The organism is Leptospira sp. B5-022, from assembly GCF_000347035.1.
GTDB classification, from domain to species: Bacteria; Spirochaetota; Leptospiria; order Leptospirales; family Leptospiraceae; genus Leptospira_B; species Leptospira_B cinconiae.
Window position 1 is genome coordinate 115,343 of the sequence record NZ_ANIJ01000006.1, and the last position, 57,671, is coordinate 173,013.

Below are 57,671 nucleotides of genomic sequence, written 5' to 3' on the forward strand. Positions count from 1 at the left end.
CTACGTGAACCAAAACTTCTGCGATATTAGCGGATATTCCAGAGACGAATTGTTAGGACATACTCATAGGGTAGTCAATTCCGGATACCATCCGAAGGAGTTTTTCGCAGATCTTTGGAAGACGATTTCCAAAGGAAAAATTTGGAAGGGAGAAATTAAAAACAGAGCTAAAGACGGAAAATATTACTGGGTGGATACCACCATTTCCCCAATTTTGGACGGCAATGGAAAGCCGTATCAATATCTGGCGATCCGCAACGATATCACAGAAAGAAAAGAAACGGAAGAGAAGGCGAGGCATGCCGAGAACAATCTAAAGATCCTTCAAGATCGGATGAGTCCTCATTTCCTATTTAATACGTTGAGCATCATTCATTCCTATCTCCAGACAAACCCAGGGCTTGCGGATTCCGCCATTTTAATGCTCGCAGATAATTACAGATTTTTAATGGATCAGGCAAACCAACAGCTTGTCCCTTTCGATATAGAATGGGAATTTATGGAAAATTATCTACAACTTTTGAAACTTAGGTTTTCCGACTTTTTAGAAGTGGAGTTCGAAAAATCGGGTAATTTTAAACAATGCCAGATCCCGCCCTTGACCTTACAACCTTTAGTGGAAAATTCCTATATTCACGGTTTAAGAGATAGAAAAGGAAAAGGAAAGATCAGCGTTAAAGCTTTGATGAAGGATGACAAGACCATGGTAACGATAAGGGATAATGGAAAGGGATTAAAGGATTCCAATATTCTTTCCAGGAGCATTGTGAACATTTCCGAACGTCTGAAATTTTATCTTTACGATTCGGAAGTGAAGATCGAAAATCACCCCGAGGGCGGGGCGATCGTCACGATCGGTTTTAAATCCGCGAAAAATTAATAATAAAAATGGCTGAATGGAGAACACTGATCGTTGAAGACGAGGCCCCTACTAGGGAATTACTCGTAAATTACTGTATTGCTCGCCCTGAATTAAAACTAGTAAAAATAGCTAAAGATGGGGAAGAAGCGCTGGAATATCTTCAGAACGAAGAATTCCATCTGGCTTTTTTGGATATTAATCTTCCCATCCTTTCCGGCTTGGATATTCTAGAAAGATTGGAAAATCCTCCGTATATTATTTTTATCACTGCGCTTAGAGACAAGGCGATCGAGGCATTCGAATTCGGTGTCATCGATTACCTTCTCAAACCGTTTTCTAAAGAAAGATTTTTTAAAGCGGTGGATCGTGCCGTGGAAATTTTAGGGAACGAATCAGGCAAACCTTCCAAGAACGTTTTTAACGAGCATGGACTTTTCATTTTAGAAAAGGAAAATCATTTTTTAATTCCTTACGGAGAGATCATTTATATTTCGTCCAGGGATAATTTTAGCGTGGTTCATACCGAAAAAAGGCAGTACGTGACTTACAAATCCTTAAAAAGTCTGGAGCATAAACTTCCTCCGAATAAATTTATGAGGGTATATAAACAATACATAATTAATTTGGAAAAGTTGTCTCATTTACAAAGTGATAATATGGGAAATTATTCCGTTCACTTGAAAGATGAGGACGAGACACAACTTCCCGTCGGAAGAAAGTATATCTCCAAGATCAAAGAACTTCTTTAATTTCTCCCTGTGATTTTGCCGGTTAAGAACCGATTTCACCGTATATCTCGCGAAGTATTGACTTAAGCGAGATTTTTGCTTATTCTTGCTTCTTTCCGGCTTATCCGGAACGAGTGCAATTAAAGGAGAAATCAAATTGGAGAATCAGAACGGAAGTCTTGTTAGTTTACAATTTTTGGGAGGAGTGGGCACCGTTACTGGTTCTAAATACCTTTTAAAAGCCTTTGGAAAAACGATTCTGATCGACTGCGGTCTTTTCCAAGGGGAAAAAAAACTCAGACTTTTGAACTGGGATGCAGATCAATTCTTTCCGACGGAAATAGATCATATTCTTCTTACTCACGGACATTTGGACCATTGCGGATATTTACCTAGAGTTGTAAAAAAAGGTTTTCGAGGGAAAATATTCGGCACCAAACCTACATTAGATGTATCTAATATAGTTTTGAAAGATAGCGCAAAATTACAGGAAGAAGACGCAGAACTTGCGAATTTGGGCGGATATTCCAAACATAAACCCGCCTTTCCATTGTATGATAGCGACGATGCCGAAAAGACAATCAAACTATTTTATGCCGTAGAGATCGGGGAATGGTTCGATCTGGAACCGAATATTCGGTTTTGTTTCCGATACAACGGTCATATTCTCGGAGCAAGCTTTATCGAGTTCAAGGTTGGGAACAAGACTCTAATCTTCTCCGGGGATATAGGTCGTGATAACGATCCTCTTTTATATCCGCCGGAAAAGCCGGAGGAAGGGGATATTGTCCTAATCGAATCCACCTATGGGAATCGGATCCACAGGGGAAATCCGGTCAAACGTTTAGCTCAATTGATCCATGAATTCTCCACTTCTAAGGGAACCATTATCGTTCCCTGCTTCGCGGTGGAGAGAATTCAGGCAGTCATGTATCTGATTTGGAAATTGATGAAGGACGGAGAGATCCCGAATATCCCCGTATATATGGATTCTCCTATGGGATCTAAAGTTTTAGATTTATTTAATACTTATGGAAGCGAATGGCATAAGTTGAAGGAGGACGAATTATCCGAATTAAAAGAGGATATATTCTGCATCACCGAATCTTCGGAGACCAAAAAGATAGTGAATAAAAGGGGACCGAAAATTGTGATCGCCGGAAGCGGGATGGCCACGGGAGGAAGGGTGCTTTCCTATCTAGAACATTCCTTAGGCGATCCTAATTCTCTAGTATTATTCGTAGGATACCAAGCGAGAGAGACCAGGGGTAATAAATTGCTGAGGGGAGATACTGAGATCAAGATCCGGGGTAAATATTATGAGGTGAGATGTGATGTTCAGAATATAGACGGATTGTCCGCTCATGCAGACCAATCGGAACTTATCTCTTGGTTATCCAAGATCAAAACGCAACCCAAGGAGGTCTTCATTGTACACGGTGAAGAGGACGCAAGTAGGATCTTAGGGAATCGTATCCGAAGTATATACGGCTGGGAGACAAAGATCCCGGAAAGAGGAGAAGTTTTCGAATTCGAAGTGTAATAATGCAATCCGCGGTTTTATTACCGCGGAATTTCACCCTGGAAATCCGCCGGAAACCGTCCGAATCGGTAGGATCTCTCACCGGGCCTTGACCTTTACTTTTTCTTCCCGTATGGTTATGACCATCGAGATATAAAGGGACTTAAAAACATGACCAGCGCAGTAAAAATCGCAACCGAGACAAACCGAGTTTTACCAAGGGAAATTTTTCCAAAAGAAAACCTTCTCCATCACCATGAAGTTAATTTCACTCGTAAGAAGATTTCCAAAAACGAGATCTTATTCTCTCAAGGAGAGCAGGCTAACGGGTTTTATATAGTCGAGACCGGCTCCATCCGATCCTATAGAACTTCCTGGTCGGGGGAAAAACAGCATACATTCAAAATTTATCATCCTGGAAATTGGGTCGGGATCAGAGACGCCGCCATCGGAGGAAATTTCCTGCACCATGCTGTGGCGCTCGTGGAATCCACGGTTCTTTTTGTGGAGGAAGAGGAACTTCGCAGACTTTTAAATTCCGATTCAGAATTCCAAAATTCAGTGTTCAGACATGTGACAATCGAAGCTGTCGAGTCGGAGAATAAGATCTATTCTTTGGGAACTCGCCAAGTTCATGCAAAACTTTCAGAATTTCTGTTACAATTATCAGAATCACAAGACTCGGACGAAGATCTTCCTTTCACTCGTGAGATCATGGCATCTATGATCGGCGTGACTACTGAAACTTTGGTCCGGGCATTGGCTGATTTTAAGAGCAGAGGTTGGGTGGAAATAGACAAAAGAAAAATAGTGATTAAAAATGAAGAGGCTCTCCTTCGTTTGTTAGATTGAATCCTCGAACATTTTATATTCGCTACTTAAAGTTTTATAAAATGGTCCTGTATGATATCCAGAACATTCTAAACTTCAAAGTAAATCGGATCCACCTTAAAGGAGAACTTTTTATCCCGAGGCAGGCTGAATTTTTAGCTATCTTGATCTTAGATGAGAAGGATGATAAATTCGCGGATCGATTTTCTAAGATGAGGATTTCACTGAATGAATGGGGAGTGGCCACTTTTTTTCTGAAAGGCCTTTTGACCCGGGAGGAAAGAGAGATCCACGCAAATCGTTCCGATATTGCTCTTCTGTCGGATCGACTTTTAGAGATCACCAAACAGATCAAAAATATCAAGGGCGCTGATTCTTTAAAAATTTCTTATATAGGATCTTCCTCGATATCGGATAGAATATTCCGGGCTGCAGAAAGTTCGGAATCGCCGGTCGAAAGTTTGGTATTAATCGGGAACGGTCTTCAGGAATATACTGGAAAGTTGTTAAACGCTTCCATCTTGAATATTTTAGGTGAGCTTGATTTTACGGGCAGAATAGTGAACCGTTCCGTTCTTTCCAAGATAGAAACTTCTGTTAAAAGAATGTATTTTGTACCAGGTTCTCCGAGTCATTTCGAGGACAGTGCCAAATGGATTATGGTTTCGGAAGCGATACTAAGATGGTATCGCTTCCCGGAAAAAAGGTCCAAGGAATTCTCCCATTTATAAGACCTAATGATGGTGGTGATGGCTACCTTCTTCTATTTTTTCTCCCGGTTCGGAATGATGATGTGTATGATTCATTCTGAATAATATCAGCGAAATAGAAAGGAGAATGATCGCAAAACCTGCTAGTTTAAGTTTATCTTTTCCGAATTTTGCTAAGATCATTCTAAATCCTAAACCGAATCCGAAAAGTAGGGGAAAGGTCCCTAAAAAAAAGAAGAACATACTTAACGCACCGAATACAGGCGAACCTGTCGCAAATGCCATCACGAATGCGGGATATAAGATGCCGCAGGGTAAAAACCCGGTCAACATTCCGAACATAAATCCGATAGTGAGCCTGGAAACCGGGCTTTTATTCTCTTTGAATTTTAAAAGTTTAGAACCTACTTTGGAAAAAATTTTAGAGAAAAATCGATTTTGTGTCCAATCTTTTTGGAATAAAATGGATACTCCGAAAAGTAGAATAAAAAACGCTCCGAACCACGCTGCAAATTCTTGAGCAGGAAGTAATAAGGATAAACTTTGGTTTGTAACCTTTCCTAAAAAACCGAAACCCAACCCTATCGAAGAATAAGAAACTAATCTTCCCAGATTATACAAAATTTGTAATAGGACCGGATTTGTTTTTTTGTCGGTCGGCGATACTGTCAGGTTTAGGCTTCCCGCTAGGGGGCCACACATTCCTAAACAATGGAAAGAACCGGTTAGGCCGTTTAAAAAAGATCCGAATAAGATCGCAGAAGTAAGTTCCATGATAAATTCCTAATTCGATTTTTCCTGTTTATCTTCTTCAAATAACATCCTGTATTTAGGACCTTCGATATCTTCATATTGACCGGACCTAAAATTGAGTAAAAATACGTAAAATGCTCCGAAAGAGATCACGAGTGCGATCGGAATTGTCAGATACAAAGCGTTCATGTAAATACCCTATGTTTTAAAGAAATGGAATTTAATACGACAGTTAAAGAACTCAATGTCATAAAGCCCGCACAGATCACAGGGAGCATTAACCCGCCTGCCGCTAAAGGGATCATTATGGAATTATAAACTAATGAAAGACAGATATTTTGAAGAATTACTCTTCTTGTTTTTCTGGCGATCAGAACGGATTTAGGAAGGGAATCCAATCTGTCTTTTACGAGTATAATATCCGATTTATCCAAGGAAAGATCGGAACCCATCCCCATTGAGATCCCCAAGTCTGCCTGAGCTATACATGCGGAATCATTGACCCCATCCCCCACCATAAGGACCACTTCTCCCGAAGATTGTGCCTCTAAGATCCTTTCTTTCTTTTGGATGGGCGTTAGATTGGCTTTATAATTTTGGATCCCGAGTTCCTTGGAAAGTGTTTCCACCTTCGACGGAATATCTCCGGACAATATTTCCATATTAGAAAAAAATGATTTTAGTTCCTGTATGGAACCTTTTGCTTCCGGTCTGGCTTTATCCCTGAATTCCCAGGCGACCAATGGAATACCATTTTCGGAAAGATGGATCCATCCGTCGTTTTCGGGTTTATTTTCCCATACGAAGTTCTTTTTACCGATCCTATATGTTTTTTCTCGGAATTTGGCCTCCATTCCTTCTCCTGGAATTTCTTTGTAGGAGCTCCAACCCGAAATATTCCCGGAGGATTCGTTTGCGGATAGTTCCTCAAAAAACTGAGGTGAGTCCGAAGAAAATGTTTCTATGATGGATTTAGCGATTGGATGAGAAGAATGGGATTCTAGTCGGATTGCGATCTCCCTGAATTTGGATGGCTTTTCATCTATAGTGAAATACTTTTCCGCGTTTAATTCCAGTTTGCCTGTGGTAAGCGTTCCGGTTTTATCGAAGAAGATCCGATTTGCTTTTGCTAAAATTTCCACTGACTCAGGATTTTTGACGAGTACACCTTCCTTGGATTGGAGTAAATGACTGATCACGAGTGCGGCCGGGACACTTAAACCTAAGGCACAAGGACAGGCTACGATCAAGACGCTGATCGTATTTAGGATTGCTTCTTCCGTGGAATAAAAATTAAACCAATAAATAAAGGTTCCGATCGCGACGAATAATACCACCTTTATGAAAATCGCGGCCAGCTTATCCGTACTTCTTTGGATTTTCGGCTTCGTTAATAAAGAATCTTCTAATATTCTACCGATCTGTGCGAGAGAACTTTCGTTTGTGTTTCCTTTTGCTTGGAATTTTATATCAGTGGAAAGCGAAACGGAACCGGCCTTGATCTCGGCTCCTTTAGATTTTCGGATCGGTTTACTTTCTCCCGTTAAAACGGATTCGTCGAAAAATGCTATTTCGGATTCCAAAATCCCGTCCACAGGGGCCTTACTTCCTAAAGACAATCTGACTAAGTCCCCTTTTTCAATGGTGGAGGCGGAATGTTTGGACCAGATCCCTTTTTTAGATACCTCGTATTCTTCCGGAAGAAGGGAGAGTAATTCTCCTATTTTTGCTCCCGCTTTATAACGTATCATCGCCTCGAAATATTTTCCGAGTAGAATAAAAAAGTAGATGGTACAAACGGAGTCGAAGTAAACTTCTCCTCTGCCGGAAATCGTTACATAAATACTGTAGAAGTAGGCGAGACTGACTCCTGCAAATAATAACGTATCCATTCCGAGAAGTTTTCGTTTCCAGGATTCGTATGCTCCTTTCCAGAAAGGGTAGCCGGAATAAAAATAAACGGGAGTCGCAAATATCCAGGAAATATAATGAAATAAATTTTTAATATTTAATTCCATCCCTTCGAAATAGCCTGCGTATAGACTTGCGGAGAATAACATGATATTTCCCCAACAAAAACCGGCGACTATCATCCGGATACTAAGCTCTTGGAAGGGTTTCTCTACTTTGGATTCCGCTTTTAAGGGAGAGTATAATCGGGCCTTGTATCCCAAACTTTCGATGGTTTTGATAATTTTTCCGAGTGTTAGCTTTGAGAGATCGAATCCTACTTTGAGCCTTCCCGTCCCGAAATTGATCCTTGCGTCATGGACTCCTTCTGTTTTAGTCAGAACGGTTTCAATGAGCCATACACATGCCGAGCAATGTAGGTTAGTAACAGTTATGTATACGTTTGAATCCGGGCCATTCTTCTTTTCTAAATATTCCGAATATACGCTTTCATTATCCAATTCTTCCGGAGAAATTTTAAGAACTTCCGTATCAACAGGTTCTAAGGACTGGGTCCCCCTGATCTGATAAAATTGGTCCAGTCCGTTCTCTAATAATAAATGGGAGATCTCTGCACATCCATTGCAGCAATATTCCCTTTCTATTCCCTGTTCGGTCCTACGTATGGATACTCCGTCGATCTCCGTATTACAATGAAAACATAATGTTTTTTTTTCTAATACTTTCAATCGGCTACCTTAACGGATACGCTCTTTTCCAGAATACCTTCCGGGATCTTAGCGGAGATTGAAATTCTCCATTCTCCAGGGAAAGGAATTGTAAGTGCGCCCTGATATTTTCCCGGACTAGTTTCCTTTAAGGTGATGTTCTCGTTGAATTTTTCGGTCGCAGTTTTATCCAATTGTACTTGGATTTGAGCCCCTTTGATCTTTTGGACACCTTGTTTGAACTCTAACTGGATTTCTTGCTTTCCTGATCGGAAAAGATTCGGATTTTGGATCCATTCCGCATGGAAGCCGTATCCGTTTTCTACCATTTTCCTTTGAGAGAGGATAGACTGTTCGTATTTCAGCCCTTTTTCGTAATAATTAGAGTCGATAGTCGGAGTGTGCCCAGCTAAAGCTAATTTTACCGTGTAGAAAGTAGCAACAAATAATGCTAGGAATGCGATCTTGATCGCCCAAAAGGCTCTTTTTAAACTAACGTCCATGGACTATCCTCTCCTCATTTTGTATTTTCCATCCGGTAATTGAGACCGGAAGCAAGAACGGGATTGTTTTCGATTTAGAATATTCGAAATCTTGAATATCTATTACTTTCAATTTAATATCATGACTTCTTTTTTTTGTGTCTTGTTCGGCTATTTTGAGTTCGATGAACAGTCTGTATCTTTCTTCCGAGTTACCTTTCAATTCTACGACGGCTTCTTCCGTACCGCCGACGAGTATTTTTCTTTCTCCCTGTAAATCCGAACTTTCTATTTCAAACTTTAAGGTCCTATCCTTAGGAGTCAGATTTTGCATTTGTACTTCGTAAAAATTTCTTACCACGCCGTTTTGGACCATCATCGGTTGAATATTTCTATCCGGTATAACCGACAGATAGAGCGGGACCCGGCTGGATAATAGGATCCCGATTGCCGAAATTGTAAACATTAAGGAAAGTGCATAGACAACGGTTCTGGGTCGGATCCAGCGGATAGGGGACCCTTTTTGGGAAATTTGATTTTCCGACCAGTAACCGATCAAGGTTTTCTTGTTTTCCTTTTCCATTTGTTTTGTACAGGCGTCGGAACATTTTCCGCAAGCGATACACCAAGGATTTGCTCCTTCCCTGATATCGATTCCAGTGGGACAAACTACGAGGCACATATTACAAGCTGTGCAGTCTCCGATCTTTGTTTGTCCCTTTCTTCTGGGTTCTCCCCTGGAGTAATCATAAGTGATATTAACAGAATGATTATCCATCATTACCGTTTGGAAACGAGCATACGGACAGGCATACTTACAAAATTGTTCCCGTATAAATGCGATATCCGCATACATTGCAAAAGTAAAAAATCCCAAAAATAAAGACCAGGTGGGAAGGTTTGAATTAGGATTTTTTAAAAAACCGATCATTTGGTATGGGTCTGAAAAATACGAGATCCAAGCGAAAGATGCTGCAAAACTAACTAAGATCCAGGTGATATGAGTTAAAACTACTAATGCAAAGTTTGCGTCTTTCTTTCCGTATTTCGAATCTTGTATCTTTCTTCCGATCCAATCGAAAATATCGGAATAGATGGTTTGGGGACAGGCCCATCCGCACCAAACCCGACCGATCAGAGTGGTAAAAAAGAAAAGGCAAAGCCCCGAAGCGATCAGGAATAAATGGAGAAAGTAACCTTCTTGTGGAATAAAAATATGACCGAATAGAAAGAATTTTCTATCCGGTATATCCAATCGGATAACTTGAAATCCTTCCCAGCGGATCCAAGGAGTTATAAAAAAGAGAAGAACCAAAAGAACCTGGACGTAATTTCTCGCAGTTCTTATCTTTCCCTGCATTGGTCTTGAAATGATCATTGCCCCTCCTTATGATCCACTGAGACGGTTTGAGCTTATTTGGAAGATTTTAGCTCCGGATTTCGAGAAGCTAACCAAGCAAGCACTTGATAAACTTTCTCGGAACCTAAGGAGTTTTCATGTGCGGGCATTGGCCCCCTGCCTAGTTTGGCTCTTTCGATGGAAATCCCCTTCATAACAGTTTCATAAAGTTCTAGATCCGTGCTGCCGTGCAGCCATTCTTTATCCATTAGATTTGGGCCGACTAGACCTTCTCCAGTCGGTCCATGGCAAGCGACACAGTATGTCTGGAACGTTTTTTGTCCTGCATTGATCGCGTCTTGATTTCCTCTTAATGGATTGGATCCGTCTTTGGATTCTACCGCAACGTTACGATTTGGAAATTCCTTTTCGTATTCTTGGATCTGAGAGGCGTAATAGGCGCTTGTTCCCCAATCCGAAAAAACATGGAAGTAAACCGCATAAACTCCGGCAAATAGGATACATCCTAAGAATACCCATTTCCACCATTCCGGAAGAGGATTATCAGCCTGTCTGATCCCGTCGAATTCTTTGTTTGGATCACTCATATTAATCCTCCTCCAGCATTCTGAATTTAGGTTTTTCCATTCTTTCCTTTCTGGAGCTTCTATATACGTACAGTATAATCGTAAATATAGAAAGTACCAGAATAGGGAGTCGTAATGATTTATAAATTTGTAATGTATCTAGGTCCACATTGCACCTCACTGTAAACTTTTGGACAATTCGGCGGTATCTCTTCCTAATTTAAGCAGGTATGCTATCAGAGCGTCCCCGGCAGTTTTTCCGGCTAACAAATTAGGAGCGGATGAGATATCTTCTTCCGTATAAGGAACTCCGACCTTCTGGAGACCTCTCATATGGTCAGCGATCTTAGAAGCATCAATGGTTGCGGACTCTTCGAATAACCATGGATAGGCAGGCATAATGGAACCTTTTGCCGTATCTCTCGGGTTAATCAAATGTGTCTTATGCCATTCCGCAGAAGGTTGTATTTGGGACTCGTGGGCCAGATCCGGTCCTGTTCTTTTGGATCCCCATAAGAAAGGATGATCGTAAACATATTCTCCCGCTTTGGAATACCCGTCCTTACCGTAGGAATGCTGAGGATCGAAACGGTCCACTTCCCATTTGAAAGGACGTATCATCTGGGTATGACAGTTATTACATCCTTCCTTCTGATAAACATCCCTTCCCGCTAATTCCAACGCGTTATACGGTTTTACGTTCTGGATAGGTTCCGCCGTCTTCGTGAGAAAGAATGGCGGGATTAATTCGAACATTCCTCCGATCAAGATAGCGATCGTTGTATATAGGGTGAACTTAACTCCGTGTTTTTCCCACTGATCGGTGAAACCGGAGAACCAATCCAATAATTTGTCGAACCAATTCATACAACTTTCTCCTCTTTTGATCCGATCCTCAGATCGATTTCTTTGAATCCGGAGCCGGAGTTCATGATAGTGCGGACCACATTATAGATCATGATGATCAGTCCGATGAAATAGAGTCCTCCTCCGATTCCACGGAATAACCTATACGGTTTTAAGGTTTCCGTGATCTGTACCCAGTTCGGGAATTTTAAGGCTCCTGTTTCGTCTATCGCTCTCCACATGGATCCTTCGCTGATACCGGAAACCCACATGGATACGATATACAATAAGATCCCGAGTGTAGCGACCCAGAAGTGAACGTTAGCCAGCCTTTCGGAGAACAGGTTGGTATTCCATAACCTAGGCACTAAATAATAGATGACTGCAAAAGACATCATACCTACCCAGCCTAAGGTCCCTCCGTGAACATGTCCTATGATCCAATCCGTGTTATGGCCTAAACCGCTGACAGCTCTAATGGAAAGAAGTGGTCCTTCGAATGTCGACATACCGTAGAATGTGAGTCCTACTAAGAGCATTTTTAAGGTAGCATCCGTTTTGATCTTCTCCTTGGCTTGAGTGAGTGTTAAAAATCCGTTTAACATACCTCCCCAGGAAGGCATCCATAACATGATACTAAATACCATTCCTGTGGTTTGTAACCAGTCAGGAAGAGGGGAATATAGTAGATGGTGAGGACCTGCCCAAATATACAGAAAGATCAAACTCCAGAAGTGAATAATGGAGAGTCTGTGGCTATAGATAGGTTGTTTGATGTGTTTGGGAAGATAATAGTACATCAATCCCAAAAATGGAGTGGTAAGAACGAACGCTACTGCGTTGTGTCCATACCACCATTGGATGTTAGCATCGTACACACCGGAGTATACAGAATAGGATTTGATCCAACTTACCGGAATTGAAAGGTTATTTACGATGAATAGGATCGGGATAGTAACCCAGGAGGCGATATAGAACCAGATCGCCGAGTACAGTTGCTTTTCTTCGCGAGTAAAGATCGTAGCGAAGTAATTGATCAGGAAGATCACAAACCAGATCACGATTGAAAGGTCCAAAGGCCATTCCAATTCCGCGTATTCCTTAGATTGATTTAAACCTAAAGGCAGAGTGATCGCAGCCGCAATTATCGTAAGATTATATAAGAATAAGTGTAAGTATGCGAGTTTATCGCTCCAAATCCTTACTCTGCATAGCCTTTGTACAGTGTGGTAACCGGTTGCGAATATAATACTCAATGCGAACCCGAAAATCGCCGCATTCGTATGTAAGGGTCTCAACCTGCCGAAAGTGAAGTAGGGTCCGAAATTTAATTCAGGATATACCATTTGGAAAGCGATCCACACTCCCACAAGCATGGAAGCCACACCCCAAACCAATCCCGATATCAAAAATCCTTTGACGATCTTGTCGTTATATTTTTGTTCTAAAGAACTCATTCTTGATCTCTCCGGTTTTTTCCGTGAAGGATAATTCCACTTTTAGATTGGAATGTCGAAACGCAAGGAATCCGACTTCTTCTTCCTTCAAAACGGTCTTGATAATTGTCAACCGGAGGATGACAGGTTAATCTTAGTTGTCAATAAATAAGTGTTTAACGAAATTGTAATGTACTATAGAGTTTAGTATATTTTCGATTTTGAGAATTAAAATCCTTTAAACCTTTCAAAGGCTTCTCTTTCCAAAGATTCTCTGTGGTTGGGATGGGCAATTTGTGTAAGAAGTTTTGCTCTTTGTTTCAGATTTTTGCCGTAAAGATCCGCTATACCGTATTCCGTGATTACATAGTGAACGTTTGCTCTGGTAGTGGTCACACTTGCCCCGGGTTGGAGAATCGGAACGATCCTAGATTTTCCATGAGAAGTAACGGAAGGAAGAGCAATGATCGGTTTTCCCCCTTCCGAGAGAGAAGCTCCTCGAATAAAATCCATTTGTCCGCCCACACCTGAATATTGTCTAGTTCCGATAGAATCCGCGCATACCTGTCCTGTCAGATCCACTTCGATTGCAGAATTGATTGCGGTTACTTTAGGATTTTTGCGGATATTTGCCGTGTCATTGATATAACCTATATCTAAAAATACGACTTCCGGATTATCATCCACGAAATCGTAAAGTTTTCTGGTTCCCATCACGAATCCGGTTACTATTTTTCCAGGATGGTTCTTTTTGTTTTTTCCAGTGATAATCCCTTTTTCCACCAAAGAGATGACGCCGTCGGAAAACATTTCGGTATGGATCCCTAGATCTTTATGATTTTGTAAACAAGAGAGAACGGCATCCGGAATGGCGCCAATTCCCATCTGTAAGGTTGCCCCATCATCAACAAGACCTGCGATATATTCACCGATCTTCGATTCTATTTGGTTGGGTATGCTGTGTTTTGCCTCTAATAATGGAATATTACCTTCTATTAATTTATGGATTTTATTTATATGAATGATCCCATCCCCATGTGTCCTCGGCATATACTGGTTTACCTGAGCGATTACCATATCGGCAGAATCCACCGCAGCCTTGCTTATATCCACGGATACTCCCAATGAACAAAAACCATGTTTGTCAGGAGAAGAAACCGTGATAAGAGCCGCGTCCAAGGGTAGGATTTTTTTTCTGAATAGAGAAGGACATTCGCTTAAAAAGACCGGAAGATAATCCGCTCTTCCTTCCTTTACCGCTTCTCTCATATTCGCGCCTACGAATAGGGCGTTTGTATGAAAAGAAGGCTCCATTCCTTTTTGGGCATAGGGAGCTTCTCCTTCCGTATGAATATGGACTAGCTCTATATTTTGTAATTCCGAAGCTCTGGCACTCAGGGCTTCGATCAGAAGTTTAGGAGAAGCGAATACACTGTGGATGAAAACTCTTTGGTCGTTTTTGATCTCGGAAACCGCATCTTTCGGGGAAACAAAATGTAAATCCATATCGGAATATTTTTTAGATTTTTACCGAGTAGAAGTCAAGGGACAAAATTTCTTATAACATATTGATTTTTCCCAAGTTTCGCCGTTCCAAAACAATAAAAGTAGAAGGACCGCCGGATCCGAAAGATCCCTAGAACAAGGGAGAAGTTTACTCTTTTTATTTATTTACCGGATACTCATCCGAAACATTAAAAAGGTTTATAATTCTGGAATGGTCTGAAGAATCAGTGCAGATGGTTTCCGCTTTCTCTCAAAAATTCCAGGGAATCCTATTGATCTCGATCTTACTTTTTAGCCTGGGGTGTGAGTCCGGATCTTTTTCGAAGAATAAACCGAGAGTAGAAAATGGAATACTGGATCTGAACAATCGTTGGGACTTCGGAAAGGAAGAACCTTTAAGTATCGAAGGCGATTGGGCATTTTATTGGTCCCAATTATTTTCTGAGATCAAAAATCCTTTAAAATTTGATCTGGATCCTTCTCAAAGAATGAAAGGACAAATCGAATTCGGCGACGTTCCTAACGTTTGGAATGAATACCAAGATCAAGGCAGAAATTATCCGGGTTTCGGATACGCTACTTATAAGATACTTCTTCGTTTGGATAAAGCTGAAAGCGATATGGCAATCAAGATGCTGGAAGCCTCCACATCTTATAGTCTTTACGTAAACGGTAAAAAAGTGATCTCAAGCGGCGTCGTCGGAAAGACAGCTGAGACAAGCAAACCTTTGTATAGACCTGGAGTGAGCGATCTGTTCGATCTTGGAACGGAAAATGAAATTGCCATAGAGATCTCGAATTTTTCCCATTTTAAAGGAGGACCATGGGCCAAGATCATTTTAGGAAAAAGAAAGGATCTGGTTTCCGTTCGCCAAAGTAATATTCGATTGGATCTATTCATAGGCGGTGGCCTTTTCGTTTTAGGTCTTTACCACCTAAGCTTATTCGCATTTCTAAGAAGAGAGGCTTCCACATTATATTACGGAATTATAACGATCTGTTCCACCATTCGTATTTTGATCACGGGAGAACGAGTATTATATTCCATTTTACCGAATTTCGATTTTGAATGGGGATATAGATTGGAACTGATGTCCGGTTTTATGACCAGTATCTTCTTTCCCTTATTCATTAGGACATTGTATCCTGATGAGCTGAACAAAAGGGTGGTTCAATTTTTTATCAGCATCATTGTCGGACTTTCTTTTATCGTATTACTCTTTCCTTTAGTGATATTTTCCAAGACCATTTCGATCTTCGGGATCTTAGTTACTACCGCTTGTATTTACCTAGTATACGTTTTTTGGAAAGCGATCCGAAATAAAAAGTTAGGAGCGGAAGTCGGCTTATTTTTCTTTCTTCTGTTTTTTGCCGTTGTGACTAACGATGTATTGTATGCGAATATGATCATCAACACTGCATACTTCGCCTCTTACGGAGTAGCTTCTTTTTTCGTAGCCCAGGCTTTTATGGTCTCTCAGAGATTTACAAGCGCCTACAAACTTTCGGAAAGATTGGCTCATGATCTACAGGAATCCAACCAAAGATTGATCTCTTTGGATAGACTAAAGGACGAATTTTTGGCGAATACTTCCCACGAATTAAGAACTCCTTTGCAAGGGATTATCGGTATTGCCGACTCCTTAAGAAGGGGAGTGGGCGGTTCCTTATCGGAATCCATTACAAGGCAGTTGGGGATGATTGTCACCAGCGGTCGGAGACTTTCTAGTTTAGTAAATGATATTTTAGATTTTTCTAAACTAAAACATAAGGACTTAAACTTAAATCTGAGATCCGTGGACTTATATCAAGCCGTGAATTTTACTCTTGAACTGAATCGGATCTCAGCGGACGAAACTAAGATCAAATTAGTGAACGCGGTCCTCCCTGAGTTCCCGGATCTACTGGCGGATGAAAATAGACTACAACAAATCCTGCAGAACCTAGTGAGTAATGCGATCAAATTTACGGAAAAAGGGGAGATTGTGGTCAGCGCACGTATTAAGGCGCTTGGGATCGCAGAGATCAGCGTAAAGGATACGGGGATCGGAATTGATCCCGCAGAACACCAGAAAGTATTCGAATTTTTCGAGCAAGTAGAAAGGGGAGATTCTAAAAATAGTTCCGGTGCAGGGCTCGGACTTGCGATTAGCAGAGCATTGGTGGTATTACATGGAGGAGAGATCGGAGTAGAATCTAACCCGGGCTCGGGATCTCGCTTTTATTTTACGATTCCGCTTGTATCGGGAAAAATCCCTAGATCCGATGGAAAAGAATTAAAAAATTATAAAGAAGGAAATCATCCGAGTTCTGCTGTGGCTCTTCAGAACGAGCCCATTGGTTCCGAAAAAATTGCAAGGATCTTGGTCGTAGACGACGAACCTGTGAACTTGCAAGTAATACAAAACTATCTTTCTTTAAGGAATATCTCCTCCATCACCGCGAAAAGTGGGATTGAAGCTTTGGAAATATTACAAAAAGATAAGGAATTCGATGTTGTTATTTTGGATGTGATGATGCCGAAGATGTCCGGTTTAGAGACTGCCCGAGAGATCCGTAAAACGTTTAGTACATTGGAGCTTCCCATTTTGATGTTGACTGCAAAAAATCAGGACAAGGATCTAATGGCCGCCTTAAATAACGGTGCAAACGATTATCTACTTAAACCTTTCGATTTCGAGGAACTGATCTTAAGGATCAATAATTTACTCGCCTTAGCTGACGGTCACAAGAGCCGCTTAAATCAGGAGAATGAAAAGAGAGAAGCGGTAAATAACGTAAGACAAAGGATCAATATCGACTTACACGATCATTTGGGCGGAAAACTGACCGACTTAAAGTTTTTGTCGGAAGAGTTGCTTGCCCAAAACCGGGAAGACAAACCGATTTTCAAAAAGATCAACGAGGCAGTGAACCAATCCATTCATATCCTAAGGGAACAGATGTTAAAGATAGAAGACCTGGGATTGTTGTCCGAAAATTTTATTACGGGTATCAACTTAGTTCTACTCAGGAGATATTCGGATGTGGAAAGGGACTTGGAATTCGAATGCCAAGAGGAATTGCTCCAATTTTTTGAGGAAGAAAGGAATGAAACTTCTATCATAGAACTTTATAGTATCGTAAACGAGATCACGAATAACGATCTGAAATACGGACAAGGTGTTGCTAAATGGGATTTCTATTTGGAAAACGGTAGCCTGATCACCGAAATGAATACGGAATCTTCTTATCACCTAAAAAAACATAAAACAGGAAGAGGAACCGAAAATCTGATCTATAGGATTTCCGGACTGGGTGGAAAAGTCGAAATGTCATTAGTCGAAAATATATATAAAATAAAAATAAACATCCCCATCGGAATTTTTTCCGCAAACTAAGTAAGGTGAGAATACAGTCATGAAAAGTTCGGATATCAAAGTCGGAATCGTAGAAAACGACGAAAGTTTTAAGAATCAGATCCTGAAAACGTTGGAATCGATTCCGGAGATTGGCGGAGTATTTCATTGGGAATCCGCAGAGTCATTCTGGGAGGATGAAAAAGGAAGATCTTTGGATATACTTTTTCTGGATATAATGTTGTCCGGAATGAACGGAGTGGAACTTGCGGGAAAAATTTCCGCAAGAGATCCGGAAATCCCTAAAATTATGCTATCGAATATGAATTCGGACGAACTAATTTATGAATCTTTAAAGAACGGTGCCATAGGATATATCTTAAAATCCGAATTAAAGGATCTCGCAGACGTAGTGGATACGGTCTTAAAAGGAGGAGCGATCATTACTCCTACGATCGCTTTTCGTGTCCTGAATAGTTTTAAACAAAAGGATTATTCGGGAGAATTTAAACTGACGCCGAAAGAGAAACAGATCCTGGACGAAATGGTAAAAGGAAAAACGATCGGAAGAGTGGCGGAATTCCTGAAAGTCAGCAAGTATACGGTCCAGCACCATGTGAAGAATATATACAAAAAATTGAATGTACATAACAGGGCTGAATTGGTAAGGAAGGCCAGTGATATCGGGCTATTGCCTTGATATTTTTTGGTCTTCGGAAGGTCGGTTCCCGAGCGAACTAAGTTCATCCAGAAATGCCACGGCAAAACTTCCCGTGCCTGAGGACTTTTTGGCGGCTTCGGAGCCTGCAATCGCAAAAATGGCCGATGCGGAAACTGCGGCACGTAATGTGTCTTTTTGAACACCAAGGATTGCAGCGATCATTGCTCCTAAAGAACATCCCACACCTGTGACCTTAGTCATTAGGATATGCCCTCCGGGAACAGCAATGGTCTTTTTTCCGTCAGTGATATAATCGACTTCTCCGCTGATCGCAACTACCGCTCCAGTGCCGGTCGCTAATTCTTTACCAAGAGGAAGTGCATCCGAAGAAGAAGCGGTTGAATCCACACCTTTCCCTCCGCCAACTGCACCGGCAAGAGCTAAGATTTCGGAAGCGTTTCCTCGGATTACGGTTGGTTTATATCGTAGAAGATCTTTTGCAATCTCCGTTCTGTATCTAAGAGCGCCTACCGCAACCGGATCTAAAACCCAAGGTGTTCCTTTTTTTTGCGCAGAAATAGCTGCCGCCTTCATTGCCTTCGCATCGAAACTATTGATCGTACCAACGTTAATCAGCACTCCGCTTGCAATTGCTGCGAAATCGGAAACTTCTTCTTCCGCGATGACCATTGCGGGGGATGCTCCGATCGCAAGCAGAACATTCGCAGTCCAGTTCGTGACCACTATATTGGTAAGCACATGCGTAAGAGGTGCGTGTTTACGTATTTCTGCAAGATCCGAAACGATATCACTATGCGGCCATATTATTTGGGGTATATCAAAAGCGGTCATATCTTACTAGGTATATTAGTCTAGATCGGCCTAAAAAGTCGATCTATTACTTAAGAGATTGTGGGGTTTAGATCGGATACTTAACAGTCATCTAATTTTTTTTTGCGGATTTTTTTGAAACCGTACGACATAGTGTAGGGATTTTTTATAAGATCCGTCTATATTTGTAATCACTTGTATCTAGTTTCATTAGGGAGGAATAATGAAAGGAAGGATTGCCGGCATCAATGGGAAGTCGAATAAAATGATCATACTCACCGACCACGGATATACATTCGGTATCGGTAATGTAGAATACATGCAATTGGATCATGTAATCACCGGTGAATTAAGAAGTAGTGGAACGGAGATCTTAACAAACATAACTTCCGGAGACGACTTTATACTGGATATTGAGGCATACGATTGTTCTAAAGAGATTGCGCTCACTTTATTAAATTCGGAGTGACTTTCAGGACCTTTCGTGTTTTTTCAGTAATAGCGAATAACGTATGAATTCCGAAGCCGGGAATTCCCGGCTTCGAAGAAAAAATTATCTTCCGTATTTTGCGGTCAATTTTCCTTCCGCAAGTTTTAAGGAATTGATATAAAACCCAACTAACGCACCGGACGCCTCGCCGTCCAAGTCAATCTTATCCTTTAAAGCAAATACTTTAAAGATATAACGATGCGGTTTATCTCCTTTTGGAGGGCAGGGACCGCCATAACCAGGTTTACCGAAATCGGTTCTTCCTTGAACTGCACCTGCAGGAAGAGGTCCCTTATCATTACCGGCTTTTGCCGGAAGATTTGTGACGGTTGCAGGGATATTGATCACAGTCCAGTGCCACCATCCGCTGCCGGTAGGGGCGTCCGGATCGTATACGGTTACGGCAAAAAACTTGGTTTCCTTAGGAGCGCCTGACCATTGTAAATCGGGAGAGTCATTCTCTCCGGAACATCCGAATCCTGAAAACACATGAGCGTTGGCGATTGTTCCTCCTTCTTTGAGAGCGGAGCTAGTGACTTTCAGGTCCCCTGCAAACGTGGAACCGGCAAAGAATAAAACACAAATTAGTAAACCGTTCTGAAACGTTAGGAATCTCTTCATAAAACCTCCGAGTTCTTAATGCTACAGAATAATACCGGAGGTTAGATTATGCATTCCAAATTTATGAAAAAAGTGCTCTTATGTCCGGACCCGATCAAGGATTGTGCCGTTCCCGACCCCTTCTCTGGAAAAAATGGAACGTTTCATAGGCTTTCTCGGGTTTTAAATTACACTCACTATTTCGAAAGGTTTGGCAAGATTTTTGTTTTTTGCTTTTCGTATTTTCCGAGCGAGATACTTTATAACTTGGATATGAAATTAAATATAGTTCCTTATTTGATCGTATTAAGTTTTTGTTATTGCGCAAGCCTAGAGTATCGGGATCCAAACGATGTCCAAGGCACTAAACAATGGGGAGTAATGGAAGTTAGAGAGACGGTGCAGAATATGAGTGCCTCGCTTTCCGAATTTTATAAAAAGGATCCGGTTAAGGGTTACATAGAGCTTCGAAAATTCAAGAACAATACTTCCGAACATATTGATACAAAAATTTTAGCCAATGAGATCGTTACAAATCTAACCTCTAATAAGGTTCCTTTCGTCGATATTTCTCAAAGAAAAGAATCTTTGGACGAGATCAGTTTGAATAAGTCCGGGATCACCTCTTCCGATACCAAATTGGAATTCGGAAAACTAAAATCGCCAAGTTATCGTCTGAGTGGAGAGCTAAACGATCTTGTAAATTACGAAAAGGGAAAAAAGATCCAATATATTTTGATCACTCTTCGATTAACTAGCGTTGAATCGAATGAGATTGTCTGGCAGGCTGATAAAAAATTCCTCAAAATAAGCGATACCGAAGGTTACGGCCTTTAATCCTCCTTTTTTATATCCGGATAATAACCCAAAGTTACGGGAATTTTTCCGAAAGAGGGAATTTGTAAAACTTCTTTTCCGGATTGTTTGTCTCTAATTTTAGGAAATCTTAAATTAGTTTTGGAAGAACCGAACCAAAGATACTCCGGTAGAAAACGGACGTATCTATAATTAGAAGAGACATCGATATCCTCGGCGAATTCCTTTTTAGAAGTTTGGATCGAGCTGTCTATCATTTGAGCCGCTAATTTGATCCCGGAGATTGCAATGAGGATTCCCGCCCCTCCTAACTCAGACGAATTTGCCTGAGCACCTAAATATGTGACTCCTGCTCCTAAGGCGACTATGACGGTTCCTACTAAGATACTTCCTGTGACTTTGGCGGCTAAGATAGAGGCTTGTTTCGTTGTGCTAAAAGTAACTAATTGAAAATATTTGGAATCGTCAATGATCTCATGAATGGAATTATCCCGATCCAAATGTCGCTGATACCAATTTTGGGTGGATGGACCTAAATACAATTTGTCCAGATTGCCGTCCAAGTCAGTCCAACCAAGTTCACTCCTTTCTCCCATAAATTTGAAATTTAATTTTCTAAGGCCTCTTACAAAATTTAAATTTGTCTCCGGGTCCATGAAGGGTTCCGGTCCTGGACCCCCAAAGACCAAAAAAATATTTTTGGGTGCTTGATCCAAATACGCATACTGCCTAAGCCAAGCTGATTTTGGCGAAAGTTTTAAGGCTGCCTTCAAATCGATTTTCGCTTCTTGCCAATCGCCGCATGCAGTCCAAAGGGTAGCCAGTAGTATCCTTAAGTTAGGATCGTCAAATTGCCCTTCTGCACTCCATTCTCCGCTTAACAAGTTAGAAGCGTATCTCGCCTCCACTAAAGCTTCTTCATATTGTTCTTTTTTGGCATAATATAAGCCTAAAAGTATATGCAGGAAGATTACTTCCGCTTCGGACGCGTAATAACCTTCCGGCGTTTCTAAATAGAAGAAGGAACGTAATTCCCTACTTGCACTGAATCTAAGCCTGGATTTATTCTCTTCCGCTATATCTTGTAATTTGGAAAAATCGTTTTCTTGTATGAAAAGTCCTATAATAGCTTTCTCAAGAACCGTAATAAGAGTTCCTCTTTCTCCGGATGGAAAATTTTCCAAGGCAGATTTGGTATTTCCGTTGGACCATTCTTTTTTAGCAGGAGCATAATCTTCTCTTTTTAACAGGGAAGAGCAGGAAACACATAGAGAGATGATAAGAAGTAAAACAGTGTTTAATTTTCTGAAATTTAACGTCATAGGGAAGTTACGATGTAATAAATTATGAATAGAGAATGAATGGGAACTAAAAAAATTTACGAAAAATCCCATTTTCTCGTTTTTATTTTCCGGAAAAGGATCGGATTGGGATCCCATCCTTCAATATTGGAGCAGTAAAAACTTTCGATTGATATGATAAGTCGATAGGGCCGGTTTTACCGGCTTTTAAAAAGAAAGGTAGAGTCGTTTCAGACTTATTTATTCTTTCAAAAAAGAATGTAAGTCCGTGTCCGTTTTTTAGACTTAGTAGACGAAATTTCTAAGCTGTTGGAATACGGAACCGGAGTGAGCCCGTATATAAAGAGCATAACTGCTAATTAATATACTCAGAACAAGCGGTAGAAATTTAAAAAACTTATTTTTCGCAAACGAGAACAGAATAAACGCAGGGAATACTCCTATGATCGGGATTAAGGATCCTACAAATAGGAAAAGATAAAATAACCAAAAGGAGGCGATCTCTTCCTCTTCGGGTTTTCCTGTTCTGTATCTGGTCGGTTTTTGGGGCTGAGCTCGTGAATGAATCACGACGCCGCCCGGTTGGGTTTTCATTCGGTATTTTTGATCCGACTTCTGGCTTCTATTTTCCATTCCTTAAGTGTAGATCTTTTTGGCTAAAGGAGCAATCCGATTCGACTTATTTTAAAAATAAATGGAATATTCCAAAAAATGAAATTTGCGCTAAATGAATGAAATCGGATAAAAACGGGCATATAATCGTTAAATAGGATTCATAACCTTTTAAAGGATTGAAATTCCTGCAAAAACGTAAGTTTTCGCGCTTTATCAATTTAGATGGGATAAAGGCTGCAATTCTATGATCATTTTAGTTCCATGATCCAATTCACTTTCCGCATAAATCCTTCCATTTAATGCCTCCACTTGGGACTTGGTGAGAAAAAGTCCAACACCCCTTGCGTCCGGGTGTCTATGGAACGTTTTATGTAAACCGAACAATTTGTTTTGGTATTTTTTAAGATCTATCCCTAATCCGTTATCTTCCACGATCAATAAATATTTTCCTTCCGAAATTTCCGTCCGAATATCTATTTTAGGGGTCCTGTGCGGAGATCGATACTTAATGGAATTTGAAATTAGATTTAATAAAATACTTTCTAAGTATGTCTTATCATATTCCAATTCTTCCAATGGAGAAAAATCGGAATGTATCTCTGCGGAAGTTTCCAAGATCTGGCCTTCTAAAATCCTTAGGATCTTTTTTAGAACTGAATCGAATCTTACTGTTTCGATCTTTCTTCTGGTCCCTTCCTGTATTTTTAACACTTCCACCAGGCTGTCTAATGTCTCTTGTAGATAATCCACTGAGATCTTGAATTTCCCTAGTAAAGACTGGATTTCTTCTTCCGATTTGGCCTCTTCCACCAATTCCACTAAGGAGATTAGGTTGCTAGTAGGGGCTCTTAGATTATGAGAAGTTATATGTGCATAGTTTAAGAGCTGCGCATTCTTTCTGCCTAATTGATCGGCTAAAATTTCCAACTGTTGTTTCGTATCTTCTAATCTTTCTAAATATTCTTGGGCGCCTGATACGTCCGTGCCTATTCCTAAAAATCCGGAAAGTTTAGAATCGAAACCCTTAACTGCCGTAATGATCATTTGTGCCGGGAAAACCGTTCCGTCCTTTCTTCTGTATTTCCAGATCCTGGAGTCGTAGGATTCCCTTTTGGCAACCTCGCTGAATATATCGAAACCTTTAATTTCCTTTTTATAAAGTTCGCTTAGTTCCTTACCTCTTTTGTACGTATCTTCCTTATCATGGAGGATCTCAGGCGTGTATTTCCCCACCAATTCCTCTTCGGAATATCCGAAAAGGTTTTCCGCTCCCTTACTAAATACCGTGATCACTCCTTGCAGATCCGTTTTGATAATAGCGACTTGAGTGGCGGAATCAAAAATCTGTTTCATTTCGTGGTTGATCGTTATCAGTGATTGTTCTGCCGCTTTTTTTTCGGTAATATCCTCTATTTGAGATACGAAATATAAAAAGTTATCGAACTTATCTCTTACAGAGGATACGCTTAGATTGATCCAGATAATAGAGCCGTCCTTTTTGAAGTATCGTTTTTCCATCTTATAGGATTCGATTTCTTTATTCAGGATCTGATTTACATAACTTAAGTCCTTTTCCAGATCTTCCGGGTGAGTGATGTCTTGGAAGGTGAGAGAGTAGAATTCACTTTCGGCATATCCGAGCATTTCGCAAAGTTTTCTGTTTACCTTTAACCATTTTCCTTCGGAAGAAACAAGAGCCATTCCGATGCCGTTATTTTCGAATGCTCCCCTAAACATGAGTTCGCTTAGTACAAGGTTGTTTTCTATTTTTCTTCTTTCCTCAATATCTTGGAAGATACCGAATAAACGTACACATTTCCCGTCGGTGAATTCAGCATGTCCGATGGTGCGGACCCATTTTTTTCTTCCCGATACCGTTCGGATCTGAAGATCCATATCATAATCCGTTCCGGAATGTAATGCACTTTCAATGGCAAGTATCATTCTTGCCTTATCTTCTCCCTCTTCTGCGAAACGAATAAAGTCTTGTAGTTTAGGAGAATGGTCTTCCGGGATCTCGAAAATTTCTTTGGTCTTTTTACTCCAATAAGTTTTGTCGGATATAAAATCGATATCCCAGGTTCCTATCTTTGCTATCTCGTTGACTCTGGCCAGATTTTCCTGAGTCTTTCTGGATTCCTGGTCTGCCAGTTTGATACGAGTTATATCCCAATTCGTTCCAATCATCTGGATCGGATTTCCTTCCGAATCGCGGAATACCGCAGCGATTGCTTTGATATAATGTACGGATCCGTCCGGCCAGAGTATCCTGAATTCCGTATCGAATTCCTTTCTTCCCGCAACGGCATTATAAAAATCTTCTATAGCTCTGGTCTTATCCTCCGGGTGAAGGGATTTCTCCCAAGCCTCATAGGCACCTGAAAATTCCGTTTTATGGATACCATAAAGATTGTACATTTCTTCGTCCCAAACTAATACGTTTTTGGTGAGATCAAGGTCCCAAATTCCTACGTTAGCTACTTTTGTAGCGAGCTTTAATCTTCTATTACTTTGTCTAAGGGATTCTCTGTCAGCCTTCGGTTTTGTGATCTCTTGGAATAAAAATGTATATTTGCCGGGAGTTTCCACGGAATATTTCGAATATCGGATCCCGACCTTGAAATGTAAAAAATTCCCATCTGCGCCGGTAATCTTTAATTCGAATGGTTCGGGATTTTGTCCGTTTTTTGCGGAATCGATCTCAGATTCTAATTTTGTTCTGTCTGCCGGATGGATCTTTGTGAAAAGAAAGTAGAGAGAAATTTCGGATTCGGTTAATCCTAAACGTTTAGAGAGTTGGGGAGGGATCTTGCAGTCGCTTATATTTTCCGTCTCCCAGACGTATGTGTCCAGAAGTTCGGTTAAAAAATCAAGGATTTGCTTTGTACCGAGTTCTTCTTTCTGTGGCATACCGGTTAAACTCGGGGTCGCAGGAAATTTTAGTGCTATGATTTAAGATGTCAACACCAAACAAAAAAAGTTCTTTCTGTATTCCGGATCTAATTTCCCATTTAGGGATGTCAGATCTTCCATTAATAACAAAAGTTCACGATATTGCAGGCGCTAAAATTTTTCAGATCACTATGAATCGTCCAGAGGTTCATAACGCCATAAATAAAGAGATGGCGGACCTGTTCTTGGAAGCTTGGAAAACCTTCCATAAAGATCCGGAACTGACCGTAGCGATTTTACATGGAGCAGGGGATAAGGCATTCTGTTCCGGAGCGGATCTTTCCGGTTTGGATAAAATGGCAAATTTGTATCTAAACAAGGATGAAAGAGAAGAATATGCTAAGAATGATCCCGGTCCTTTAGGAGGTTCTAGGATCGTTCAGAAAAAACCGGTGATTACTGTTTCTCACGGTTACACGTATGCCGGCGGTTTGGAATTATTTTGTCACGGCCATATTCGGATCGCGGAGCCTCAGGCAATCTTCTCCGTAGCATGTAGGAGATGGGGTGTTCCACTTATAGATGGAGGCACCGTGTATCTCCCTAGATTGCTCGGTTGGGGATCTGCTTTGCCTTTGATACTGACAGGACAAAGGATCAGAGCGGAGAGAGCCTATCAGCTCGGTCTAGTATGGGAACTTGTAAAAAAAGGAAAAGGTTTAGAAAGAGCATTCTCTTACGCTACTCAGCTTTGTCGGCAGCCAAGGGATGCAATGTTCGCGGACCTACATTCCGCATTAGAAGGTTGGAATCTTCCTTTGCAAGAAGCATTAACATTAGAAGCCAGAAATACTTTTCCTGTGATGGAAAGCGAAAGTACCAAAGAAGGGGTAAAACGTTTCTTGGATGGTGACCGTTTTTGGTTTCGTTAAAGTAAAATTAGTTTAAAACGTTCTCATTTCCAAAATTGTATTGTTGGTTCCGGAGAAGAGTGATCCAATCCTAAAACTATTGCGGAACCTTATCAATCATTTATTGTTTGAAAAAATTATCTGCTATAATATGGAGAATGTTTATGCGAACAAAAAAAAGGATCTTGATCTTACTCTTGGTTCTATCTTCCCTTGGTTTCGTAAATTGTGATACGTTTAATGATCTATACGGGACCGGAGACGATGATAAAAATGATAAACAAAACTGCAGTGCAGCAGCGGCATTGTATTTAAGTTGTTCTAACGAAAACCCCGGTTATGCGAATACTGCGTGCTCTTCCCAGTATTTATTAGCCGTTGCCGCTTGCGGCTACGGTGGGGGAAGTGGAGGAGGCGGGGGAGGATACTAAACCTCCTCTCAGACGGAAAAGAGCGGATCAGGCTGTATGCTTGATCCGCAATCTCTTTTATTTTTGTTCGGATAGGATTTCTACATTCCATTCTTTTAAATTTGTTAATACATAATTCAAGAGTGTTTCTTGTGCCTTTCTGGAGTCCTTAGGATCTATCTGTGGGCCGAATTTCATGTGGATCTTTCTGTCTCTGTACAGTGTGCCTAGGTCCTTCCAGATCTTACCATTTTCCCAGAAGTCGGTCTTGATCGCGAATGGGACGACGGGAACTCCCGCTCTGGCCGCAAGTTTAACGGCGATTGAGTTGAATTCCGCCGGATTGAAAGTCCGAGTCCTTGTACTTTGAGGGAAAACTACGATAGAAACCCCTTTTTTCAGGAGATTCACTCCTTCTTCCAATACCTTAACTAGATCCTCTCTTGGGTTATCCCTGCCTACTGCGATCGGGTCCCTACTTCTCATGATAGGACCGAAATATCCTTTTATTAAACTTTCTTTAACTACATAGGTAAGCCTTCTGTGAGGGACCAAAAAATATGAAAAGACGAAAGTTTCCAAGACGCTCATATGATTGCCGGCAAAAACTACAGGGCCCTTCGGAGAGATAACATTCTCAAGATTCTCTATTTGGAATTTTCCCTCACAACCTTCGATCAAGTCTAAGATCCCGCCTGATAATTCTATCCAACGAGGATCGAAAAATTTCCCTTTTAAGGCATCCTTTCTTGCGATCATGATCTGACGGAAGTATCCGTACAAAAAAGTAAGATCGGAACGGAATAAAAACCGATCTAATAACCATCTTTTGCGATCCGGGGGAGTGATATATCTCAAAGTCACTCCTTCTCTTAGCTCTATCCTGCGTCCTAATTCTTCCTTGGTTAAGTCGTAAATCCCCGTGATCAGCGCTGAATCGGGGATTTTAACTATAGGCGTTGTGATCTTATCATGAATGGATTCTATTAAACTCACTCTAGGTTCCTTTTAGAAGCGTAAAGAATGACGAACATATTAATTTTCCCCGAATTCTTTTCCAGCGAATAAAAGGTTTTTTAAGATCTATTGTGCAGAGCACCCTTACCATTGAACTTCTAAAAACGGCCTTTCTATTCTGCGTTTTTGTTCGAAATCCAGGATCTCTTTTGCATTTTTTAATGTGATATCAATATCGTCCCATCCGTTTCGGATCCGATTTACGGAAGCAGTATCCAAATGAAAGAAGAATGTTCTATCTCCCGCCTGCACTTCCGAATTTTCCAGATTGATACGGATTTGTGATCCGGGATTTTTAGAGATCCATTCGTTTAAATATTGGATCTCCTCTTCTTTCAAACGGATTAATGCGATCCCATTCTTCGCGGAATTAATGGAGAATATATCCGCAAAAGAAGGAGCCAGAATTGCCCTGAATCCGAAATCTGAGAGCGCCCAAGGTGCATGTTCACGACTAGAACCGCAGCCGAAATTTTTTCCCGCCACAAGCACGCTTGCATTCTTAGATCTCTCCCTGTTCAAAATAAATTCTGGATTTGGAATATTCCCTTCCGGGTCAGAATATCTCCAATCATGGAATAGATGTTTTCCAAATCCTTTCTTATTTATCAGTTTCATAAACTGTTTGGGAAGGATCTGGTCCGTATCAATATCGTCTCTTGGAATAGAGACTGCAACACCTGTGTGTATTGTCCAAATTTTCGGGCTCATACTAATTTCCTCACATCTGAAAATTTACCTGTAATTGCAGCGGCCGCTGCCATTGAAGGACTGACAAGATGTGTCCTTCCGCCTCTACCTTGTCTTCCTTCAAAGTTTCGATTCGAAGTGGAAGCACATCTTTCTCCCGGTTTTAATACGTCGTCATTCATCGCAAGGCAAAGAGAACAACCGGGTTCTCTCCATTCGAATCCTGCTTCTTTGAAAATTTTATCCAATCCTTCCGATTCCGCCTGACGTTTTACGGAACCGGAGCCGGGCACGACTAACGCCTGCACACCTGGATATACTTTTTTTCCTTTGGCGACTTCTGCTGCGGATCTCAGATCTTCTATCCTGGAATTTGTGCAGGAACCTATGAATACCTTATCGATCCTGATCTCTGAGATGGGAGTTCCCGGTTTTAAGCCCATATACTCCAACGCGTTTTGAGCGGTTTCCTTGTTGTGAACGTCTACGAAATCTTTCGGATCCGGAACAAAACCTCCGATCGGCAACGACTGAGAAGGATTGGTTCCCCAAGTGACCTGAGGCTCTATTTTAGAAATATCTAATTCAACGATCTTATCATATACAGCGTCTTGATCGGTGAAGAACGTTTTCCAATATTCCACCGCTTGTTCAAAACTTTCTCCTTTCGAGATGAGTTTTTTGTCTTTAAGATAGTCGAATGTGATTTGGTCCGGCGCTATTAAACTTGCCCTTGCTCCTGCTTCTATGCTCATATTGCAGAGAGTCATTCTTCCTTCCATGGAAAGAGATTTTATCCAGTCTCCCGAATATTCTATGGTAAAACCTCGTCCTCCTGAAGTGCCAATCTTTGAGATCAATTCCAAGACCACATCTTTGGCAGTGATCCCAAAACCCGGTCTGCCGATAAAACGAACTAACATGAATTTCGTTTTGGCCTGTTTTAAAGTTTGGGTAGCGAGCACATGTTCCACTTCGCTTGTTCCTATTCCGAATGCCAAAGCACCGAACGCTCCATGAGTTGCGGTATGAGAATCGCCGCAAACGATGACTGAACCAGGGATGGTAAATCCTAATTCGGGTCCCAAAACATGCACGATCCCTTGGTCGGGATCTTCCGGTCCGAATAAACGTATCCCGAAGTCCTTGCAGTTTTTTTCCATCGTATCTATCTGCAATTTTGAGACTGGTCCTGCAGCATCTCTATTTTTACGATCCCTTGTAGAAACATTATGGTCCACTACTCCGAAGGTAAGATCCGTTCTTCTTATGGTCCTATTTTTTTCCCTTAACCCTTCGAACGCTTGGGCGGAAGTCACTTCATGAAGAATATGACGGTCCACATATAAAATGGATTCGTTGTCGGAATTCTCCGAAATTCTATGGCTTTCCCAAATTTTGTCATATAAAGTTCGTCCCATATTTTCCTCTCGGTAAGGAAGGTATCAAATTTACTGATATAATGCAAATAAATTGGTTTTATAAAATATATAACTAAAAGTTATATGTAGTTATGGAATTCAGGCAGATCGTTTATTTTTTGGAAATTTCGGAATCAGGAACGTTCCAAAAAGCGGCCTCCCGTTTGGGATTAACCCAACCAGCACTCTCCAAACAGATCTATCTTTTGGAAAAAGAATTAGGAGTTAGCGTTTTGGAAAGAGGAGGGAGGTCCGTTAGGCTAACTCATGAGGGGGAAAAATTTTACCAGTATTCGATCCGATTAAAAGAGATTTGGGAAGAGATCCGGGAAGGTTTTAGAAAAGAGAATGAACTGAAAGGGAATTATTCCATATCCGCAGGCGGCACGGTTTCAGCTTGGATATTACCGCATATCCTAAAGGAAATCCTGAAAAAAAGACCGGGACTTTCTCTTTCCGTTAGAGAGGGTGATGCCCATCAAACCAAGGAAGCAGTATTAAAGGGAGAAGCGGATCTTGGGATACTGACGGGACCGATTGCTGAACCTAGTTTGAATGTTTTGGAATTTCTTTCGGATCGGATCTTTCCGGTTGCTGCGAAAGATCATCCCATTTTTCTAAAAAAGAAAATACGAATAGAAGATCTGAAAAAACAATCTTTTGTGTTATTTCATCAAGGGTCTGCACTTAGAAAAGCGGTAGAGAAGAAGATCAAATCTTTCTCCAAAGAATTCGGTCCTAAAATAACGATGGAGCTTAGAAGTGTAGAGTCGGTAGTGAAATCTTTGGAAGCTGGATTAGGGATCGGTTTTTTGTCCGAATATTCCATCGGTCCTAAACTTAAAAAAATACAATTCCTAGAATGGAATGCCGAACGGAAATTTTACCTTTGTTACCGCAAAAAATCGGGACCGGGACTCGCTTTATTAGCGGATGAGATCCTAAGATCCGTTCGAAAATGGGGAATGGAAAGGTAACCTTCTTCCCTTGAAAGGAAGAAGGTGATAAATTCTATTTAACTCCTGTTTTATGTAAGAAGTCTAAAACTCCTTTTTGGACCTTCTCTTTATCGGAGAATACATGTTTGGAAGTTAATACGTGGCTTCCTATTTCTATTTGGACCTTAGTATTGAGAGGATTGGGAGTATCTCCTCCGATCTTATCAAAAATTTTTAACATTGCATCCACGCTAGCTGTCTTGTCCTGATGATCCTTGTCCTTATAATAATATACTAATAGAGTAGGGACTTTGATCTTCTCCAGGCTGTTTTGGCTAAGCACGAACTTGGTCGCATTACTTACGTGTTGTATCGCCGATAAATATTGGTCTTTATACCAATGCTCGTAATAATGTTCTCCGACTCCGTCGTCCGGTTGTTTAGGCGGGGATTTTCTGATCTTTCCTTGAATGGTTTCACCGAAGGTCATTCCTCCCGGATAGAAGAATATTTTTGCCAAAGGGACCGCAAAATCGAAAAATGGAGAGAATAATACCAGATCCTTTATTTTATCCGGATATTTTCCCGCTAGATAAACGGAGATCAAGCCGCCCATACTGGTGCCCATAAGTATAGTATGATTTCCTAATTTATCCATCATTAACAGACTTTCCTCGGCGACACGAATATATTCGGTAAAAGGAGTGTCTCTATGATCTTCGTTATTTGTTCCGTGACCCGGTAACCTTAAATAATAGGTATTTGCCTTGAGAGAAGCGGCAATTTTATCCACCGTCTCTTCTCCTTCTGCGCGGGACGCGCCAAAACCGTGTATATAAAGAATTGCGTATTCGGTTTTACCAGGTGAATACCGGATCAGTTTTTCTTCCGAACCGGCTCTTCCATTAAGCGATTTGGTCTCTTCCAATTTAGTTTTATAAAACGAATCGAAACTTTGGGTTAGGTCCGCCTTTGGATGGAATTCGTATTTGGGAAATGTGGCGTAATATATCCCCAAATAGGCGATAAGCAAGGCTCCTAGGCCGATCGAAACCCGTTTCAATATTTTTTTCATCCTTCTCTCCGATTGTTTTGCGAGTTGATTATGAGCGACGAAAAGGATATTAGGACCCCTTTATTTTGAGGCAAGGACTTTTGTTGGAGGAAATTTCAGGAATATAGATCGAGTTCTTAAAAGTTAGGCCCTTTTTTTCTTTTCGGAATCCAGTTGGAAAAGAACATCCGAAAGATGAAATTCGCCTAATTTTGCTTCCAAAGCGGATTGGGCCTCTTGGAAAATCCCTGTCAAAGTGGTTTGTATCTTTTTACCCACAGGACATTTCGGGTTCGGTTTATCATGGATCGAGAAGAGCGGAGCTTCGGTTTCCACCGCCTTATAGATCTGTAAAAGTTGGATCTCCTCCGGGGATTTGGCGAGTTTTGCACCGGCCACTCCCTGTTTGGAAACCACAAGACCTGCTTTTTTTAATTTTCCCAGGATATTTCGGACCACCACAGGATTGGTTCCTATACTATCCGCCATAATTTGAGAAGAACTGGCTTCTTCTCCGTCCCGATCGATTAAGGAAAGAATATGGATCGCTATGGAATATCTGCTAGGAATCGACATCTTTCCCTCTTGAATGGATACTTGGGCGATCTTTCGGATTCGCCAATCATATTTTCATACGACTGGAACATCTTGGAACTCTCCGAATAGGGAATAAAAAACAAATAAGGGCCTATTTTTTCGTTTTCCCCTGGTTTAAGAAATATATTTCTGATCTCTGCAATTTCTCGGAGGCATCCTATGTTCGCCAAATATTCGACTCTGTTAATAGGGGCATTGTTCTTTTTTCACTGCGGTAAAAAATTGCCCGTTTCCATGATCACGGCTACATCCATGGATAGCGGGCTTCCGTTCGAGATCTTGGATGGGAAAAAGTGGAGGCCGGAAGAAGGAGCCAAATTCGTGAAACTTCATTTTTATCCGGATGAGACCTTCTTATTATCCAAAATAGAAGTGGAATCCTGTAACGGGGACTTCTCCGATCCGATCACGGCTTATATTAACTTTGATGAATATAGTCAGGAACTTTCCACCGGTTCCACCGCAGCTGTTTCTTTCGACGCGCCTAAAAGTACTCGCTCGGTCACTTTTAACTTTCACAAAAACGCGAATTTATGCGTCCAAAAGGTGAATTTTTACGACGATAAGGGTTCTAAGATGAAATGGAAGGGACCAAAAGTTGTAGAAGCAACTGTCACCGCATCCGAAACTGCAAAGCCGAATCTTTCCTATGATGTGATGAACTTATTCGATTCCAGATACGAATACGCTTGGGCCTCGGATAAAAAAGGTCCAGGAGTCACTTTGGATTTCGATTTTAAGGAAACTCAGAAGATAAAATCCATTAAGATCTGGAACGGTTACCAAAGATCCGACAGACATTGCCAGACAAACGGCAGACTAAAGACCGCAACTATCACAGGTGACAACGGATTCGAAGAAAAGATCGAAGTAGGAGATATCATGGGACCTCAGACCATACAATTCTCCAAAACTTTCGAAGGTACAAAATTAAAACTTAAAGTGGATTCAATTTATACGGGAAAAGATTATAAAGGACTCGTCATCAGCGAGATCCGTTTTTCGGACGGAGACGATTGGATCTTACCGAATCCGATGGAGCAAGTTAAGAAGATCGCGAAAAATAATTTTTTCCAATTTACTGCGGCAAATATAGACAATGTTCTGAATTGGAGTTACGTGGGAGGAGAATATAGCGGATCATTACCGGCTGCAAACGTAAGTGTAGAAAAACCGGCTGGACAATCTGCGGAAAATCCCGCAGGCGAAACGACGGGGGAAGAAGGTCCGACGCCTGAAACCGGTCTTATTTCCTCCAACTGGACTTTACGTTTGAGGTCCGACGGAAGTCTTTTCTTCGAAGGAAATACTACGGAAGCGGATGGAGATAGCCAAATAAATAAAAGTTTTTTTGCATTAGGAAATTATGAAGTAAAAGAGGCAAAACCCGACGGTTTGAAACTTCGTATATTCGGACTCGTTCGGAAAATGACCCAAAAAGAATATAACGAAGATTATTACGGCGGGGACTGTAATGGATGCGGAAGAGACTGTAATAATAGCCAGGATTCCGAAAATGGAGAGAAAATTTTCCAAGAACAGATCCTTCTTCGCAAGTCGGGAAATAAACTTTTCATAAAGAACGAAAATCCCGGCAAGGTATTCCAATTCTCTACTTTGGAATTGGTTCAGGAATAAGTTTTGTTTAGGAATATTCTCTTCCTTCTTCTTTTCGTATTGAGCGTAAACTATTGCGAAAAGGATAAAAGTTCCGATCCTTCTTTTTCCTTGAATTTATCCGGGAAAAAGGGGGGAGTTCCCGTTCATATCGATTGGATCTATAAAGGTTTTCCGGGAGAGATGAAAATTTACGAACTGGCTTCTCAAAGGCCGGTGCAACTTTGGGAAACAAAAACGGTTTTAGATCTGCATCTGGCTCCGATTTCCGGTCCGATAGAAGATTCTAAATTAGTTTTGGGTCCGGGTGAAACCCGCAAATTTGCCTTAGTGTATAAGAACGAAACAAAGGAGAAATTATACTTCTTTGCGGCGCCTCACTCAGTGAACCCGCCCGAATTCGGTTTCGGTTTTAAATTCAAATGCCTTTGTGTGAATCATCTATTCCAAGTGGAACCCGGTTCCGTTTGGTACAGGATCGTAGAAATTCGCACTATGCCGAACTGGGCAAGCGATCCGTTCCGGATCACTCATACCTTAGTGAGAGTGGATCCAAGCCAGGCAAAAGAATGGAGCAACTCAGGGACACATTCTCATTCGGATGAATGAGAATGGTTCGTTTTTAAGGATAGAATATTAGAATATTCTTATATTTCCGGAGAGCTGTTTGTGAAGTTTATTGTTCCGGTTTAGGTTCTGCGTTCGGATCTTGTTTTACACAAACTAAAACTTTGTTTTGGAGATAACATTCGGTTTCCGTTCCGTCTTTCTTTCGATAAGGTCCTGGATTGGAATTGCTGGAATCCGTGAATTCGGTCACTAAAACACTTCCGTCGGTAAATGTAACTTTTCCGGAACCTTTAATGATCCCTTTTGCAAAGTTTCCTCGGATCACCGTTCCGTTGGAGTAGAAATACATTCCGTCTCCTTCTTTCAGATCGTTTACATAAATTCCTTCGAATTTGTCGCCGTTTTTGTAAAGGAACTTACCTTTACCTTCTCTGTGACCGCTACTGAATCCGCCTGTATAGATATCTCCCGTAGAATATACATAGGTGCCAGTCCCGTTTTCACAATCGCCGGATTCACAACGACCATCTTCGGTTTCTTGATCCGGATTGAAGGCTCTATTGGAAGCGGAATTTGCCGTTTCCGATTTGGTGGAGCTTGCAGCGGCATTATCGGAAGGTTCGGTCGACCCTTTGGTTTCCGCGGAAGAACAGTTGAATATTATAAAAAATGCAAAAATGGAACAGGTAACTGTGAAAATTCGAGCCATAGTAAAATTTTTAACCCTAAACTTAGATCCGTCAATTAAGATTTCACTGTAATAATTCTCGGACAGGCATTCCCTGGCGGTTGATAAAATCGGGAAGTTTGTTTTTGATCCCTAAAAATACCATATAGTAGATCTTACGTAAGACCGGATGAAATAAAATTTTGTCACGGACCCTATAGCTGCTTCTGTTCCTTAAAAAGAATTTTAATATAAAGCCTAAGAACCGAGAAGGTTTGGACTGGGAAGCCTGGAACTGGAATCGGAAAGTTTTAGGGTATTTCTTATGATATTCTTTTGCGAGCCTTTTGGATTCCGCTAATAATACCGGATTTTCGAAATACAGTAGTTTTCTTGCATTTAGAATGAGCCTAAATGTCTTTTTCTGGAATTGGGAATCGTAAGGCAGATGCAATGTTTCGGCAATTTTTTTCATTCTGTAAAGTTTAGAGAATGCTTCTTCTCCTAGTCTTACAGATTCTTTCGGATTCGGATTTAGAATGGAATACAAGAACCGAAACGGATCCGAAACTGTGATCTTGTCCCAGGTGATATGAAGAATGGGCGGGATCCGAACACGATGCAAATAGAAACTTTGACCGGCAAATCCGGGATCATACAGAAGATTCAGGATCAATTCTTCGCTTAATTGCAAAAATTCTATAAATAGATCTGCATTTTTCTTACCGTAAAATTTGCGAAGAATTTCCTCTGAATTTTTTTCCGGTTTGGTGAATAACTGAACGGAAACAAACGTATTCAACTCGTTCCAATAAGAAGATCCTTTTAAAAACGTGATATTCTTAAAAGAGGACCAGCCACCCGTTTGGGTCCAGACGCTAATCCCTGCGATATTCGTTTTACCTAAAAGTTCGGATCTATATTTTTCATACATCCACCCTACAAAGCTGGGATATTCTCCAAAACCTTCGTATTCCCTTCTGGCCTGTAATTCCAAAAGTTTGGGTCTATCATCTTCAAAAAATAGCGGATTGATCGGAAGATATCGGAAGAAGTCGCCTTCTCCATACTTTAAGGAAATGATAAGCGATCTACTTTTTATATCTTGGAACACTTTACGATATGTTTTTGGATTCCAGATCAGGTCTCCGATCTCGTAGGCTCCTAAGGTCCAGGTCCTAAATATTAATATTTTATTATATTTTTCGAAAACGGGTAGGATTTCCTTCAAAAATGAATTTGCCTGTTTCGGGTTTTTGAGTAGAAGTTTACTTCTAAAATCCCCTGTAACATCCACTCCGTCGGACTCTCCGATCCGAAGTACAACTCCTGAAATTTCTGAAAAACTGGAAAATAGATCTTCCAATGATCCAATAAAAAGTTGGACGATCTTGTCCAAATTTCCGCCCGTATGTTGCAAGATGGAATCGTTAACGGAAAAAAAATCGCTGGTTATAAAAACTTTTAGATCTTGGGAGGAAGCGATCTTAAATAATTTTTTGTATTTTTTACGGTACGATGAGATCTTCCGTTTGAGATCTTCCGGATAAAAATGCCTTTCGGAAAGATAACAAAGTTCATCCAGGGTGATCGCATTAAATCCTAATTTAGAAATTCTTTTCGTATATCTAGAAAAGGATTCTCTGACTCTTTTATGTTTTTTCTTTGAAGGAAGGGAAAACTTTTCCAAATGTACAAGAGGAGCCTTGGACCAATTTTGGTGTTTTTTTTTGGATTCCAGGAAAAAAGGAGCAGATCCGTCTACTAGAGTGAGCATTCTTCTATTCCGTTTTTTTTCCGTATCGAAACGATTCAAGTGCAGCGGCGAATAAGATCAGAATTCCTCCTATAAATTCTTCCTTTCTCGGAACTTCTTGCAAGATTGCCCAGGCGAGTATGGCGGAATATACGGGTTGAATTGTGGATAATAATCCTGCGGTTTTAACCTTCATCTTGAAAACGGATTTGATGTAGAATGTATGTCCGACGGCAGTGAAGAAAACTCCCAAAAGAAATACCAAGCCCCAATCTTTGGGAGTTACGAATAAGTTTTCGAAGAATAAAATAGGGCTTAAGACTAAACATGTAACTGACGTCTGGTGGAACATCACTTGTGTGGATCCGTGACCCGAAAGATATTTTTTGGTGAGAATATTTCGGAATGCCATTGCCCAGGAAGAGGTCAGTCCGAATACTACTCCCAAAAGATATTTGCCTTCCGGATCAAAACTTGGCACTAAGATCCACATACCGAAAAGCACGAGCGCAGCGAGTCCCAAGTCTAAACTTCGGATCTTAGAAGGAAAAAACAAAGGTTCGAGTAAAACAGTCCAGACAGGATGTGTAAATAGTGTTAGCACGGCCACTGCGATAGACGCTTCTTGCGCGGAAGCAAAAAAAGTCACCCAATGAAATGCGAGAAGAATTCCTAAAGAAAAGGAGATCCAATTTTCTTTTTGACTTGGAAAGAAGAAGGGTCTTTTTCTAAACCAAAGGACTGAGGCAAGAAGACTTGCCGCGAATAATGTCCTTCCCCAAGTGATTAGGGAAGGGGAATAGGAGAGTACCTGGGCAAACAAAACGTTCCCGCTGATCAAAATTTGGGAAACTTGGAATTCAAGATAGGTTCTAAGTCTATTTTCCTGCATCTGGCAGGACTAACTTCCGATCTGTATACGGCAGGAAAAGGAATAACTTTCGCGCTTTAAACGATTTCTATGATTTGTAATAAAGTGAGAAGATCGGAAGGACCCGGGCCTTCGCCCGAATCCCCATACCAAAGAATAAAGTTTTTACTCTAAGCCGTTGCTAATGTTTGTCCTTTCCCCAAACGATTCGCTCTGAAAATACTTCCGAAATCGTTAAATCTGATCCCGTAACGTTTCATTGCAGGATGAACGAAAGGTGCTACCGCTTGTCTGAGATAAAAAGGTTGGTTCACTACGAAATGATGGATCCCGTGTGTACTTCCGAAATTAAAACAGAATAGATGAAGAGGAAATAAGAACCAACGATTTAAAACCTGGGTCTGGTCATGAAGTCCTTTTACGTCTCCATAATAATGCATATTAGAAGAAACTACCTGAATGCTTGTTTGTCTGATCCAATTCGGAATGGTATACACCACTGCTGAAATATTTAAGAAGTAACGAACCGTATCTAACCAAGCCGGAATTTCCACGGGTTTTCCGAGTAATTCGTTTCCGATATAGAAAAGATTGATGAAGAGGAAATTATACCAGAGATGAAAATAGATCACTAGGTAAGGCCAACTAGAGCGAGTGATCTCACTTCTTTTAAATTTAGGAGCCTCTCTGCGCAAGATATGGGATTGAAATAAGAAGGACATATTTCCGTCCATCATGGTGATTAAACGTTTTAATCCGAATTTCATACCGTTTCCGATCAGACGTTCTTCTATATCTTCTTTATGTCCGGATACTTTGTGATGAAGAGTGTGGATCATTCTTCTATACCAAGGACTGACAGTATTACCTCTAAAGATCCAAACCGTCCAAAACATGAAGTTTTGGATCTTTAGATTATCCTTATAGTATAAATTATGAATTAAGTCGTGTTCGACTTCATGAAGAATGGACGCAAGCACACCGTTTGCAACGATACATGCCCATGCAGGAATAAACCCTGCGATATAAAGTCCTGCAAATAGGATCATCCCGGCAGCGGAACTTAAGGTAATCGCTAAACCCAATTCGTCTTGGTATTTTAAGAATTCGAATTTACCCCGCAGTTTTTTATCCCTAAATCGGATCCATTTCATGATCTTCTTACTTTTTTCCTTTTGGGACATTCTCTCATAAAGTTTGGTTGGAACCTGAATGGTCGGTCTTTCTGTAATAGTGATCATCGGTTTCCTCCGTTTTTGTTTTCGGTTGTCCATATCTTACGGAAATTTTCGAGAACAGTCGTCTCAATTGATCGAATGCAACTGCCGATTTGGTCCCAATCTATAAATTTTTACCAATTTGCAACGTCGAGCAGTGATTGGTTTGGTATCAAATGGATTAACTTCCTCTAAATTCGGAAGGAGTTTTACCCGTATATTTTTGGAAGGCTCGATGAAAAGACGATTTCGTGGCAAATCCAACTTCGAATGCGATATCTAAAACGGATCTGTTCGGTTCTTTTATGAGAAGTTCACAGGCCTCTTTGATCCTGTAATCGTTTACAAACGCGGAGAAATTTTTTCCCAGTTCCTGATTGATCAATTCCGAGACCTGGTGGGTGGAAAGTGCAAGCTCATCCGCGAGATCTGCTAACCCCAACTTTTCATCCCTATATAATTTTTCCTTTTCCATGAGTTGTGTTAGGCTATCTCTAAGTGCATGACGATTCACACCGGAGAGTAGGGATCTTGCATATTTCTGCCTGGTGGCCTGGCTTACTTCCTGGAGCACTTGGAAGAATTCAGGCCGTTTGTGTCCGATCAGATAGGCAAGACAAAGGCTTATGCCCATCATTGCGGAGCAAGCAAGAAGGAAAATCGGCGATTTATTGGATAAGTACATAGCACCGAAACCAAGATTCACGAAGGTAGAAATCACCATGAATGCCAGAATTCTTGCGGTCCATTCTTCTTGTAGTACCTCCCAACGAAGAAGGTCCGAACTTCCTCTTAGGATAAGACCTATATAAAACACCAGGATCAGAAGCGGGGAAGAAAGTAGGAACTCCCCCTCATTCCAACCGGTTTCTTTTAAAAAGAGTGAGATCTTATCCACAATCCGGTCTTGGGGAAGAAGCAGAATCGCCAGCAAATATAAAATCCAGACGAGCACGGGAAGAAGGAGATGTTTTTTTTCTAATCCCAAATAAGAGATTTCTTCCGAGTCTCTGTCTTGACTAACGCTGTGGATACCGAAAAGGATCGGACCTACAGAAGCGATCAAGGGGAATTGGATAAGCGATAGCCTGGGAAATTCTAAATATAAACCGGAAACTAATAGCAGAAAGCTACCCTGTATTAAGCCCAAAATCAGGAAAATCAGGGCCAAAAGCCTGTTTAGGGCCGTTTTTTTCTCTAAAACCAATTGCCCAAGAAACATGAGAATTCCAAGTGCGGTACCGAATTGGGTGATGGCCCATAGGATTTGGAACCAAATTCCTGGATTGTAGTAGCTATGACTTCCTATTCCCTCTGTAGGCATTGGCTCTAAGAGAGTTCAAAACTCTGAGCAGGTTGTCAAGGATTCCCTAGTCGATTCTGAGCCCTCTAGGTCGGGTGAATTTTGTAGGCGCTTCGACGAGTTAGAACGAAATCTAGAATTAATTATACAAAACACTCGTTATTTATAATTTATCTCCCAAGGGATAGGGGAGTAGTTTCCTTTTTTATAATATACTTTTAATTCGAATAGACAAAATCAAAGTCTCAAAAGATAGATTGAGACTCCCAATTGAAAATTCCTATATTGAATAACAATTGTTATTTTAAAAAGAACCCAAAATCACCCGGAAACTTTTTATAGAGTCTCGCTTATTTTTTTTCAAATGCATCGGAAATATAAGCCTGATATAAGCCCGCTTTATGTAGCGATCGCTATGCTGTGCACACTTGGAAAGAAACTGTTAGGATAAGCTAATAGATATGAATATAAAGAAAGCACACATTCTTTTCTCGCTATGTTTGGCTCTGGGGATGGGCTGTCAGGCAGGCGGTGAGAAATCAAGCGCGGATACTTTTTACGATAATATCGATTATAAAGGTATTCGTCTTTTTAATCTGTTCGATGATTATCCTTCCATCAAATCAGGTTTCCAAAGTTTGGAACCTATTAACTTCAATCTTAAGTTAGAATCCTCGATGACCATTCCTTATAGAGAGGATATCGTGGGATTTTTACGAGTCTCAGGAGATCTTCTTCTTAAGCCGGAAGCTCATGTGAGACAATCTCTTCTCCGAGTCCATTCCCTTTTAGATCGTATAGAAAAGGCACCGAATAACGCATTCGATATTCTTCAGCCTTGGTTGGAATCTTTACGCACATATCGTAAACCTGTGCTTCGTAATTTGGCACCTTTGAGCCAAACCGCTTTGAAGTATCTGTACACAAACTATTCTAAAGAAACTATGGAAACCAAGTTTAGAGAGGTTTCCGCAGTATTAAAAGATCCTGAAATTCGAATCCTTTTCGTGGAATTGGAGGACGTATTAGACAAAGCGATTAACCAAAACGCGAATGCGAAGCAGGCGATCTCCGGTCTTTTACAAGGTATGGTGGATCCTTCTCTCATTTCCGACAGAGTGATGAAAGAAAAAATGATCCAAATGATCTCCGCCATCGGAAAATCTTTTCGTCAAAGAGCTGGATTTAGCGACGCAAAATCTTCTGAGACTGTACTAAAGAACTTAGTGGTTAATTTAGAACATTATTATACGGCGTCCGCTCCGACCGGGGATAATGAGAACTTATATTCTGATCCGACTTTTGCGGATTATAGGGATGCTACGTATCCTGCCGAACTCGGTGCTATTTTAACCGAGTCTTTCCGTTATTTAAGACCCATGCTCGGGAAAGGTGGGGATTATACCGCTAATCCAGACGTTCTTCTTTCCTTGGAAATGGCGAAAAATTTCGCTAAGTTCGACTTCTCCTCTAATGTGACGGGAGTGGATAATTCCCTCAGAGAACTGATCCGCATGGATGCATCCGGTCTCGATCGGGCAGATCCGGTGAATATCACCAGCAGTCCTATCACCGCATTAGAATCTTTAATGTTTATCCTGACTTTATCCGACACATACGGATTCCGTTGGGAGAATCCAGCAGACACTTCCATTATGAGATTGGAACCTAACGGTTCCGGAAACGGAGGACCTATGACGGGTGGGGTCCTTACGGTTGGAGATAGCATTTACTCCATGAGATCCGCAATGACAGGAAGTATTGGGATTAAATCTTTTATGAACCAAAGTTCCGTAGATGGTGCGGTCTTTAAGAACGGGGATGCAAGCACTCCGACAGCACTTTCTATCGGGATCAATACTCCCACTTTAACTTTATTGGAAGCTCCGGATCCGAGTATTATTCCGGCGGCGACTGATCCTGTTTATACCAAAACGATCCCGTTTATTATGAAATTGATCCGTACTGTTTTGATCTCAGGGGGCGGGCCTTACTATAATAAAAATCGCGTAGATTCGAACGGGAATGTCCTCACTTTGGATGGAAAACTTTATAGAGATTCCAACGGTGTGGACCTTATCTATAAAGATTCCTGGAATACCTCGGAATATAGAATTAAAGTTTCGAACACTGCAAACGGTTCCTGCACAGGCGGAACTATTTGTAAGTGGGTAGGTCCTGGCGGGCGCGAAACGGATGCGGTAGTAGCTAATAATTCTTTCACTCCAGTGGCTGCCGGAGCGAATGCTTCCGGTGCCAGAGGCTGGAGTATCCCTGTTTGGGAAATTGCAAAAGACAATTTAAGCGAAAGAGCGGTAGATACGGACGAAGAAGCGATCTATAAGAATTTCCAATGGCTTCTTCATGAAAAACGAATGGTGGCTGTAATTCCGCTTCGAGCTTCCTTAGGCGCCGGAGTTCCGTACAAGATGGCCGCTTTTGTGACTCTGATCGCAAACGGTCTTACCGGTCTAATGAATGCAAGGCCCGTTTTGCAGGATGGAGCTATGTGTGCGGATCGTATCAACGCGATCTGGAGAATTAAAAATACCTTTATAAAGCCCGGTTGTGCGAGTTCCACCCAACCTAATTTCAGACAACCTGGGATCCCGATCCTACAAGAGAATTACTCGGATATTCCAGGCGATAGTATGTTCTATTTGGAAGCTTGGGACTATGGCACCAGCGGTACCGGCTCTTTAACCTTCAACAGTTTAGGAGATGCTTCCGTTTACAGTATTTTTTATCCAAGTCCGGATGACTCCTATGGAGTAATTCCTCAGGTGATTGCGGCTAACTTTGCCGTTATGGAAAGACTTTCTTTTTTAACTCCGGATAAGGTTCTACCTTCCGGTCCGAATGTAACTTATGGAAAATCAGTAGAGGAAGCTTGGGGACAGAGAAATAAACTTCTTCCTTTAATCCTCTCTCTTGCATGGACCTTGGACGACCAAGCAAGTCCAAGCTTGAACAAAAATCCATTCCAGATACTAACGGGACTCAGTGCCGCTTTAACAAGACCACTTTTAGCAAGGATCACGGATCCAGAACCGAATAGTGGTGGAAGGACAATCGACGTTGTAAAAATCGTCAACTCCGACTCCAGCGTGAGAAGTAACTCTGCAACCGAATCCGAGTATTTCTTCCGGTATCTGGATCCGATTTCCAATAAGCCTGTACGTTCTCCACTTTCTATTCTCGCGGAAAATGAAAGAAGATACCAAGACGGGCTGCTAAACTTGATGTCTAGGACGGACCTTCTATCCACATTCGTGCAAATGCTTGCCGAAATGGGAAGACCGGAAAGAGCAAGCGGAGCACAACTTACCTTCCAAGCAATCGCGGATTTGATGGGGGAAATAAAACTTTCAAATGAAAGTCCCACACCGATCCAGTTCAATTTGGAGGCATATCTGGGAGAGATCCGCGATATGGCGGCCGCTTTCCCTGATTCAAGAGTTGCAAATATCTATGATCCTGAATGGGATCGGTTGGGAAATTGGGCTGTCCGTATCCGCGATTATTTCGATCCGGATTCTGTCTATAGTCTGATCCCTACCTTGGAATTTTCCATGGACATGATCATAGACAATATCCCTACGAACGCACAGCTTACGGCTATCGTGGATCTTCTGGGTGGACTCACTCGTGGCGTCTCCAACACCCAGGATTACTTAATTACGAATTTATTAAGTGTGGATACGGCGGATCTTGCAGAAGTCTCCGCTCCTTACGGAAGAAGCACCGTTGGAGTGTTGATGGGTATCGTAAAGACCGGCGAATTCTACTCTTATTTGGAAGCGGATATGAGAAGTTCATATTCGCTTAAATCGATATTCAAAGACGCTAAAAAACTTTTGGTGTCGGATATGATCCAAACACAAAGAGAAGACGAAAGCTCACTGATCTATACGGCAGGAGTGTTGATGGGTATTTTTGCGGATCTTGCTTCCACGGGTAAAAAACAATTCCCGGATGGATTCGTATTCTACGACAGATTTAACGAAGATGAAAACTCGGACACCTATTGGGATAGGTTCGTTACGGTATTCACCCGGTGAGAATAATGAAGAGAATTTTTTTGGGAAAAATAAGTCGAGGGCTGGAAATGAATCTGAAAAATATAAAAGTTTCTAATGTCGATAAGGGAATCAAACTCGCGATCCTTTCCATTTTAGGGGTAGGCATTTTAGGATGTAGCCCGGAAAAAATGAAAGGATTTGCAATGTCGGATATTTTCGACCTAGGATTCTTTTCTGGAGGAAGAATATTCGGAGCGAATCCGAACCTTCAACCTCCATATAACAGCGTGGACAATGATACCGCCGTCCTTCCTGTAGATTTCGGTTCAACCAATCCTCAGGCAACCTTATTCATTAACTCCACCGAGAATGTGGATCGATACAAAGAGTTGGAAATCCGTTTTTCCCACCCTATGAACAAAAGTACAGTCGAAGCGAATTTTACTATTACGGGTACTTCCGGAAATCTTACCGGTCCAAATCCCGGCGGGGAATTCTACTGGATGAGCGGTCAAAAACTTCGTTTCAATCCGTACAGGGAATTAAAACCGGCGGAGTCTTATACGATAACGATCACTCCTGACGCGGCGACCATTGGCGGCGTGGCTTTGGAAAATTATACGGTCACGTTTAGAACAGGATTGGATTATAGCCTTACAAATAGGATCACGCAAGGAAGCCAATACACTTTGAACGGCGCGAATGATATGACATTCGACCAGTCGGCAGCATTAACATTAGCTTCTAATTACGTAAATCCGGTGGTAGGTGAAAACTATATCCAATCGGTCCTTCTGAAAAAAATAGGTTCTAATAATTCTCAGGAAATTTGTGCAGCTTCTCCTTGTTCTATGAGCGGCACTATCTCATTGAACCTGAACACATCTCAAGTTCCTCCTACTATCGGTGGGAATACCTACTTTTACGAGATCGCTACTACGAACGGAAAAACGTTCCGTAAGTATTTCAGTTTCAACTACGGTAGATTGGAGAATGCGAATAATGTTCTTCCTTACGTAGCTAACGGTGTGATGGACGAAGCGCAAATGCTTCCGTTTTTAGGAAAAGCCATCCAGAAATATACGACCGGCGCATTTAAAGTGAAGGATGCGAACGGAACTCCTCGTACTTTCCAAGAATTTTTATTGGGAATGCCTGATTTTCCTAAGAGAAGGTTTTTCGAGAACGGGGCTTGGACTATCGGCGAAGCTTGTATGAGACAGGATGGGCAGATGTCCGGTAACGCGAACGAAGCTGCCTTTAAGGATTTCGAATATATTCCCGTGTTCGGAGCTAAATCCAACGGTGCGGGTAGGGGATATTGCTGGGTGAGGCACCCGGACTGTGTTACGGATAACGGGCCTCCTTATCACCCTAAAAAAAGGGCAAGCGGCGTAAGCAGAGCGGATTGGTGGAATATTTATACTACCAACAACTGTGGACAAAACCAAAACAATCCGAATTATCCGCAAGCGTGTAAAAACCTGTTCCATTGGGGAGAAGCTGCTTGGAGTCTTTGTCATTATCCTACTGATGTAAAATCTTACAGAAACAACGGATATACTTCCACAGTGTTCTCTCCTTTCGGTAGGCCTGACGGAAATATTGGATCTGCCGGAGACGATACGGTTGACTGTGCGTTCCCTGCATGTTTCTTCGATTCGTATCAAATCGAAAGAATAGCTCCGGGACCATTCTCAAAATACAGCGCTACCTTAAACGTTTCTTCCGGTGGAATTGCGGACGGAAGTGCTGCGATAACCTTAGACGTTTATGTAACCGACATGAGACTCCCTAAGTTCGTTCGTTGTGGATCGAATAACGCGACTCATGGTTGTGCTGCCGGAGCCGGAACCCAATTAGGGAACGTAGTCGCCGACTTAAAGGTTAACCCTGGTTCCGGAGCGGTGGCTCCCGGATTGGGCCTGGATCTGAAATCCAGATATACGGAAGTAGATCTTTTGGTTGTTTCTCGATTCGAAGACTGGTATGGAGCATTTAACGGACCCGGTGCCTTACTCGTATTCAGAACAACGGCTAAGTTGAACTGGGACCCTGCTGTGGAAGGAGTTTTAAATCCGACCGGTTACGATTGGAATAACGTTCAACTTTCCAAACCTCGTTTAGCATTGGCACGCGCTCGAAATAATATGACCGTGACTTCCGAAGGTTTGATCAATATGACCGTAAGGACTCCTTTTACGGTAAACGACGATTACTTCCCGGATAATCCGAGTGTAGCCAATATTCTGTCTAATACGAATAACTTCTTCATTCGTCCTTGGGCCAACCCATTGGGCCTATCTTTGGCGGGTTTGTATCCTGGCGAAGATAATTCCGACTTCATGTATACGGAACCGATGACTTACATTCACGGAAGTGAAGGTTTCAACACGATCATCGAAGCTCTTGTAGGTAGAGCGGAATTGAGTAATATGGCGAACCTGACTGTGGACCAAGTGAAACAGATCATCACCCAATACATGCTCAGAGATATCGTCCAAAGGATCGCTCCTAACGTTCTGAATTCGGTGATTGCCGACTTGAGAGATACGGGAGTAACGATCACATTACCAAGTTATCTACCGGCACCTCTTGGAAACTTCCCGTTAACGGTGAAGTTCAAATTGAATACGGATGCTACTATCAAACATGACGGAACTAATAAAGGGTTAGTCACGTCTTTGGATTTCGCATTTACCAGCGGTTTCAACCCTGTGGGAGGTCTTAGGACCCAATCCGGAAAAACCGGGATGGTGACTACTCGTACTTGGAATGCAGGAAATCCTCCTCCTTCTACTTATCAGTTCAGTCAATCCGCTGCGAATCCTGGATTCTTGATCTCTATGCATACGGATACGATCTCTCAAGCTGCCTTCCATTTATGGCAGAGAAGGGGATTGGATATCGTTCTGAATAAAGCATTCATCGACGGAATGAACGCGTTTGCAGGTGCAGATCCTTTGTTCGCTTTGACAACTTCTTTCTTAAAAGCTTCTCCTTTGGTTACGATCCTTGTGCCGGGAAGGAACAAGCTACAAGGACTGAACGGTTCGAATATGATCGCCCCTCCGGTAAAATCGTATGATGATATCGACATGGTAATGTCGCCGATCCACGCACCTAATGTGAAGTTCAAGCCTATGACTTCCGCAGGAGTGCCTAAGATGAGATTGTATTTTACCGAAATGCAATTGCAGATCATCGCTAAAAAACCTACCTCTTGTGCAGGACTTGTGGACGACGAACTCACGGATTGCCAAGCGGATACAAGAGCGAACGGATACCAACAAACTCTTGGAACAGTCAGGATCAGTTTCGCTGCGGATGCCGATTTCCGTTTCAAAATGTTCTCTAATCCGACCAATAATCCTGCGTTCGCTAACTTGAATGCACTACAAGTGATCTTGGATCCGGTCAGTAACTTGGATTATGCGGTAGAAGTTTTGGAAGGACAAACTTACAATCCATTCGGTCTGGATCCTGACGGTATCAAGTCGGTGATTTCTCCGTTAGTCACCACTCTTGTGATCCCGATGGTAAACAGTATTATGAAAGAGATCCCAATGCCTCCTGATATCACCTTCCCTAAATTGCTGAACCCTGCAGGAACTCAATCTTGTGCGATCAGTGCGAAGAGTGATAAGGTACAATTCTTCACGATGGATACTCCTCAAGTTGCGGATCCGTATCTGTTAGGAGGAATGAGATTTGTAGGACAAGCCGTAACGGATCCTGCGTCTCTGATTGTCTGCCCTTAAAACACTCCTAGCTATTTCGAAAAACTAAATGTCGAAATGACCGAAAGGGAAAAAACCCTTTCGGTTTTTTTTTATCGGAGGGGCGGAGATCTAAATTAGAAAAATCTATAGGACTAAAATGTAAAATTCATATACACGTTGATCGAATGTAAGAAAAAACTTATGAGTGAGCCTTCACTCGATCGGTATTGTGCAATTTTGATTTTCTTTTGCTACAGTTTCGCAAAAGTTTTCGTTCGATTTTAGTCGAAAGTCAAATTATTTCATAACAATCGTTAGAACGTGCTACATATTCTTTTAAAAAAAGGAAGGAAAACGATTCAAATACTTGCATTTAAAAATAGTGAGCATTTAGTCACAATTTTTGTCCCGTTTTCATAAATGGGTTGCAGGAATCCGGATAAGATAGGAAACGAAAAGTGGATATGACGTATTACCAGCTTTCATGTTACTTGGTGGTGACTGTATTAGTCTACCGTACGATTCATAATTTGGTTTTATATTTTAGAAATCGTAAACAAGCATACCTACTTTACTTTGCCTTATTACAAGTGGCGTATGGCTGGTATCTATTCTGTTTTATCCAAACCATTAACGTAGAAATTCCGGAAAAAGCCTTAATCTGGGAAAGAATGGAGAATGCGACAGCGGCTATATTCGCCACGTTTATCGCATTATTCGTGAATAATTATAAAAAACTGTTTAGCAGGGATTTCATCCTACTCTACGTGTTTATGAACTTGATCCTTGCCGGAATACTCTTACAGGATCCTAACGCTTATACCATGAGCGTTGCTCATCCGAAACATTTTCCATCTTTGGGAATAGTTATTTATGAAACGGATCAACCTACCATCATGCAGTTTATCTTCCTTTCAGGGATACTGATGATCGTATGGACTGTGATCAAAGTAATGAATCAATTCAGAAAGAACAGATTCAGAAACCATTTCCTATTTTACGGATTGGTATTATTTTTCGCGAGTTTGATCGCGGACATCTTGGTTGCCAGTGATTTATTAGGTATTCCGTATACTTCTCACTTTAGCTTTTTGATTCTGATGTTCTGTGTGGACAGCTTCCTGACAGTGAATAAATCCGAAAGGGAAGTTAGGATGGAATTCAAGGAATCCGTTTCCAAATGGATGTCCAAGTCGGAGGCTTCCTCTTTTGGAGTACAAGCCAAGGGCGCAGGTGGGGAAGGTCCCGAATCCAAGTCGATCAAAGAGAAAGACCGCAATCCTAAAAAATTGAGCGTAAGAGCTCTTGGTCCATTGGAATTGGATCTGGATGGAAAGAAAATCCCTGCAGCCGAATATTCCAGTAAGAAAAAATTACTTAAACTCATTAAACTACTGTTAGTTCGTTTTGGTAAAGGTGTTCATAAAGAGGAACTTTTAGAGAATCTTTGGCCTGGAATGTCCGAAAAAAACGCTCTTAATAGTTTGCATGCTCTACTTTTCCGTCTTCGTAAAATTTTAGGAAATCCGGAAGCTGTCGTATTTGCGGAGGATAGATTATTCTTCCATCCAGATCTGGTAGAAGCCGATTTTGTGGAATTCGAGAAAAAGTTCGAAACGGCAGGGAAGTTACTTCGAAATAAAAAAGAAGAAGAAGCCGTGCAGTCCTATAGGGAAGCCCAAGAGTTGTATACGGGAGACTTTTTCGAATTCGATCTTTATTTCCCTGAATCGGAGTTAAAACGTGAATATCTACGCAAGAACCTGATCGAAATTTATAGGATCCTATGCGAATATTCCCAAAAAGCGGGGGACGCAAATTCTCTACTTTCCGATTCCGAGAGCTGGATCCGTCTGGATGATCTGGACGAAAGAGCTTGGAGATTTCATTTTGAGTCTTTACAATCGTTGGATCGTAAGAATGAGGCTTTGCGTAAATTTGAAGACATGAAGAAAATCCTGAAAAAGGAATTAGGTGTGGAACCTGACCAAGAGACGGTATCACTCATCGAAAAGATTCGGGTTACTTCTCCAGTAGGTTGATTGTTTTTAGGAAACACTGCACCATAAAATAAAACGCTCATTAGAAAAAAAAATATTGGACGAAGTAAAACCCTTCTGTACGTTCTTCCAGAATCCCCCATATTTCTAAGTAAAAATAACCCCCGAAATAAAATGAATAAACGAATCCTTTTTTTTGTAACGATTGTTACAATTACCCTGGCAAACTGTTCCATCGTATATAGAGTTACCGGTAAAACTTTAAACTCGTATGCCCAAGACCATTTGGTTCCCCATTATCTTGCTTCCGATGATTTGGACGCGATCTGCAACGGAGGAACGGCGCTCGGACCTCTAGTGTCTTCATTCGAAAGAACCGGAGCGTCTGTAGAACTTGCAACGATGGTTGCCCAGATGGGAGCGGGAATGTGTGCGGAAAAACAGGCACAAGAAGCGGAACTTCTGTATATAGCTGCAGTTCGTAAAGGTAAGGGGGACGAAGCTCTGGACAACCAGGCTAGACAGATCCGTTACCATGGAATAGCTGCAAAAAGATACGGTGACGCGCATAATCGATTCCTGCAATACTTCGGCGAATGGAACGGGAAATGTCCTTCCATTAGCGAAGACGAAGAGTTATATTATTTAGTGGGACTTTCTTCCGGATTACTCGCAATCCTTCATGATTTTGCTTCTCAAGGGTATGCCGGGATCACTCGAGAAGTGCCAAGCGTAGTTGCTGGAGGATCCAAATGTTTGGATCCTAAAAAATGGTGGGGAACTCCATTGGCTCTCGAAGCTGTTGTGTGGCTTTCCGTTCCGGGCGCGACTCCGGAAGGAAAGGATGCTTCCAAACAAATGGAGGAAGCAGTTAAATTGGGAGACCAGGCGGGGGTCCGGCTTTCTCGAGCTTTCCAGATCCAGGCTGCCGCCGGAAAAGGCGACGCTGAAAAGATCAAAAAACTTATATTAGAACATTCTAAAGTTCTAAGCCAAATACCTGCTAAGAAAGAATATCTTTTCTTGGAAGCGTTTGCGGAGAATTTATCACGTCATGAATCCGATAAAATTTGGATGAAAGAGACCGGACATAGAGGGCCGATTAACTTCTCCTCTTTTCCGGGAAAAAAGAAAAACAATAAAGAAGAAGACGATCTGTTAAAAGATCTATGAGCGGGTTCTTGGGTGGAAAACGAAAAAAAGGGACCTTTAAGGAAAAAAACTATATGAAGAAGTTTCTCATTCTATCGGTAATTATTCTTGGGACTTGGATGTCCGTAGGTGTGGGAGCAGCGGAGACTGTGGATCGATCCATGTGTGTATTCGATCCTTCCGGCGCACATGGAGACCTGTTCAAAGCCGCGCAAAGATACCAAGCGCAAGCTTTAACATGGGGAATTCGTCTGGACCTGAAAGCTTATACGGACGAAGTGGTAGCAAATTCCGACTTCAAAGCTGGAAAATGTCATATGGCATTATTAACTTCGCTTAGGGTAAGGAGTTATGTACATGAATCCGGATCCATCGAAGCGATCGGTGCACTACCAAGTTATGACCTTCTCCGCAAAACGATCGAAGCATTATCAAATCCTAAAGTAAGGGAACTGAACACGGACGGCGACTATGAGACGATGGCTATGTTCCCAGGCGGTGCGGTTTATCTTTTACTCAGAGATAAAAATCTGAAAGATATTAAGGATCTGGCCGGAAAGAAGATCGCAACTTTAACGTACGATCAGGCTGCCACTACAATGGTGGATATCGTAGGAGCTTCTATGGTTCCCGCAGAGATCGCAACTTTCGCAGGTATCTTTAATAACGGAAGAGCGGATGCTTGTTATTCTCCCGCGATCGGGATCAAACCTTTGGAACTTATGAAGGGAATTTCTCCGAATGGAGGTATCGTTCGTTTTCCGATCGGCCAATTGACCTTCCAGATCGTGGCTCGTCATAAGGATTTTGCGGAAGGATTCGGAAACACTTCCAGAGCGTGGGCGGCGACTCAGTTCGACTCTATGCTTTCCCTTACCAAAAAGGCAGAGCAGGAAATTCCGGCCAAATATTGGTTAGAAGTTCCGAAAGACCTTCAAAAGAACTATTTCGAAAAATTTAGAGAAGTCCGGATCAGGCTGAGAGACAAAAAAGTATATCATCCTACCATTCTGAAATTAATGAAAAGGGTTCGTTGCAGTGCGGATAAAGAAGCCGTAGAGTGCTCGGATAACCTGGAATAATTTCCAAAACTAACATAAAAAAGGCGGGAAAAATCTTTCCCGCTTATCTTATATCAATCAATCGCAGATTCCAGAGGATATTCTATGTGGAGAAAAATCGTTTCCTGGGCGGTATTATTCTTTTTATTCGTCCCCCTTGTTCAAAGTGGAAGCCAGCTAGTCCAAGCTAGGCTATTAGGCTTAGGCGGCAGTATTTGGCCGAACTATGCAATGATCCGAAATGTTTGTATCGTGGATCCGAGTGCGGAAACCGAGACAAAAGCGGAAGTCAGCCAAGCCGATATGGACGCCTTGGATGATATCGGTCTAGGGGATACGAGCGGCGGGAAGAATCTAGGAGTTCCTACCGGGCCTACCGAAACCCAATTGGAGTTGGAGAAACTTGCAGGCTCTCTTACTACCGGACAAAAATTATACTGCGGATTCGAGCGCAGGCTTTCCTGGCTAACAATCTCAGCCATTGATTATATTCCTATGACGATGGTATTTTTATTGATCGTAGCTGGAACCGTTTCCACTACCAGAAGATATCATATCGCTCTTCGAAATCCGGAGAACTCCAAAGAAGAGAAGATTACGGAATGGAGTCAGATCGTAGCAAATACGATTATAATGGTATCTGCTGCATTCATGTATCCTCTCCAAAAAGGTGTGGAGGCTCAGATCCAAGTACTTTGGGTTGCAGGTCTCATACTTTTGGCAGGATTAAACTTTTATAATTTAAGAAATCCTCTCTTTAAAAATGGAGAAGGTAAACAGAATACCAAACTTTCGAATGCCTTATTATGCGTTCCTTTGTACGCATGGATGGCGATCGTCTGCGGTTTGTATTTTTTCTTATTGGAACATCATCCCGCGGGACTTGCGATCTATCTTCAGAAATTGACCGCACATGCTTCCTTGTATATACAGATCGGTTTGTACGTATGGACCGGTATTCTTTTAAGAGATACGTCCTTAGGTAGAAGATTTTTCGATCTTTTGAATCCTTGGAAATTCCCTTCGGAACTAATGGCGGTGATCGTTGTTGTGGTCGCGGCTCTTCCTACCGCTTATAGCGGGGCTTCCGGGATTGTTGTGCTTGCATTAGGAGCAACCATTTTTAAGGAATTGAGAAGAGCAGGCGCGAGCCAAGAAAGAGCGCTCGCTGCTACCGCAATGTCCGGTAGTTTGGGAGTGGTTTTACCTCCTTGTCTACTTGTGGTAATTGTGGCCTCTTTAAATTTGGAAGTTACTACGGATGAATTGTTCTATTGGGGTTGGAGAGTTTTTGCTTTATCAACTTCCTTCTTCTTGATCGTAAGTTGGTTTAGCAGAACGGAAACCTGGAAGATCCGTCCTGAAAAAGATGCTTTAGGTAAATCTTTAAAAGCTCTCAAATCGTTATCGGTTTATTTGGTGATTTCAGTTGCGATCGTTCTCACGATAGTGCTTGCTCTTGGTACTCATTTCGACGAAAGAACGGCTCCTTATATTCTTCCGATTGCGATGCTTGCTTTATTGTTCATCGACTATCGTATTTCCAAAAAGGAAAAATTAGAGAATGGAGAGATCCATACGGAGGAAGTGGAACTTGCTAGAACTTCGTATGATGCGGGTTCTCACTTGGGAGCTCTTCTACTTTTGATGGGAATGTCCGCTTCTATGGGCGGGGTTTTTGAAAGATCGGAAGTGATCAATCTGTTCCCGACCCAACTTGGTTCTCCATTGTCCGCGATGCTTATCCTGACATTCGCTCTTGTGATCATCGGTATGTTAATGGACCCGTACGGCGCAGTGATCCTGGTTTCGGTGACCTTGTATCCTATCGCTAAGGCAAACGGGATCCATCCTTTGAACTTCTGGATGACTGCGCTTGTTTCCTTCGAACTTGGATATTTGACCCCACCGGTGGCACTCAATCACTTGTTGACCAAACACGTAGTGAGAGAGCAGTTGATCGAGGATAAAAGTTTAGAAGGTAAGAGCTTCTTTGTAAGACACGAACATATCATAATTCCGATTATCGTTCTGACACTTACTCTACTTTTGACCGCTTTCGGGCCGATCCTGTATTCAAAATACGCTGGGTAAGAGAGACACAGAGTTCAAAAGAGACTTTGAGGGATTTTCACACAGAGACACAGAGACACGGAGTCACCGAGGGTTTATGTATCCGATGTAGGAGTTCCTACATCGGATATTACGGAAGATTTTTGGGCCTGCTTGCGCGTGTTGGAGCTCCTACAACATTAATATCCTCTTCCTGAACCGCTCGTTGGAATTCCAACACCGTCTAATTAGCTCTGCGCGTCCTCTCTGAACTCCGTGCGAGATTCCTTCTAATTATTTCTTCTTTTTCTTCTTGTCTTTGATTTTTGGGAATTCCGCAGAAGGACCGATATTCCCTTTTGCGAATTGTTTCTTTTTAGTTTCTATCCAAGGTAAGACCCAAACCAGTTCTTCTGCAAGAGCGAATAAGTTTTCGTTAATATCCACAAGTTCTTCAATCACTAAGAAGTAAGCTACACTGGATTTTAATTTGCTATCCCCTTTGCGGATACGTTTCATCTGGTTTTTGTAAATCCGGATCTTAATATCCGAAAGTTCTTTCACCTTTTTACCCGACCTTGCCTTTTCTAACAAACCAGGCACCTTATCGGATTGCGCCAGAAGTTCGAAAAGATCTTCTGCGAGTTTACGCAATTCTTTTAGATCTTCTCTTTCGTCTTTGGTGAGTCCGGTTTGAAAACGATCTATTTTTTCCGAAGTGTTCCTATGTATATTTGTAAGATTCTCCGCGATTCTATCTATATAACCGAGTGCACTTGTGAATGGATGGATGGATTGGAAGTCTGACTCGTCGAAATGTCTGTCCACCAAACTTAAAATAGCGGAGATGGAAGATTCGTAATTTTTTTTCAGGTTCTTTAATATTTTAGAAGCCTGTTTGAAATCCTTCTTCTTTCCGCCGATATATCCGGAAGAAAGAGTATTCATGGCTTTTTTCGCTAATAACAAATTTCCTAATAAAGAAGAAAGAGATTTAGAAAGCGCCTTTTCGGGGTGTTTGGTCAAGAGCAGAAGTTTTTCGAGGTTCTCATCGTATTCTGCCTTTCTTTTTTTGTGGACACGATTAAAGGCAAACACTAAAAAAAATGTCAATACTAAAACTATTAGCACTGCTGTGAAACCGAAAGAGTAAAATAAGGCTGCTATAAATCCTCCTGTAAAGGAAGCAAAGACGGCAGTCATAAACCATCCGCCCACAACCGTTAGGACTCCGCTGACTCGATTGACCGCATTTTCTTTTTGCCAAGCTCCGTCTGCGAGTGAGCTTCCCATTGCCACCATGAAAGTGACAAATGTGGTAGAGAGCGGGAGTTTTTCTATCGTCCCGATCAGGATCAAAGCGGAAGCAATGAGAATATTAACGGAAGCTCTTAAGAGATCGAAAGCATCACTTTCATGCATTCGGACCAGCTCCAAAGTCCCGGTTTGTTTGAATCTGGAAGAGATCCCAGGTACGGATGATGGAAGGTAAAAATCTTTTGATAGGGTAATAGATCCCGACCGCAATCTGTATGAAAACTCTCGCTACCATGCTGGATTGGTATGCTTCTATGGTTTCTCCTTGGGAACCTAAACTTACTTCGGTCCTAGTTACCGTTTCCGCCTTCTTGGATTTGAATAATGCGAAGATCATGATCAATGCGGCGCCGAGCAAAAGTCTATTGTCGGTAAATACTTCTTTTCCCAAACCGATTGCCATGGAATTTGCATCCCAATTGGCTGCTTTGATCAGTTGGTGTGTCTGTAAACTTGCAATCGGAACTCCGATAAAGTTCACTAAGTCGTTACTTGCAAATGCCATTGCAAGTGCGGCGGTTCCGAATAATACGACGATCTTTAGAACGTTTACTTTGGAGAAGATCAGTATCTGGAATAGGATGGAAAAACCTATAAAACTTAAGGTCAGAATGGTCTTAAAATTGGTTTGGATCCATCCCAAAGTTTCCTTACTCAAGAATGTGGATCCTTTCATTGCGGTTAGAAGAATGAAAAAGATCACAACTGTGATAGCCAGTCCGGAAAAAATCCCGCCGAACCACAAAAGAGTTTTTTCTAAACGAAAACTGAAGATGAGTCGGAAAAAGAACATCAGGATCAGTCCAGCAAAAAAAGCGAGTATCACGGACAAAGCGATCCCAAAGATGATCTTTAAAGCGGACTCGGAGTTTATGATCTTAAATGCGTCGTTTAAGGTATCCGTTTTGAGAATTGCAAGGACCAAGGAGGCTCCTAATAATTCGAAGACCAAGGAGACGGTGGTGGAAGTGGGAAGTCCAAGGGTATTATATAAGTCCAGAAGGATGATATCGGAAACCATCACCGCCAAAAATAAGAACATCAACTCGGCTAAACTGAAAAATTCCGGATGAAAGATCCCTTTTCTGGCAACCTCCATCATTCCGCTGGAGCTTAAGGCCCCCAGTAATATGCCGAATGCGGAAACGATCAGGATGATTTTTCTGGAAGCCGCTCTAGAGCCGACTGCCGAATTCGTAAAGTTCACTGCGTCATTGGAAACTCCGACGAGTAAGTCCATTACCCCGAGTACAGCCATAACAACTACGATGATTAAGAAGATATCCATGTATCCTATTCCTGGAAAATTTGAAGGGAGAATACCCGAACCGGGTCTTTTGGGTAGTATTTACGGCAAAGTAGGAGCCTCAACCTAAATTTCCGCCGGTTTCTTTTTCAAAATGGTGATTATGAAATGCGCTTTCGATTTCCCCCCGACCTGAAAGAATGGGTGATCTAACCGGTTTTTTTTAAGAAAGTAGAAGGCCGGTATCAATCGTCGCGATATACAAAAGGAGGCGGTATGAAGATTTCAGTGGGCAA

Annotated in this window: 46 protein-coding genes and 1 pseudogene (2 of these 47 running past the window's edge); 21 read left to right on the top strand and 26 right to left on the bottom strand. The window is 41.6% G+C overall.

The window, feature by feature from the left end; all coding sequences use genetic code 11:
• The 5 genes from LEP1GSC192_RS01175 to LEP1GSC192_RS01195 form a co-directional block, all read left to right on the top strand.
• A protein-coding gene (locus LEP1GSC192_RS01175) for a PAS domain S-box protein (protein ID WP_020768430.1) crosses the window boundary here: on the top strand, nucleotides 1-880 show its 3' portion. Its footprint begins 464 nt before the window's first position; the window shows 880 of its 1,344 coding nt (coding positions 465-1,344); its start codon lies off the left edge, out of view; the stop codon is at nucleotides 878-880.
• Nucleotides 881-888: 8 nt separating this feature from the next.
• On the top strand, nucleotides 889-1,611 hold the full coding sequence (locus tag LEP1GSC192_RS01180; RefSeq protein ID WP_020768462.1) for a LytTR family DNA-binding domain-containing protein: 723 nt from the start codon (nucleotides 889-891) through the stop codon (nucleotides 1,609-1,611).
• 136 nt (nucleotides 1,612-1,747) lie between these two features.
• A complete protein-coding gene (locus tag LEP1GSC192_RS01185) occupies nucleotides 1,748-3,133 on the top strand; it encodes an MBL fold metallo-hydrolase RNA specificity domain-containing protein (RefSeq protein WP_036088778.1) in 1,386 nt (461 codons plus the stop codon).
• Between the two features lie 150 nt (nucleotides 3,134-3,283).
• Nucleotides 3,284-3,964, top strand: a complete 681-nt coding sequence (locus LEP1GSC192_RS01190; protein WP_020768495.1) for a Crp/Fnr family transcriptional regulator — start codon at nucleotides 3,284-3,286, stop codon at nucleotides 3,962-3,964.
• Nucleotides 3,961-4,674, top strand: a complete 714-nt coding sequence (locus LEP1GSC192_RS01195; protein WP_232420937.1) for a dienelactone hydrolase — start codon at nucleotides 3,961-3,963, stop codon at nucleotides 4,672-4,674. Before LEP1GSC192_RS01190 ends, LEP1GSC192_RS01195 begins: the two co-directional genes overlap by 4 nt.
• A 3-nt stretch (nucleotides 4,675-4,677) precedes the next feature.
• Here the strand turns inward: LEP1GSC192_RS01195 and LEP1GSC192_RS01200 are convergent, their stop codons facing one another.
• From LEP1GSC192_RS01200 to LEP1GSC192_RS01245, 10 genes are all read right to left on the bottom strand, one after another.
• Nucleotides 4,678-5,427 carry a sulfite exporter TauE/SafE family protein gene (locus tag LEP1GSC192_RS01200; protein ID WP_020768417.1) on the bottom strand — a complete coding sequence of 250 codons (750 nt, stop codon included), beginning with the start codon at nucleotides 5,425-5,427 and terminating at the stop codon, nucleotides 4,678-4,680.
• Between the two features lie 9 nt (nucleotides 5,428-5,436).
• Nucleotides 5,437-5,595, bottom strand: coding sequence for a cbb3-type cytochrome oxidase assembly protein CcoS (gene ccoS / locus LEP1GSC192_RS01205; RefSeq protein ID WP_020768367.1), 159 nt, complete (start codon nucleotides 5,593-5,595; stop codon nucleotides 5,437-5,439).
• On the bottom strand, nucleotides 5,592-8,045 hold the full coding sequence (locus tag LEP1GSC192_RS01210; RefSeq protein WP_020768009.1) for a heavy metal translocating P-type ATPase: 2,454 nt from the start codon (nucleotides 8,043-8,045) through the stop codon (nucleotides 5,592-5,594). The genes ccoS and LEP1GSC192_RS01210 overlap by 4 nt, the downstream gene beginning before the upstream one ends.
• Nucleotides 8,042-8,527, bottom strand: coding sequence for a FixH family protein (locus LEP1GSC192_RS01215; RefSeq protein ID WP_020768251.1), 486 nt, complete (start codon nucleotides 8,525-8,527; stop codon nucleotides 8,042-8,044). Before LEP1GSC192_RS01215 ends, LEP1GSC192_RS01210 begins: the two co-directional genes overlap by 4 nt.
• On the bottom strand, nucleotides 8,517-9,884 hold the full coding sequence (gene ccoG, locus LEP1GSC192_RS01220) for a cytochrome c oxidase accessory protein CcoG (protein WP_020768457.1): 1,368 nt from the start codon (nucleotides 9,882-9,884) through the stop codon (nucleotides 8,517-8,519). Before ccoG ends, LEP1GSC192_RS01215 begins: the two co-directional genes overlap by 11 nt.
• A 35-nt stretch (nucleotides 9,885-9,919) precedes the next feature.
• Nucleotides 9,920-10,453 (bottom strand): cbb3-type cytochrome c oxidase N-terminal domain-containing protein, encoded by a 534-nt coding sequence (locus LEP1GSC192_RS01225; protein WP_020768014.1) that lies wholly within the window; start codon nucleotides 10,451-10,453, stop codon nucleotides 9,920-9,922.
• Between the two features lies 1 nt (nucleotide 10,454).
• Nucleotides 10,455-10,601, bottom strand: coding sequence for a cbb3-type cytochrome c oxidase subunit 3 (locus tag LEP1GSC192_RS01230; protein ID WP_020768294.1), 147 nt, complete (start codon nucleotides 10,599-10,601; stop codon nucleotides 10,455-10,457).
• Between the two features lie 8 nt (nucleotides 10,602-10,609).
• Nucleotides 10,610-11,299 (bottom strand): cytochrome-c oxidase, cbb3-type subunit II, encoded by a 690-nt coding sequence (gene ccoO, locus LEP1GSC192_RS01235; RefSeq protein WP_020768508.1) that lies wholly within the window; start codon nucleotides 11,297-11,299, stop codon nucleotides 10,610-10,612.
• Entirely contained in the window at nucleotides 11,296-12,735 is a 1,440-nt protein-coding gene (ccoN, locus tag LEP1GSC192_RS01240) for a cytochrome-c oxidase, cbb3-type subunit I (RefSeq protein WP_020768113.1), read from the bottom strand. The genes ccoO and ccoN overlap by 4 nt, the downstream gene beginning before the upstream one ends.
• 207 nt (nucleotides 12,736-12,942) lie before the next feature.
• Nucleotides 12,943-14,220 carry an acetyl-CoA hydrolase/transferase family protein gene (locus LEP1GSC192_RS01245; protein ID WP_020768231.1) on the bottom strand — a complete coding sequence of 426 codons (1,278 nt, stop codon included), beginning with the start codon at nucleotides 14,218-14,220 and terminating at the stop codon, nucleotides 12,943-12,945.
• Between the two features lie 233 nt (nucleotides 14,221-14,453).
• Here LEP1GSC192_RS01245 and LEP1GSC192_RS01250 point away from each other — a divergent pair, with 233 nt between their 5' ends.
• Together LEP1GSC192_RS01250 and LEP1GSC192_RS01255 are read left to right on the top strand one after the other, a co-directional pair.
• Complete coding sequence (locus LEP1GSC192_RS01250) at nucleotides 14,454-17,600, top strand: ATP-binding protein (protein ID WP_020768135.1); 3,147 nt, start codon at nucleotides 14,454-14,456, stop codon at nucleotides 17,598-17,600.
• Nucleotides 17,601-17,619: 19 nt separating this feature from the next.
• Nucleotides 17,620-18,258 carry a response regulator transcription factor gene (locus LEP1GSC192_RS01255; protein ID WP_020768270.1) on the top strand — a complete coding sequence of 213 codons (639 nt, stop codon included), beginning with the start codon at nucleotides 17,620-17,622 and terminating at the stop codon, nucleotides 18,256-18,258.
• Here the strand turns inward: LEP1GSC192_RS01255 and thiM are convergent.
• Nucleotides 18,247-19,071 carry a hydroxyethylthiazole kinase gene (thiM, locus tag LEP1GSC192_RS01260; protein WP_036088646.1) on the bottom strand — a complete coding sequence of 275 codons (825 nt, stop codon included), beginning with the start codon at nucleotides 19,069-19,071 and terminating at the stop codon, nucleotides 18,247-18,249. The genes LEP1GSC192_RS01255 and thiM overlap by 12 nt on opposite strands.
• Before the next feature lie 202 nt (nucleotides 19,072-19,273).
• On the opposite strand from thiM, the gene LEP1GSC192_RS01265 reads away from it, so the two are divergent.
• Nucleotides 19,274-19,519, top strand: coding sequence for a hypothetical protein (locus LEP1GSC192_RS01265; RefSeq protein ID WP_036088647.1), 246 nt, complete (start codon nucleotides 19,274-19,276; stop codon nucleotides 19,517-19,519).
• An 84-nt stretch (nucleotides 19,520-19,603) separates the two neighbouring features.
• Here LEP1GSC192_RS01265 and LEP1GSC192_RS01270 read toward each other — a convergent pair whose 3' ends face one another.
• Nucleotides 19,604-20,161, bottom strand: coding sequence for a YbhB/YbcL family Raf kinase inhibitor-like protein (locus LEP1GSC192_RS01270; RefSeq protein WP_020768152.1), 558 nt, complete (start codon nucleotides 20,159-20,161; stop codon nucleotides 19,604-19,606).
• A 252-nt stretch (nucleotides 20,162-20,413) separates the two neighbouring features.
• Between LEP1GSC192_RS01270 and LEP1GSC192_RS01275 the strand changes: the two genes are divergently transcribed.
• A complete protein-coding gene (locus tag LEP1GSC192_RS01275) occupies nucleotides 20,414-20,977 on the top strand; it encodes a penicillin-binding protein activator LpoB (RefSeq protein WP_036088781.1) in 564 nt (187 codons plus the stop codon).
• On the opposite strand, the gene LEP1GSC192_RS01280 is transcribed toward LEP1GSC192_RS01275, so the two are convergent.
• The 3 genes from LEP1GSC192_RS01280 to LEP1GSC192_RS01290 form a co-directional block, all read right to left on the bottom strand.
• The gene (locus tag LEP1GSC192_RS01280) at nucleotides 20,974-22,350 is read right to left on the bottom strand and encodes a hypothetical protein (RefSeq protein ID WP_232420938.1); all 1,377 of its coding nucleotides are present in this window, start codon (nucleotides 22,348-22,350) and stop codon (nucleotides 20,974-20,976) included. The genes LEP1GSC192_RS01275 and LEP1GSC192_RS01280 overlap by 4 nt on opposite strands.
• 192 nt (nucleotides 22,351-22,542) lie before the next feature.
• Nucleotides 22,543-22,851 carry a hypothetical protein gene (locus LEP1GSC192_RS01285; RefSeq protein ID WP_020768226.1) on the bottom strand — a complete coding sequence of 103 codons (309 nt, stop codon included), beginning with the start codon at nucleotides 22,849-22,851 and terminating at the stop codon, nucleotides 22,543-22,545.
• 234 nt (nucleotides 22,852-23,085) lie between these two features.
• Nucleotides 23,086-25,782 (bottom strand): PAS domain-containing sensor histidine kinase, encoded by a 2,697-nt coding sequence (locus tag LEP1GSC192_RS01290; protein ID WP_020768184.1) that lies wholly within the window; start codon nucleotides 25,780-25,782, stop codon nucleotides 23,086-23,088.
• A 47-nt stretch (nucleotides 25,783-25,829) separates the two neighbouring features.
• Between LEP1GSC192_RS01290 and LEP1GSC192_RS01295 the strand changes: the two genes are divergently transcribed.
• Both LEP1GSC192_RS01295 and LEP1GSC192_RS01300 read left to right on the top strand, forming a co-directional pair.
• The gene (locus tag LEP1GSC192_RS01295) at nucleotides 25,830-26,696 is read left to right on the top strand and encodes an enoyl-CoA hydratase-related protein (protein ID WP_020768364.1); all 867 of its coding nucleotides are present in this window, start codon (nucleotides 25,830-25,832) and stop codon (nucleotides 26,694-26,696) included.
• A 143-nt stretch (nucleotides 26,697-26,839) separates the two neighbouring features.
• Nucleotides 26,840-27,106 (top strand): hypothetical protein, encoded by a 267-nt coding sequence (locus LEP1GSC192_RS01300; protein WP_020768154.1) that lies wholly within the window; start codon nucleotides 26,840-26,842, stop codon nucleotides 27,104-27,106.
• 57 nt (nucleotides 27,107-27,163) lie between these two features.
• Here LEP1GSC192_RS01300 and LEP1GSC192_RS01305 read toward each other — a convergent pair whose 3' ends face one another.
• The 3 genes from LEP1GSC192_RS01305 to leuC form a co-directional block, all read right to left on the bottom strand.
• On the bottom strand, nucleotides 27,164-28,081 hold the full coding sequence (locus LEP1GSC192_RS01305) for a lysophospholipid acyltransferase family protein (RefSeq protein ID WP_020768200.1): 918 nt from the start codon (nucleotides 28,079-28,081) through the stop codon (nucleotides 27,164-27,166).
• Between the two features lie 105 nt (nucleotides 28,082-28,186).
• Nucleotides 28,187-28,813 (bottom strand): 3-isopropylmalate dehydratase small subunit, encoded by a 627-nt coding sequence (gene leuD, locus LEP1GSC192_RS01310; RefSeq protein WP_020768114.1) that lies wholly within the window; start codon nucleotides 28,811-28,813, stop codon nucleotides 28,187-28,189.
• Nucleotides 28,810-30,213 (bottom strand): 3-isopropylmalate dehydratase large subunit, encoded by a 1,404-nt coding sequence (gene leuC, locus LEP1GSC192_RS01315; RefSeq protein WP_020768463.1) that lies wholly within the window; start codon nucleotides 30,211-30,213, stop codon nucleotides 28,810-28,812. Before leuC ends, leuD begins: the two co-directional genes overlap by 4 nt.
• 92 nt (nucleotides 30,214-30,305) lie before the next feature.
• On the opposite strand from leuC, the gene LEP1GSC192_RS01320 reads away from it, so the two are divergent.
• Nucleotides 30,306-31,190, top strand: a complete 885-nt coding sequence (locus LEP1GSC192_RS01320) for a LysR family transcriptional regulator (RefSeq protein WP_020768136.1) — start codon at nucleotides 30,306-30,308, stop codon at nucleotides 31,188-31,190.
• Between the two features lie 34 nt (nucleotides 31,191-31,224).
• Here the strand turns inward: LEP1GSC192_RS01320 and LEP1GSC192_RS01325 are convergent, their stop codons facing one another.
• Together LEP1GSC192_RS01325 and LEP1GSC192_RS01330 are read right to left on the bottom strand one after the other, a co-directional pair.
• A complete protein-coding gene (locus LEP1GSC192_RS01325) occupies nucleotides 31,225-32,226 on the bottom strand; it encodes a carboxylesterase (protein ID WP_020768339.1) in 1,002 nt (333 codons plus the stop codon).
• Between the two features lie 123 nt (nucleotides 32,227-32,349).
• Nucleotides 32,350-32,781 carry an Rrf2 family transcriptional regulator gene (locus LEP1GSC192_RS01330; RefSeq protein ID WP_020768403.1) on the bottom strand — a complete coding sequence of 144 codons (432 nt, stop codon included), beginning with the start codon at nucleotides 32,779-32,781 and terminating at the stop codon, nucleotides 32,350-32,352.
• Nucleotides 32,782-32,961: 180 nt separating this feature from the next.
• Between LEP1GSC192_RS01330 and LEP1GSC192_RS01335 the strand changes: the two genes are divergently transcribed.
• Nucleotides 32,962-34,440, top strand: a complete 1,479-nt coding sequence (locus LEP1GSC192_RS01335) for a discoidin domain-containing protein (protein WP_020768058.1) — start codon at nucleotides 32,962-32,964, stop codon at nucleotides 34,438-34,440.
• Between the two features lie 3 nt (nucleotides 34,441-34,443).
• Nucleotides 34,444-35,028, top strand: coding sequence for a hypothetical protein (locus LEP1GSC192_RS01340; RefSeq protein ID WP_020768145.1), 585 nt, complete (start codon nucleotides 34,444-34,446; stop codon nucleotides 35,026-35,028).
• A gap of 67 nt (nucleotides 35,029-35,095) precedes the next feature.
• Here the strand turns inward: LEP1GSC192_RS01340 and LEP1GSC192_RS01345 are convergent, their stop codons facing one another.
• The 5 genes from LEP1GSC192_RS01345 to LEP1GSC192_RS01365 form a co-directional block, all read right to left on the bottom strand.
• Entirely contained in the window at nucleotides 35,096-35,698 is a 603-nt protein-coding gene (locus LEP1GSC192_RS01345; protein ID WP_020768316.1) for an MORN repeat protein, read from the bottom strand.
• Between the two features lie 43 nt (nucleotides 35,699-35,741).
• Nucleotides 35,742-37,433 carry a hypothetical protein gene (locus LEP1GSC192_RS01350; RefSeq protein WP_020768515.1) on the bottom strand — a complete coding sequence of 564 codons (1,692 nt, stop codon included), beginning with the start codon at nucleotides 37,431-37,433 and terminating at the stop codon, nucleotides 35,742-35,744.
• A 4-nt stretch (nucleotides 37,434-37,437) separates the two neighbouring features.
• Nucleotides 37,438-38,304, bottom strand: a complete 867-nt coding sequence (locus LEP1GSC192_RS01355; RefSeq protein WP_020768451.1) for a DMT family transporter — start codon at nucleotides 38,302-38,304, stop codon at nucleotides 37,438-37,440.
• Nucleotides 38,305-38,453: 149 nt separating this feature from the next.
• Nucleotides 38,454-39,524: a fatty acid desaturase gene (locus LEP1GSC192_RS01360; protein ID WP_020768102.1), complete on the bottom strand. Its 1,071-nt coding sequence runs from the start codon at nucleotides 39,522-39,524 to the stop codon at nucleotides 38,454-38,456.
• 157 nt (nucleotides 39,525-39,681) lie between these two features.
• Complete coding sequence (locus tag LEP1GSC192_RS01365) at nucleotides 39,682-40,824, bottom strand: helix-turn-helix domain-containing protein (protein WP_020768048.1); 1,143 nt, start codon at nucleotides 40,822-40,824, stop codon at nucleotides 39,682-39,684.
• 440 nt (nucleotides 40,825-41,264) lie between these two features.
• Between LEP1GSC192_RS01365 and LEP1GSC192_RS01370 the strand changes: the two genes are divergently transcribed.
• From LEP1GSC192_RS01370 to LEP1GSC192_RS01395, 6 genes are all read left to right on the top strand, one after another.
• Nucleotides 41,265-44,864 (top strand): lipoprotein, encoded by a 3,600-nt coding sequence (locus LEP1GSC192_RS01370; protein WP_036088649.1) that lies wholly within the window; start codon nucleotides 41,265-41,267, stop codon nucleotides 44,862-44,864.
• 5 nt (nucleotides 44,865-44,869) lie between these two features.
• A complete protein-coding gene (locus tag LEP1GSC192_RS01375) occupies nucleotides 44,870-48,586 on the top strand; it encodes an Ig-like domain-containing protein (protein WP_036088651.1) in 3,717 nt (1,238 codons plus the stop codon).
• Nucleotides 48,587-49,011: 425 nt separating this feature from the next.
• On the top strand, nucleotides 49,012-50,589 hold the full coding sequence (locus LEP1GSC192_RS01380) for a BTAD domain-containing putative transcriptional regulator (protein ID WP_081603561.1): 1,578 nt from the start codon (nucleotides 49,012-49,014) through the stop codon (nucleotides 50,587-50,589).
• Nucleotides 50,590-50,721: 132 nt separating this feature from the next.
• Complete coding sequence (locus tag LEP1GSC192_RS01385; protein WP_020768330.1) at nucleotides 50,722-51,720, top strand: hypothetical protein; 999 nt, start codon at nucleotides 50,722-50,724, stop codon at nucleotides 51,718-51,720.
• A 53-nt stretch (nucleotides 51,721-51,773) separates the two neighbouring features.
• Complete coding sequence (locus tag LEP1GSC192_RS01390; protein ID WP_036088797.1) at nucleotides 51,774-52,781, top strand: putative solute-binding protein; 1,008 nt, start codon at nucleotides 51,774-51,776, stop codon at nucleotides 52,779-52,781.
• Between the two features lie 84 nt (nucleotides 52,782-52,865).
• Nucleotides 52,866-54,854, top strand: a complete 1,989-nt coding sequence (locus LEP1GSC192_RS01395; RefSeq protein WP_020768180.1) for a TRAP transporter large permease subunit — start codon at nucleotides 52,866-52,868, stop codon at nucleotides 54,852-54,854.
• Nucleotides 54,855-55,106: 252 nt separating this feature from the next.
• Here the strand turns inward: LEP1GSC192_RS01395 and LEP1GSC192_RS01400 are convergent.
• Nucleotides 55,107-57,417, bottom strand: a pseudogene (locus LEP1GSC192_RS01400) (anion permease).
• Nucleotides 57,418-57,651: 234 nt separating this feature from the next.
• Here LEP1GSC192_RS01400 and LEP1GSC192_RS01405 point away from each other — a divergent pair.
• Nucleotides 57,652-57,671, top strand: the start of a protein-coding gene (locus tag LEP1GSC192_RS01405; protein WP_020768040.1) for an RNA-binding protein. It continues 340 nt past the right edge of the window; the window shows 20 of its 360 coding nt (coding positions 1-20); its start codon is at nucleotides 57,652-57,654; its stop codon lies beyond the right edge, outside the window.

What these genes read in the sequence shown, in the direction of transcription:
- LEP1GSC192_RS01180 (WP_020768462.1), top strand. Translation starts at nt 889, where the DNA reads ATGGCTGAATGGAGAACACTGATCGTTGAAGACGAGGCCCCTACTAGG.
- LEP1GSC192_RS01190 (WP_020768495.1), top strand. Translation starts at nt 3,284, where the DNA reads ATGACCAGCGCAGTAAAAATCGCAACCGAGACAAACCGAGTTTTACCA.
- LEP1GSC192_RS01200 (WP_020768417.1), bottom strand. Translation starts at nt 5,427, where the DNA reads ATGGAACTTACTTCTGCGATCTTATTCGGATCTTTTTTAAACGGCCTA.
- ccoS (WP_020768367.1), bottom strand. Translation starts at nt 5,595, where the DNA reads ATGAACGCTTTGTATCTGACAATTCCGATCGCACTCGTGATCTCTTTC.
- LEP1GSC192_RS01215 (WP_020768251.1), bottom strand. Translation starts at nt 8,527, where the DNA reads ATGGACGTTAGTTTAAAAAGAGCCTTTTGGGCGATCAAGATCGCATTC.
- ccoG (WP_020768457.1), bottom strand. Translation starts at nt 9,884, where the DNA reads ATGATCATTTCAAGACCAATGCAGGGAAAGATAAGAACTGCGAGAAAT.
- LEP1GSC192_RS01225 (WP_020768014.1), bottom strand. Translation starts at nt 10,453, where the DNA reads ATGAGTGATCCAAACAAAGAATTCGACGGGATCAGACAGGCTGATAAT.
- ccoO (WP_020768508.1), bottom strand. Translation starts at nt 11,299, where the DNA reads ATGAATTGGTTCGACAAATTATTGGATTGGTTCTCCGGTTTCACCGAT.
- ccoN (WP_020768113.1), bottom strand. Translation starts at nt 12,735, where the DNA reads ATGAGTTCTTTAGAACAAAAATATAACGACAAGATCGTCAAAGGATTT.
- LEP1GSC192_RS01245 (WP_020768231.1), bottom strand. Translation starts at nt 14,220, where the DNA reads ATGGATTTACATTTTGTTTCCCCGAAAGATGCGGTTTCCGAGATCAAA.
- LEP1GSC192_RS01250 (WP_020768135.1), top strand. Translation starts at nt 14,454, where the DNA reads ATGGTTTCCGCTTTCTCTCAAAAATTCCAGGGAATCCTATTGATCTCG.
- LEP1GSC192_RS01255 (WP_020768270.1), top strand. Translation starts at nt 17,620, where the DNA reads ATGAAAAGTTCGGATATCAAAGTCGGAATCGTAGAAAACGACGAAAGT.
- thiM (WP_036088646.1), bottom strand. Translation starts at nt 19,071, where the DNA reads ATGACCGCTTTTGATATACCCCAAATAATATGGCCGCATAGTGATATC.
- LEP1GSC192_RS01265 (WP_036088647.1), top strand. Translation starts at nt 19,274, where the DNA reads ATGAAAGGAAGGATTGCCGGCATCAATGGGAAGTCGAATAAAATGATC.
- LEP1GSC192_RS01270 (WP_020768152.1), bottom strand. Translation starts at nt 20,161, where the DNA reads ATGAAGAGATTCCTAACGTTTCAGAACGGTTTACTAATTTGTGTTTTA.
- LEP1GSC192_RS01275 (WP_036088781.1), top strand. Translation starts at nt 20,414, where the DNA reads ATGAAATTAAATATAGTTCCTTATTTGATCGTATTAAGTTTTTGTTAT.
- LEP1GSC192_RS01280 (WP_232420938.1), bottom strand. Translation starts at nt 22,350, where the DNA reads ATGGGATTTTTCGTAAATTTTTTTAGTTCCCATTCATTCTCTATTCAT.
- LEP1GSC192_RS01285 (WP_020768226.1), bottom strand. Translation starts at nt 22,851, where the DNA reads ATGAAAACCCAACCGGGCGGCGTCGTGATTCATTCACGAGCTCAGCCC.
- LEP1GSC192_RS01290 (WP_020768184.1), bottom strand. Translation starts at nt 25,782, where the DNA reads ATGCCACAGAAAGAAGAACTCGGTACAAAGCAAATCCTTGATTTTTTA.
- LEP1GSC192_RS01295 (WP_020768364.1), top strand. Translation starts at nt 25,830, where the DNA reads ATGTCAACACCAAACAAAAAAAGTTCTTTCTGTATTCCGGATCTAATT.
- LEP1GSC192_RS01300 (WP_020768154.1), top strand. Translation starts at nt 26,840, where the DNA reads ATGCGAACAAAAAAAAGGATCTTGATCTTACTCTTGGTTCTATCTTCC.
- leuD (WP_020768114.1), bottom strand. Translation starts at nt 28,813, where the DNA reads ATGAGCCCGAAAATTTGGACAATACACACAGGTGTTGCAGTCTCTATT.
- leuC (WP_020768463.1), bottom strand. Translation starts at nt 30,213, where the DNA reads ATGGGACGAACTTTATATGACAAAATTTGGGAAAGCCATAGAATTTCG.
- LEP1GSC192_RS01320 (WP_020768136.1), top strand. Translation starts at nt 30,306, where the DNA reads ATGGAATTCAGGCAGATCGTTTATTTTTTGGAAATTTCGGAATCAGGA.
- LEP1GSC192_RS01325 (WP_020768339.1), bottom strand. Translation starts at nt 32,226, where the DNA reads ATGAAAAAAATATTGAAACGGGTTTCGATCGGCCTAGGAGCCTTGCTT.
- LEP1GSC192_RS01330 (WP_020768403.1), bottom strand. Translation starts at nt 32,781, where the DNA reads ATGTCGATTCCTAGCAGATATTCCATAGCGATCCATATTCTTTCCTTA.
- LEP1GSC192_RS01335 (WP_020768058.1), top strand. Translation starts at nt 32,962, where the DNA reads ATGTTCGCCAAATATTCGACTCTGTTAATAGGGGCATTGTTCTTTTTT.
- LEP1GSC192_RS01345 (WP_020768316.1), bottom strand. Translation starts at nt 35,698, where the DNA reads ATGGCTCGAATTTTCACAGTTACCTGTTCCATTTTTGCATTTTTTATA.
- LEP1GSC192_RS01350 (WP_020768515.1), bottom strand. Translation starts at nt 37,433, where the DNA reads ATGCTCACTCTAGTAGACGGATCTGCTCCTTTTTTCCTGGAATCCAAA.
- LEP1GSC192_RS01355 (WP_020768451.1), bottom strand. Translation starts at nt 38,304, where the DNA reads ATGCAGGAAAATAGACTTAGAACCTATCTTGAATTCCAAGTTTCCCAA.
- LEP1GSC192_RS01360 (WP_020768102.1), bottom strand. Translation starts at nt 39,524, where the DNA reads ATGATCACTATTACAGAAAGACCGACCATTCAGGTTCCAACCAAACTT.
- LEP1GSC192_RS01365 (WP_020768048.1), bottom strand. Translation starts at nt 40,824, where the DNA reads ATGCCTACAGAGGGAATAGGAAGTCATAGCTACTACAATCCAGGAATT.
- LEP1GSC192_RS01370 (WP_036088649.1), top strand. Translation starts at nt 41,265, where the DNA reads ATGAATATAAAGAAAGCACACATTCTTTTCTCGCTATGTTTGGCTCTG.
- LEP1GSC192_RS01375 (WP_036088651.1), top strand. Translation starts at nt 44,870, where the DNA reads ATGAAGAGAATTTTTTTGGGAAAAATAAGTCGAGGGCTGGAAATGAAT.
- LEP1GSC192_RS01380 (WP_081603561.1), top strand. Translation starts at nt 49,012, where the DNA reads ATGACGTATTACCAGCTTTCATGTTACTTGGTGGTGACTGTATTAGTC.
- LEP1GSC192_RS01385 (WP_020768330.1), top strand. Translation starts at nt 50,722, where the DNA reads ATGAATAAACGAATCCTTTTTTTTGTAACGATTGTTACAATTACCCTG.
- LEP1GSC192_RS01390 (WP_036088797.1), top strand. Translation starts at nt 51,774, where the DNA reads ATGAAGAAGTTTCTCATTCTATCGGTAATTATTCTTGGGACTTGGATG.
- LEP1GSC192_RS01395 (WP_020768180.1), top strand. Translation starts at nt 52,866, where the DNA reads ATGTGGAGAAAAATCGTTTCCTGGGCGGTATTATTCTTTTTATTCGTC.